General features: G+C 47.5%; 49 protein-coding genes and 2 pseudogenes (1 of these 51 running past the window's edge). 46 read left to right on the top strand and 5 right to left on the bottom strand.

Annotation, left to right across the window (positions count from 1 at the left end; all coding sequences use genetic code 11):
- The 3 genes and pseudogenes from abc-f to E1757_RS28105 all read left to right on the top strand — a co-directional run.
- Positions 1-432, top strand: the final stretch of a protein-coding gene (abc-f, locus tag E1757_RS28115; protein WP_133234494.1) for a ribosomal protection-like ABC-F family protein. Its footprint begins 1488 nt before the window's first position; only the last 432 of its 1920 coding nucleotides appear in the window; the start codon falls outside the window, past its left edge; its stop codon occupies positions 430-432.
- An 869-nt stretch (positions 433-1301) separates the two neighbouring features.
- A pseudogene (locus E1757_RS28110) lies at positions 1302-1522 on the top strand (PadR family transcriptional regulator); the annotation flags it as partial.
- Between the two features lie 334 nt (positions 1523-1856).
- Positions 1857-2807: a DUF4097 family beta strand repeat-containing protein gene (locus E1757_RS28105; RefSeq protein WP_165972326.1), complete on the top strand. Its 951-nt coding sequence runs from the start codon at positions 1857-1859 to the stop codon at positions 2805-2807.
- A 192-nt stretch (positions 2808-2999) separates the two neighbouring features.
- Here the strand turns inward: E1757_RS28105 and E1757_RS28100 are convergent, their stop codons facing one another.
- Complete coding sequence (locus E1757_RS28100) at positions 3000-3446, bottom strand: hypothetical protein (protein WP_246079600.1); 447 nt, start codon at positions 3444-3446, stop codon at positions 3000-3002.
- Positions 3447-3500: 54 nt separating this feature from the next.
- On the opposite strand from E1757_RS28100, the gene E1757_RS28095 reads away from it, so the two are divergent.
- The 10 genes from E1757_RS28095 to E1757_RS37315 all read left to right on the top strand — a co-directional run bounded on the left by E1757_RS28095 (position 3501) and on the right by E1757_RS37315 (position 21757).
- Positions 3501-3884 carry a hypothetical protein gene (locus E1757_RS28095; protein ID WP_133234490.1) on the top strand — a complete coding sequence of 128 codons (384 nt, stop codon included), beginning with the start codon at positions 3501-3503 and terminating at the stop codon, positions 3882-3884.
- 72 nt (positions 3885-3956) lie between these two features.
- Positions 3957-4424 (top strand): hypothetical protein, encoded by a 468-nt coding sequence (locus tag E1757_RS28090; RefSeq protein WP_133234488.1) that lies wholly within the window; start codon positions 3957-3959, stop codon positions 4422-4424.
- A gap of 1493 nt (positions 4425-5917) precedes the next feature.
- The gene (locus E1757_RS36255) at positions 5918-13447 is read left to right on the top strand and encodes a family 43 glycosylhydrolase (RefSeq protein WP_220446544.1); all 7530 of its coding nucleotides are present in this window, start codon (positions 5918-5920) and stop codon (positions 13445-13447) included.
- A gap of 321 nt (positions 13448-13768) precedes the next feature.
- Positions 13769-14725: an ABC transporter permease gene (locus E1757_RS28080; RefSeq protein WP_133234486.1), complete on the top strand. Its 957-nt coding sequence runs from the start codon at positions 13769-13771 to the stop codon at positions 14723-14725.
- A gap of 19 nt (positions 14726-14744) precedes the next feature.
- On the top strand, positions 14745-15617 hold the full coding sequence (locus E1757_RS28075; RefSeq protein ID WP_246079599.1) for a carbohydrate ABC transporter permease: 873 nt from the start codon (positions 14745-14747) through the stop codon (positions 15615-15617).
- A 41-nt stretch (positions 15618-15658) separates the two neighbouring features.
- Positions 15659-17299, top strand: a complete 1641-nt coding sequence (locus E1757_RS28070) for an extracellular solute-binding protein (protein ID WP_246079598.1) — start codon at positions 15659-15661, stop codon at positions 17297-17299.
- A 108-nt stretch (positions 17300-17407) separates the two neighbouring features.
- A complete protein-coding gene (locus tag E1757_RS28065) occupies positions 17408-18019 on the top strand; it encodes a glycoside hydrolase family 88 protein (protein WP_133234484.1) in 612 nt (203 codons plus the stop codon).
- Positions 18020-18118: 99 nt separating this feature from the next.
- The gene (locus tag E1757_RS28060) at positions 18119-19957 is read left to right on the top strand and encodes a cache domain-containing sensor histidine kinase (RefSeq protein ID WP_246079597.1); all 1839 of its coding nucleotides are present in this window, start codon (positions 18119-18121) and stop codon (positions 19955-19957) included.
- Positions 19954-21489, top strand: coding sequence for a response regulator transcription factor (locus tag E1757_RS28055; RefSeq protein WP_133234482.1), 1536 nt, complete (start codon positions 19954-19956; stop codon positions 21487-21489). The genes E1757_RS28060 and E1757_RS28055 overlap by 4 nt, the downstream gene beginning before the upstream one ends.
- Positions 21490-21523: 34 nt before the next feature.
- The gene (locus E1757_RS37315) at positions 21524-21757 is read left to right on the top strand and encodes an aromatic acid exporter family protein (RefSeq protein WP_425464865.1); all 234 of its coding nucleotides are present in this window, start codon (positions 21524-21526) and stop codon (positions 21755-21757) included.
- Positions 21758-22661: 904 nt separating this feature from the next.
- On the opposite strand, the gene E1757_RS28040 is transcribed toward E1757_RS37315, so the two are convergent.
- Positions 22662-23780, bottom strand: coding sequence for a glycosyltransferase family 4 protein (locus E1757_RS28040; RefSeq protein WP_133234480.1), 1119 nt, complete (start codon positions 23778-23780; stop codon positions 22662-22664).
- Between the two features lie 472 nt (positions 23781-24252).
- Here E1757_RS28040 and E1757_RS36665 point away from each other — a divergent pair, with 472 nt between their 5' ends.
- The 9 genes from E1757_RS36665 (at position 24253) to E1757_RS28005 (ending at position 30511) form a co-directional block, all read left to right on the top strand.
- On the top strand, positions 24253-24447 hold the full coding sequence (locus tag E1757_RS36665; protein WP_246079596.1) for a hypothetical protein: 195 nt from the start codon (positions 24253-24255) through the stop codon (positions 24445-24447).
- On the top strand, positions 24426-24713 hold the full coding sequence (locus E1757_RS36660) for an alpha/beta fold hydrolase (RefSeq protein ID WP_246079595.1): 288 nt from the start codon (positions 24426-24428) through the stop codon (positions 24711-24713). The genes E1757_RS36665 and E1757_RS36660 overlap by 22 nt, the downstream gene beginning before the upstream one ends.
- A gap of 244 nt (positions 24714-24957) precedes the next feature.
- Positions 24958-25191 carry a TetR/AcrR family transcriptional regulator gene (locus E1757_RS36655; RefSeq protein ID WP_246079594.1) on the top strand — a complete coding sequence of 78 codons (234 nt, stop codon included), beginning with the start codon at positions 24958-24960 and terminating at the stop codon, positions 25189-25191.
- A gap of 8 nt (positions 25192-25199) precedes the next feature.
- A complete protein-coding gene (locus tag E1757_RS36650) occupies positions 25200-25379 on the top strand; it encodes a hypothetical protein (protein WP_246079593.1) in 180 nt (59 codons plus the stop codon).
- A gap of 160 nt (positions 25380-25539) precedes the next feature.
- Entirely contained in the window at positions 25540-26046 is a 507-nt protein-coding gene (locus E1757_RS28025) for a DUF4188 domain-containing protein (protein WP_133234478.1), read from the top strand.
- A gap of 972 nt (positions 26047-27018) precedes the next feature.
- Positions 27019-28218 carry a bis-aminopropyl spermidine synthase family protein gene (locus E1757_RS28020; protein WP_133234476.1) on the top strand — a complete coding sequence of 400 codons (1200 nt, stop codon included), beginning with the start codon at positions 27019-27021 and terminating at the stop codon, positions 28216-28218.
- Positions 28190-28672, top strand: coding sequence for a GNAT family N-acetyltransferase (locus E1757_RS28015; protein WP_133234474.1), 483 nt, complete (start codon positions 28190-28192; stop codon positions 28670-28672). Before E1757_RS28020 ends, E1757_RS28015 begins: the two co-directional genes overlap by 29 nt.
- Positions 28665-29957, top strand: coding sequence for an HAD-IIIC family phosphatase (locus E1757_RS28010; RefSeq protein WP_133234472.1), 1293 nt, complete (start codon positions 28665-28667; stop codon positions 29955-29957). The genes E1757_RS28015 and E1757_RS28010 overlap by 8 nt, the downstream gene beginning before the upstream one ends.
- A 23-nt stretch (positions 29958-29980) precedes the next feature.
- Positions 29981-30511 (top strand): GNAT family N-acetyltransferase, encoded by a 531-nt coding sequence (locus E1757_RS28005; RefSeq protein ID WP_133234684.1) that lies wholly within the window; start codon positions 29981-29983, stop codon positions 30509-30511.
- Positions 30512-30899: 388 nt separating this feature from the next.
- Here E1757_RS28005 and E1757_RS28000 read toward each other — a convergent pair whose 3' ends face one another.
- The gene (locus E1757_RS28000; protein ID WP_133234470.1) at positions 30900-31730 is read right to left on the bottom strand and encodes a class I SAM-dependent methyltransferase; all 831 of its coding nucleotides are present in this window, start codon (positions 31728-31730) and stop codon (positions 30900-30902) included.
- Between the two features lie 173 nt (positions 31731-31903).
- Here E1757_RS28000 and E1757_RS27995 point away from each other — a divergent pair, with 173 nt between their 5' ends.
- The 6 genes from E1757_RS27995 (at position 31904) to E1757_RS27970 (ending at position 37303) form a co-directional block, all read left to right on the top strand.
- Entirely contained in the window at positions 31904-32509 is a 606-nt protein-coding gene (locus E1757_RS27995; protein WP_133234468.1) for a TetR/AcrR family transcriptional regulator, read from the top strand.
- Between the two features lie 449 nt (positions 32510-32958).
- A complete protein-coding gene (locus E1757_RS27990) occupies positions 32959-33495 on the top strand; it encodes a dihydrofolate reductase family protein (RefSeq protein ID WP_133234466.1) in 537 nt (178 codons plus the stop codon).
- Positions 33496-33648: 153 nt separating this feature from the next.
- Positions 33649-33963: a type 2 periplasmic-binding domain-containing protein gene (locus tag E1757_RS27985; RefSeq protein WP_133234464.1), complete on the top strand. Its 315-nt coding sequence runs from the start codon at positions 33649-33651 to the stop codon at positions 33961-33963.
- 691 nt (positions 33964-34654) lie between these two features.
- A complete protein-coding gene (locus E1757_RS27980) occupies positions 34655-35473 on the top strand; it encodes an oxidoreductase (protein ID WP_133234462.1) in 819 nt (272 codons plus the stop codon).
- A gap of 394 nt (positions 35474-35867) precedes the next feature.
- Positions 35868-36521: a TetR/AcrR family transcriptional regulator gene (locus E1757_RS27975; RefSeq protein ID WP_133234460.1), complete on the top strand. Its 654-nt coding sequence runs from the start codon at positions 35868-35870 to the stop codon at positions 36519-36521.
- A 74-nt stretch (positions 36522-36595) separates the two neighbouring features.
- Positions 36596-37303: an NAD-dependent epimerase/dehydratase family protein gene (locus tag E1757_RS27970; protein ID WP_246079591.1), complete on the top strand. Its 708-nt coding sequence runs from the start codon at positions 36596-36598 to the stop codon at positions 37301-37303.
- A gap of 420 nt (positions 37304-37723) precedes the next feature.
- On the opposite strand, the pseudogene E1757_RS27965 reads toward E1757_RS27970, so the two are convergent.
- Positions 37724-38029: pseudogene (locus E1757_RS27965) on the bottom strand (IS4 family transposase); the annotation flags it as partial.
- On the opposite strand from E1757_RS27965, the gene E1757_RS27960 reads away from it, so the two are divergent.
- The 18 genes from E1757_RS27960 to E1757_RS27885 all read left to right on the top strand — a co-directional run bounded on the left by E1757_RS27960 (position 38003) and on the right by E1757_RS27885 (position 55965).
- A complete protein-coding gene (locus E1757_RS27960) occupies positions 38003-38413 on the top strand; it encodes an ArsR/SmtB family transcription factor (RefSeq protein ID WP_246079589.1) in 411 nt (136 codons plus the stop codon). The pseudogene E1757_RS27965 and the gene E1757_RS27960 sit on opposite strands and share 27 nt — an antisense overlap.
- Positions 38414-38465: 52 nt before the next feature.
- Positions 38466-38948 (top strand): SRPBCC family protein, encoded by a 483-nt coding sequence (locus E1757_RS27955; protein WP_133234458.1) that lies wholly within the window; start codon positions 38466-38468, stop codon positions 38946-38948.
- 478 nt (positions 38949-39426) lie between these two features.
- Positions 39427-39963: a dihydrofolate reductase family protein gene (locus E1757_RS27950; RefSeq protein ID WP_133234456.1), complete on the top strand. Its 537-nt coding sequence runs from the start codon at positions 39427-39429 to the stop codon at positions 39961-39963.
- Positions 39964-41086: 1123 nt separating this feature from the next.
- On the top strand, positions 41087-41221 hold the full coding sequence (locus E1757_RS36975) for a hypothetical protein (RefSeq protein WP_281282545.1): 135 nt from the start codon (positions 41087-41089) through the stop codon (positions 41219-41221).
- Between the two features lie 112 nt (positions 41222-41333).
- A complete protein-coding gene (locus tag E1757_RS27945; protein ID WP_133234454.1) occupies positions 41334-43622 on the top strand; it encodes a helix-turn-helix domain-containing protein in 2289 nt (762 codons plus the stop codon).
- A 304-nt stretch (positions 43623-43926) separates the two neighbouring features.
- Positions 43927-44811: an ABC transporter permease gene (locus E1757_RS27940; RefSeq protein WP_220446547.1), complete on the top strand. Its 885-nt coding sequence runs from the start codon at positions 43927-43929 to the stop codon at positions 44809-44811.
- Positions 44812-44837: 26 nt separating this feature from the next.
- Positions 44838-45719: a carbohydrate ABC transporter permease gene (locus tag E1757_RS27935; protein ID WP_133234452.1), complete on the top strand. Its 882-nt coding sequence runs from the start codon at positions 44838-44840 to the stop codon at positions 45717-45719.
- A gap of 40 nt (positions 45720-45759) precedes the next feature.
- Positions 45760-47286: an extracellular solute-binding protein gene (locus E1757_RS27930; RefSeq protein WP_133234450.1), complete on the top strand. Its 1527-nt coding sequence runs from the start codon at positions 45760-45762 to the stop codon at positions 47284-47286.
- The gene (locus E1757_RS27925) at positions 47276-48136 is read left to right on the top strand and encodes a sugar phosphate isomerase/epimerase family protein (protein ID WP_133234448.1); all 861 of its coding nucleotides are present in this window, start codon (positions 47276-47278) and stop codon (positions 48134-48136) included. Before E1757_RS27930 ends, E1757_RS27925 begins: the two co-directional genes overlap by 11 nt.
- Positions 48137-48145: 9 nt before the next feature.
- Positions 48146-49099: a sugar phosphate isomerase/epimerase family protein gene (locus tag E1757_RS27920; protein ID WP_133234446.1), complete on the top strand. Its 954-nt coding sequence runs from the start codon at positions 48146-48148 to the stop codon at positions 49097-49099.
- A gap of 14 nt (positions 49100-49113) precedes the next feature.
- Positions 49114-49902: an SDR family NAD(P)-dependent oxidoreductase gene (locus E1757_RS27915; protein WP_133234444.1), complete on the top strand. Its 789-nt coding sequence runs from the start codon at positions 49114-49116 to the stop codon at positions 49900-49902.
- A 38-nt stretch (positions 49903-49940) separates the two neighbouring features.
- The gene (locus E1757_RS27910; RefSeq protein ID WP_133234442.1) at positions 49941-50864 is read left to right on the top strand and encodes a hypothetical protein; all 924 of its coding nucleotides are present in this window, start codon (positions 49941-49943) and stop codon (positions 50862-50864) included.
- A 401-nt stretch (positions 50865-51265) separates the two neighbouring features.
- Positions 51266-51868 (top strand): HAD family hydrolase, encoded by a 603-nt coding sequence (locus E1757_RS27905; RefSeq protein ID WP_133234440.1) that lies wholly within the window; start codon positions 51266-51268, stop codon positions 51866-51868.
- A 346-nt stretch (positions 51869-52214) separates the two neighbouring features.
- Positions 52215-52676 (top strand): GNAT family N-acetyltransferase, encoded by a 462-nt coding sequence (locus tag E1757_RS27900; RefSeq protein ID WP_133234438.1) that lies wholly within the window; start codon positions 52215-52217, stop codon positions 52674-52676.
- A 313-nt stretch (positions 52677-52989) separates the two neighbouring features.
- Positions 52990-53457 (top strand): YdeI/OmpD-associated family protein, encoded by a 468-nt coding sequence (locus E1757_RS27895; protein ID WP_133234436.1) that lies wholly within the window; start codon positions 52990-52992, stop codon positions 53455-53457.
- A gap of 228 nt (positions 53458-53685) precedes the next feature.
- Positions 53686-53817, top strand: coding sequence for a hypothetical protein (locus E1757_RS36970; RefSeq protein ID WP_281282544.1), 132 nt, complete (start codon positions 53686-53688; stop codon positions 53815-53817).
- Between the two features lie 143 nt (positions 53818-53960).
- Positions 53961-54893 carry an aldo/keto reductase gene (locus E1757_RS27890; protein ID WP_133234434.1) on the top strand — a complete coding sequence of 311 codons (933 nt, stop codon included), beginning with the start codon at positions 53961-53963 and terminating at the stop codon, positions 54891-54893.
- A 238-nt stretch (positions 54894-55131) separates the two neighbouring features.
- A complete protein-coding gene (locus tag E1757_RS27885; RefSeq protein ID WP_342774606.1) occupies positions 55132-55965 on the top strand; it encodes an aldo/keto reductase in 834 nt (277 codons plus the stop codon).
- Positions 55966-57345: 1380 nt separating this feature from the next.
- On the opposite strand, the gene E1757_RS27880 is transcribed toward E1757_RS27885, so the two are convergent.
- A partial coding sequence (locus tag E1757_RS27880; RefSeq protein WP_133234432.1) for a transposase occupies positions 57346-57671 on the bottom strand: 326 nt, incomplete at its 5' end.

Raw genomic sequence — 57671 nt, 5'->3', positions numbered from 1 at the left:
CCGGGGACGATTCTAATTGTGACCCACGATCGGTATCTCATGAACCGTCTGGCACAGAAAATATGGGAGTTGGATCGAGGTCGTCTCTCGGTTTATCTAGGCGGTTTTGATGAATATAAGGCGGAAAGCCGGCGAAGGAATGCTGTATCTGTTGCGGGCGAGGTGGAAGAGCGGCGCCGATTGCGGTTGGAACCGAATCGCACGTCGCCGGTCGCGATCCTAAGCGAGAAGGGGGATCAGGCCAGCAAGAAGCTCGAAGAGGAGATCGAAGAGACGGAACGACGACTTGCAGAGCTTGAGGTCGCGCCTGGTGAACTGGGGCAAGGCGCGGAAGCGGTATCCCGATTGGAGAGGGACTGGGCGGAAAGCGAGGTTCTTCGGGAGCGACTGGATCGGTTGATCGAGCGGTGGGTGAAGGAACAGAGGGAATAGCCGGCATTTAGAAAAAGGGGCTGTATCAAGGGAAGTACGGAGAGACAGCCCCTTATAACTTGCCGTTACCGACAGCGCGGTGAACCGTACAAACAAATAGTTATAGCTCGTGATTTCACTTTTGCTGTTTATGCTACTGGAGTACCAATCGCAAGAACTTCAATTATTTTAATACACCAGATGTAGCCAACAAATAAAGTCCTGATATTCGTAATAAACTCGTGCCAAAAATGTAGGGAGATTTGTGTCATTAGACAATAAGTGTCCGACGACACAAACATATGTGCATAACCGTTTTGCGACATGTAAAAGGACAAGAACATGCATCCATTCGAATCCGCGATTTAAGCGGATTTTTTATTTTATGGATATAACTTCTTGTCTTTTCTAATATACAGTTTTCCAATATTGGACATAAAGAGGGTACTATTCCCATATTTGCTAAACGATACAGCTTGAGGGTCTATTTAACAGTGTTCAATGTATCTTTGTGTCCTAAAATCGGACTTCTTCACATGTTCATGTTGAGATAAAAATATGCGAAAACTACACACAAACACATAGGTTGTCGGTCAAAAACGGATTACTTTGTTAAACTCTAACGGGACACGATAATGCAAAAACAAGGGAGACAGTTCGCCGCGGCCGGCAACAGTCCCTTGTTTTATTGAAGCAACTGGCAACGCTGTGGAAAGTTAAGCGAGCAGTTCGCCGCGGCTGGCAGCAGCTCCCTTTTCATTAAACTAAAGGGCAGAATAATTCTATAAATTAGCTAATTATTTAAAAATATGGGATAAATGACAATATAGGTTTAGTTAATTCGATTAGTGTTAAGGGCGGTCTTTAGGGGGGATAAAATTCAATGGAGGATAAGTTTTGTCGCCAGCCCCAAAGGGAGGAAGCGGAGTAGGGGCAGACCCACAACAACTTCTCGATCTTTGATGAGCGGTGATAAATATGGGTATGAAAATCAAAATTGATCCATTTAAACTCCGGCGGTGAGCATGAGCTTAAGGAGGCCACCATGTATTCGAGCCTGAAGAGGCTGGAGAGTGACGGAGGTATTACTTCATATTGGGGAGATTCGTCGGGACTAACTTTAAATTTCGGGCTTTAACTGCTCCTTGATTTTTACTACTTGAAAATAACTAGGATAGGTTCTTTTCTAACAGAATGCCCACTTGTTTTTTGCATGACCTGTGGAGGATAAAGCATTCCATTGAAGTACAACTGTTTCATAAACAACCAGGATGAGGCTGCCGGTAGAAACAACTGAACCGGCGGATGCTTAAGCAGAACTGGACTTTAGATGGGGAAAAAACACTGCGCAGGTCTAAGGTAGGATTGCTCACACCAGTGCTACACTGTATTTAGCTAAGCGGTAGGTGTGCCGTCATTATGAATGAATGGGGAGAAGAATACTGATGAGATGGTTTGGTTTATTTTTAATTGCAGCAGGGGTTATATGGATCGCATTCAGCTTTAATTCTGCGAATCTAGCATGGGGAAATATGATTCCATTCAATACAAAGGAAATCAATATTGAAAGGGAGGTCCCTATGAGCGGTGTCCAGAACCTTCTCGTCGATAGCGTAAGTACGAATGTGAATGTGATTCAAGGGAGCTCAAACCAAATTAAAGTTCGGCTTAGTGGCAGAATAAGCCCGAAGTATGTAGACACTATTGACTTGAAGGTTGCGCCTCAGGGCGATGCGTTGAAACTCGGAGTTAACTTGCCGGATGGAATGAACTGGGGCTTATTGAATCTGGATATGAATGTGGAGCTGCCGGAAAAATTATGGAAGTCCGTTAAAGTCGAAACGAAGAGCGGAGATGTAAAGCTAGCGCAGACTAAGGGGGATTCCATTGATGTCAAGTCAAGCAGCGGCGATATCCAGTTATCGCAGGTTCAAGCGAAGTCGGCAACAATCCATGCGGCCAGCGGAAACGTGAAGATGAAGAATGTGGAATCGAATCAGATTACGCTGCAGGCCAGTTCGGGTAATCTGGTAGTGGACGATTTTAAATCGGATGAATTGGCATTTACTGCAGGAAGTGGCAACGTGAAGCTTTCGGGAGGGCAGTCGAAGATTAAGGGTGAGGCGAGCACTGGTGATATTCAACTTGAACTGAATTCACTGCTGCAGGATACGGATTTGAAAGCCGGCAGCGGTAATGTTACGGTCCATATGGAAAAGGAGCCACAATCTTTGGCTGTCGATTATCGCGGGGGCTCGGGAAAGGGGCATATCCAATGGAACGGCATGAAGTACGAAGAGAACGCTGAGAATGTAATAAGGGGTTCTTATGGCAGCGGTGAAGTAAAGCTGAAAGTCCGTATCAGCTCAGGAGATTTTACTTTGGGCAAAGGTTGAGCGAAAACGGTCCAAATGGTGGTTTTTTTCGTGATCGTATGAAAGCTGAATGGGTAGCATCACTTTATTTTAAACATTGACTAGAACTAGAACAATAACTAACCAATATGAAGAAACACTGTCCAGTAGAAGGCTACCGCCCCACCGGTAGCCTTAATTGTGACTGGTAAGTTACAGCGCGGTGCTTCCGCTTTATCGAACGCCATATTTGGCGAGATAATGCGGATACGAGTGAAGATGAACGGCTCTGGCCTTGCGCTGGGCCTCCTCCCGATGCTCCGGCACCTGCTCCGCCTCGACATAGTCGGCCAACACGTCAATGACGTCGTCGAGCAGCTTTGCCCGAAAATACAGTTCCAACCGCTCGACAGCCGCAGCCCCTGCTCTTGCCAACGCTTTCTCCCTCCATATCGGCCATGACGGTTCATGCGTTAGTGGCCAAAGCAGCACCGTGTAATCCATCGCCGCATCGCCCTGGCCGGACAGATCGTCCCAGTTGATGATCCGGAAGGCGTCCCTGCCACTCGTCAGTACGTTGTTGCCGTTCAAGTCGTTATGAACAACATCTCTCGCAGGGAGTAGGAAAGCAAGTGCTGCTGGACTGTTTCCCTCAGCCTCCCGATCTCTTCCCCGAACCACGAAATCGTCTCGTCCATTTGTCAGTTCTTGCAGATAGTAGAGGTGGCACCAGAGATGGTGTTTCTGCTGGAGCAATTTGTGAATGTAATTAGCGAGTTAGAATCCCCCCGGCCCGCTTCAGGCATGCCGAAGCAGATCATCAATCGAAGGAAAGCCCGGCAAGGCGAACCCTTTTTTATCACCAGCGGGAATGCCCGCATCGGGATATATACTGTCGCTGTTATGCTCCCCGGCAGCAGCCAGCCTGAAACCATAGCTACAGGGCTAGGAGGTATTCAAGAGTCACGCAGATGGATTGAGCGATACATAGAGGGGGATAACGATCCTGACAAATTTGTGATGCCTGATCGCGTTGTAATCGATCGATGTGATAATCCAGACAGGTTAAAGCCAGAATGGAACCGTTGGATCTTAGGGACACAATGGGGAAGTATATAGTAGCGTGAGAGAGATGGTATAATTGGCTCTGTAAGGTTTCATTTATCAAACCCTACATAGGAGAATGTTCATATGAATAAAAATCATCTCTTTATTGCCCTTGGAGCAGTTGTATTTGCAATTTTTTTGCAATTTGTAAGTGTTGGGTTGTTAGGGAATAGTGTAGTTAGTAATATTCCAATATTAGGGGAACTATTGACTGTCATTGACTTTCTATTTTTATTCAACTATCTCAATGATGGACTGGATTTATATAATATAGAGCAAGTTGTACTCCGGGTAATCAGTTTAGCAGCAACTGCATATACCCTAATCATATTAAATGAATGGGGATTCGATAAACTTAATGAATTATTCAATGATTCTCCCGATTACGCTAGGATTATAAAAGTAATAACAATAGTAGTTGCCATCATTATACATTATTTCGTTTACTTTATTCTTCACGCTATCTATATTGATATATTCTATCAAATCATCCATAAAGTACAAATAGAATTTGACAAAGTTAAAAAACAAATTCAGTATCTTAAATACTAGCGAGTGGTGGTGATTGAAGAAGGAAGTAGTAGTAGTTGTCGGGTAACAAGAACATTGTCCCATTATAAGTCGCGTAAATTGCGGCTTTTGCTTTTTATGGGATAAAGTTCTTGTCAAATTCCTGTGACCAAGAACTTCATCCCATTCCCGACAATACAACGGGCCCAAGCATTTAGATGTCACAAGAGGAGGGGCCATGTGTCGGGTGACAAGAAATTGATTACATTACGTGGAAGAAACATATGAAAAGAGCAGGTGGCTCCAGTGGAATCCCGATTTACGATGAAATCAGGAGCTGGTAACATGAAATTTTGCTTGTATGAAGTCACAAATGCGAGAATCGTACATGTAGAAGATGATTTCAATGCCGCCGTATAAGTTAAAAATGCGCGAGAGCTTTTAAGTGATTTAACGATTATGCCTCTAATGACAAGAAGGAATACGGAACCTTTCCTGCATTGTTTCGTGGAGAGGTTAACGGACGGTTTTATTTATTGTACGAGATTCCCGGTTTTGTTGCGAATGTGTATGATCAGGTCGTTATCGTAGAACGATAATGATGATGTATGAAAGGAGCCTAATGCTGGGTGCTTTTTTATTTTGGGAAGAAAACATGGATCTAAAACAACACTAGCAGCAGACCTGGATCGAATTGACTAACTGGATAAGAAGTTGAATGTGGAAAAGGACGGGTTATTGCTGTTGGACAGCTTGAAGAAATATGCGCAAAAAGGGACAAATTCCCCGTACGGTTAAGCCGCATAAATGCTAAATATGCCGCTTAGAACGGGGATTTTCATTTTACTTTGAATACACACAATGCAACCAATGACAATGAATGCAACTAATGACAATTCGCGGTCTTTTGGGACAAGAACGGCATTCCGCTGTTAATTTGAACAATCAGGGACTATCGACGGCAATCTAATCCCCTCGGTATGATGGTACTGCAGTTTCGCCGTCATAACTGATGCAATGTAGAAATGAAAGGAAGGAAGCATCATGCAGACAAATTTGAAAGCACAAGTCCATTTGGCAGATTAGTTCCAAGAATATATAAAGCGGATCCCCTAGATATTTTGGGGTCCGCTTTTTTGGATCTGGTGCAAAAATTTTTATAGCCACAAAATATAGTGTACTAAGATTTCATTTGATCTTAATTTTACACTGCATATGGTATTTCAAAATATTGTTGCACCAGAACCGGTTTTTGTGAAACTTGGGTCGGCTGCTTCTACGTGGCGCGGACATGAAGTCTCCTACTCGATCACCCAACAGTCGGACAGTCCGTTTGAAAGCGGATTTAGGTAAATAACAAAAATCGTACAGAAAGACCTAAAGATTCTTAAGGCTTGGAATGGAGGGATCACAGTACAGTGTAAGCATCCATGGAGCGAAGCTCTTAGTAAAAATGAAAGCGGTTTATTGTGAGCGTTCATTTCCTGTCTGCCAAAAAGCTCCACATAAAATTCCCTAAGGAGGAAATTGTTGTAATGAGGAGAATCGGTTTGTTCGCTGTGTCCCTGGCGGTACTGCTCGTAATGATGCTGGCCAATATCGCCTATGCGGATGTATCATCCCATTATCTTAACCCGCTGATGAAAGGAGCCGACCCTACCATTGAACGGCAAGACGATGGATACTATTATTCGGCGGCAGGCGATGGCAATGTTGTATTGAAACGGCATGAAACCATTCTTGGCGTTTCCACCGCGAAGAGTAAAGAAGTATGGAAGTTACCTGAAAACCTGGAATTTATATGGGGGCCCGATGCGCACAGGATCGATGGCAAATGGTACATCTATTTCGCTTCCGGCCCGAAGATTAGTGATAAAGCGGGGCGCTTTGCATATGGCCATCCCAGCTCCTATGTTCTGGAGAACAGCTCGCCCGATCCATTTGAAGGGACCTGGGAACTGAAGGGAACATATGATAATGGAGACGGACTTACACCCCAACAGGGATTGCTGAATACGCAAAGCTATGGACTGCCTACCGGCTTTGTCACCATCAATGGGCAGAGATACCTTACCTACACCAAATATTTTTATTTTATAGATCCAAAAACGGGAAAGGAGAGATTTGATGAATGTCCGACGATTGTCAAAATGAAAAACCCGTGGACATTGGAAGGTGAAGAGTTTACGTTAGCAAGGCCGACCTACGACTGGGAGAAATATGTTGATAATGTTAATGAAGGCGCAGCCGTGGTGGAGCGAAACGGTAAGGTTTATTTTGCCTATTCCGCCAGCAGCTACACGCATGATAACTATGCTGTCGGCCTGTCCTGGGCCGATCTGGCCCAAAGTGTGGAGAATGAAGCGGCATGGAATAAGCATCCCGAGCCGATCATGAAACGTTCGGATGAAAACGGTTCTTATTCGACGGGCTCGCCGTTATTCCTGAAATCCGAAGACGGTACAGAGGACTGGATTACATATCATGGCATACCGACTCATAGTCAAGGGGGTAAGAACAGAGAGGTTCGCGCCCAGCGGATCAATTGGGACGACAATGACTTCATCAATCTGGGCATCCCGTCCAACCCCGGCACTGTGCTTAGCCGCCCCTCCGGGGAGGAGAAGAGCGAAGTCTATGAAGCGGAAGACGCGCAATTATCAGGGGCTGCAAGAGCAACCATGAACAGCATCTATGCCTCGTCCGGCCGATATGCCCGGTACAGCAATGGCAATGACAGCGACTATGTAGAGTTTACAGTCAACACGAATACGGGGGGGATTTACTCGCTGGACTTCCGCTACAACAACAATACGGCAGAGCCGGTCACCATGACGCTGGGCGTGAACCAGGAGGCTCCGGCCGCGCTTGTATTCCCGTCTAATGCTGGACCGGAGAACAAACTGAACTTCGACTTAAAAACCGTTCACAACATCCGGCTGAATGAAGGCAGCAACATCGTGCGTCTTTCCGGCAAAAGCGCTTTGGGGCTGGACGCGATCATTGCCAAGAAAAGCGTCTTGTACGAAGCGGAGGGCGCGGAGCTGTCAGGCGGCGCGGGCATCGCTCAAAATCATGCGGGATATAGCGGTTCAGGTTTTGTCAGCGGGTTCACGGGGCCGAACGCTGCGATCAGCTTTACCGTAAACGCTCCTCATGCGGGCAGCTATTCGGTCAAGCTGGCTTATGGCGCGGGAGGCGAGGACGATCGAACCTTGACCATGTATGTGAATGGCGCAAAGATCAAACAAGCGAATTTCTTCGGTCTGAAGGAATGGGATAAGTGGGCCGACCGATATGACAACGTATTCCTGAAAGAAGGAAGCAATGTCATCACCTATAAGTATGACAGCGGCGATACGGCGAATGTGAATCTCGATTATATCACCGTTACCGAAGCGGCGACCTGGACGTATGAGGCGGAATCCGCCAAAACGACAGGCGGGGCGGATGCCGGAATCGTCCAGGCTCAGGATGGCAATACGGGAATCGGTTATGTGAGCGGTCTGTCCCAGGTGAACTCGTCCGTGGAATTTTCTGTGGATGCCGAGTATGCGGCCAGCTATGATCTCAAGCTGCGGTACGCCACCGAGCAGGGCGGCAAAACATTGTCGCTGGAGGTGAACGGCGCGCCTGTGCAGGACATCGTCCTTCCCTACTCCGGAGGCGCCAGGATGTGGAAGGAACACACTGTAACCGTTCCCCTGAACAAAGGGAAAAACAGCATCGCCTATAGGAGCGCAGCCGGAGATTCAGGCGTCATCCAGATCGATCATATTCACCTGAATAAGCGCACACCCTGGAAATATCAGGCGGAAGCGGCAACCCTCTCAGGCACGCCGGGGATCGGCAGAGATCGTCTGTGGTTTGAAGGCAACGGTTATGTCGGCTTATTCCAGAAAAAAGGGGATGCTGTCCGATTTGAAGTGAATGTCCCTTATACGGCGGCCTATACGTCAACCTTGCGCTATTCGGGTGTACAGTCGTCGAATCGAACCATGACCCTGTATGTGAACGGCAACCGGGTCAAGCAAGTTTCCATGCCGCCGACAGCGAATTGGGATACCTGGATGGACGCGACCGAGACGGTCAATCTGCAGGCCGGGAAGAACAGCATTGAATTTCGCCGTGAGGAAGGGGATACCGGCCAGCTGAATATAGACAGCCTGATCCTGGATAAATTCAGCGGTGGATTCATGAGCACGACGGCGAGGGAGCTTACCCCCGAGAAGATGGTGAAAATCCAGCCGAAGCACAGCGGCAAGGCGCTGAGCGTGGCAGGGGAGAAGTACAATCAGGGAGCAGCCCTCATCCAATTTTCCAATGGCGAAACCAACAGTCAATTGATGCGATTCGTGGATCTGGGAACAGGCTATTACCGGATTCTGATTATGCGTGGCGCACGCTTTCTCGATATCAAGCCTGATTCGGGTATCCAGGAGCTGATTCTAAATCAGACCATTGAGGAGGCCCCCATTCCCTCCGATACCGAACAGTGGCGTCTGGAGAAGGAGGGCAATTATTACAAAATAATTAACAAAAGCAATGGAAAGGTAATTACGGTCAATGAAGCGTCCAAAGGAAACAACGCTGTTATACGGTTGGCCGATGACGAGGGGAAAGACCACCAGCGGTTTAAGATTGAGCTGCGCAACCTGTATGATAATACCTTCCACACGGTGTCGGACATTACTGCTGTTCCGGAGGCGGCGCAGGCAGGCCAGGAGCTGACTCTCTTCGGAACAGTCTCGCCGGATTGGGCCACGCGCAAAAGCATTGCCTGGAGCATCAAGGATGCCGGGCAAACAAGAGCTGCCCTGGACGGGAATGTGCTGTCCGCATCCCGGGCAGGAACCGTCATTGTCACCGCTACGATTGAAGAAGGCAGCGAGATCGGCGTGAGCTACTCCAAGGACTTCACCATCACCGTCTCCAAGAAGGACGCGGATGTTAGTCCTGAAAAGGCCACCTATGATCTCTATGTTCCCGGAGATGTAAGCGCCAGTATTATATGGAATGAAGCCAAGTCTGTGACCGGCGTGGTATACGCGGCAACAGTAACAGGTGCCGTATACAATGGCACATTGGGAACGGATGGTTATACGGTCAGCGGGGATATGTTGACCATCAAGCGCGAGACTATGGCCGCACTGGGGTTGAAGAGCGGCGATAAGGCGGACTTCTCTATCCTGTTTAATCAGGGGAATCCGGCTGTGTTCAGTGTCAATGTGGTGGACAGCCAGGAGGGGGAGAATGTGTCGGATTTTTACAATGTAATCATGCAGACAGGAGCCGATCCCTGGGTTTACAAGCACACGGACGGCTACTATTACAACGTATTTGCCAACTCCAGCGGCATCATGATCCGCAGAGCTAAGACCATCACCGGTATTGAGGCAGGCGAGAGGAGCCTGGCCTGGACGCCAGTTAAGGACACCATGTACAGCTCCAATGTATGGGCACCGGAAATGCACTATCTGAAGGATACCGACGGTAAATTCAAATGGTATATTTACTTTGCGGCTGACAACGGAACCAACGCAAACCACCGCATGTACGTGCTGGAAAACGCCAGTGAGAATCCGTTGACCGGCACCTGGCAGTTCAAAGGGAAAATTACCGATTCTTCCGACCGTTGGGCGATCGACGGCACTGTGCTAACCGTAAATGAGAAACATTATTTCATCTGGTCCGGTTGGGAAGAAACGGATGGAAGTTTTCAGAATTTGTATATTGCGCAAATGAGTGATCCAAAGACGATCAGCTCGGAACGGGTATTGCTCTCAACGTCTGAATATGATTGGGAATCGTCCCCGGCCAGAATCAATGAAGGCCCCGAAGTCACAATAAAGGGCGACACGATCAATCTGATCTATTCCGCAAACGGAAGCTGGACAGACAGTTATAACCTCGGGCTGATCACGGCCAAGATCGGCGACGATTTGATGAATCCCAGCTCCTGGGTGAAAAAAGATAAGCCGATCTTCTCCAGCGCCAATGGCGTATACGGCCCGGGCCACCACAGCATCGTCACGTCTCCTGACGGCACAGAGGACTGGATCGTCTACCATGCCGCCCGCTGGCCGGGAGCGGGATGGACCCGCAAAGTCCACACCCAGAAGTTCACCTGGAACGCAGACAATACGCCGAACCTGGGAGAGCCCGTCGATCCGAACACACCGATTGCCAAGCCTTCGGGCGAGCCGGTGCGGAAGCGCTATGAAGCGGAAAACGCGCTGCTGGTGAAGGATCCGAACGGTGATACCTCTCCTGCTGTCCGGCGGGAAAGCACCGCTTCCGGCGGAATGAAGATCGCCAACATCAAGAACGCCAAAGATTATGCCCAGTTTACCGTAAACGTGCCGGAGGCGGGATTTTATATGCTGTCCGTGCGCAATGCCAACGGCTCACCTAATGCTGCCGATGCCTCCCATATCTTGTCGGTCAACGGGGGCTCCGGCACCAATTTGAACATCGTCTACTCCGGACCGAATCGTTGGGGACTCTCCTCGGCGAAAGTCTATCTTAAAGAAGGCAGCAATACCATCCGCTTCTCGAAGGGGAACAACTTTGCCGAAATCGACAGCATGGATATATTTAAGCTGGATGCCTCAGAAATGTTATTCGATACCCCGGGGTACACGTTGGGGTTGGGTGAAACCCGCAGCCTGCCCCTGTATACCGTAACAGGCGCTACCTATACCGCTGTAGACACAGGAGCCATCTTCAGTTCATCCGATACGAAGGTCGCCGTTATTGACGGAGGGGTTAGGGTTAAGGCTGTAAGTGCGGGCAGTGCCACAATCACCGCCACATATAACGGGAAAACGGCCACAGCCTCGGTTACCGTTGCTGCGGAGCCTAAAGCTGTGCAGTCCGTTACCATCGGCGGATTGCAACGCCTCCTGACCATCGGGCAGACAAGCGGGCCATTGCAGTTAACGGCCAGCTATAACAACTATGAGGTTCAGAATGTGACAGCAGCTGCCCAGTATACCAGCAGCGATCCTGGGGCGGCCGAGATTGATTCAGTGACCCAATCGGTATATGCGGTGAAACCGGGCACAGCTCTTATTACAGCTGAATACAACGGCAAGAAAGCGGCGCTCAACTTGACCGTTATTGCGGCTTCTGATGCAGTCAAGGTTACGTCCGTAATGAAGATTCCTTCGGGAGTGGTCCCTAAGCCACTTAGCGTTGTTGATGTTGTCTACAACAGCCAGCCGAAGAAGGCAGAGGTTGTCAGCTGGGAGCCGGAGGGACTTGACTTCTACTCCCTTGGCACTGTTCAGGTGCCTGTCACCCTGAAGCTGGATGGCCGTGATTTTCCTTCCACCGTTGCCGTAAACGTTATTCCGGGATGGGGCCTTGATGAGATTGTGAATCAACTCCGCAACAAGCTGGCCAACATCTCCTATCCTTTGGGCGATGGGCTCGGCAACTATAGCCAATCCAAGTATGATGCCTTCGTGGCCGAAGTGAACAAGGCGGAAGAGATGGCCGTAAACGCCGATCTGAGCAAAGAACAGTTTGACGAGGAACTGGATAAGCTTGCTCAAGCGGAAGCAGCTTTGTTAGGTTCACTGAACAGCATTCGGGACGGCGTAATCTATAACGCTTACCGGGATTTCTCCGGCGATACAGTTGGCAAGTACCCTTACGGCTTTATCACCGAAGATCTGACCAATGGCGCTACCGCCACTGTGCAGGAAGAGGCCGGGAATAAATTCCTCCGGCTGACCACAACCGCTACTTCGGGCAAGGCAAACCTGTTCCTGCCGTATGCTGGCGAGGTAAAGGCTGAGGCAGGTCAGCGTATCGTCATCGAATACCGCGCCAGACTAAACACTAGCTTCCAATACGCCAATGGCGCCATGGTGCGAAATGACAGCGGCACAGGCAATTATTCCATGGTCACGGCTTTTGATACGGGTAAAATTATAGTCCAGAATGGGCCTTCCACTAAGGTCAAAGTCAAAGACTCTCAGTTAAATAAATGGTACAAAATCAAAATGGTGGCAAACTGGGACGCCAAGACTTATACCGTCTATATAGACGATGTAGAGGTGGCCACGGACTACAAATTCCGACACACAGGCGGCGACAAGCTGACAGCCCAGCGGTTCGGCATCGATGGCTATGCCAACGCCTCCATCGACTTTGACGATTTCAAAGCGATGGTTATCGGAGGACCGAAGGCTGCGCCCGAGGGGCTCGAGACCACCAATGAAACAGCTGTTGGGGCTAAGGACGGACGCATCACCGGGGTCAACTCTCTCATGGAATGGTCCTCCGACAATGGGGGCACCTGGTTGAAGGTCGAAGGGGATACCATCGCCAATCTTTCTCCCGGGACTTATTGGGTTCGTTACTCTAAGACGGATACCCATAAAGCTAGTCCCCCTGTGGGTTTGACCATTGCAGTCTATACTCAGCATGTCATCGGGGTGAGCCTGAATCAGACCACCGCCCAATTGTATACCAATCATGGGGCTTCGACTGTACTGCTCACCGCCAATGTGGAACCCGTTGACGCAGCCAACAAGACGGTGACCTGGAGCAGTTCCAATCCGGCAGTAGCTACCGTGGATGGAAATGGGCTTGTGACGGTGCATGCCGCAGGTACAGCTGTTATTACGGTAACCACGGAAGACGGCGGTTACAGCGATACATGTACAGTAACCGTAAGCTTGTACACTGATTCGGAAAATCCGGGGACTCGGCCAGTCCATGTGACGGGTGTGAGCCTTAAGCAGACCACCGCCCAACGATATACCAACCATGGGGCTTCGACTGTCCAGCTTAACGCCAATGTGGCACCCGCTAACGCAGCCAACAAGACGGTGACCTGGAGCAGTTCCAATCCGACTGTAGCTACCGTGGATGGACATGGGCATGTAACAGTTCATGCCGCAGGTACAGCAGTTATTACTGTAACCACTAATGACGGCGGCTACACAGCTTCTTGTGTTGTTAGTGTGGGTGTATATCAAAAGGACAGCGGTAAAAGCGGCGTAGATACCCAAATTGGCGGCAGCAATCTCACTATCCCAACTACACCCTGAAGCTTCCATTACCCGGGAACAACTGATTACTGTTCTGCACCGTTACGCCGGACAGACTGCTGCAAGCAGCAGTGGCAGGAGCTTTGCGGACGCAGGCAAAAAACAAGGAGCCAAGCGGGAACATCCGCTCGGCTCCTTGTTTTTTGCCTTACGCTTCCGGCTTTAATGGTTCGGTGAATCCGGGAAACTCCTGCTGGTTTGAAGGAGAAACAAAAATCGTACAGAAAGACCTAAAGATTCTTAAGGCCGGAATGGACAAACCGCGGTACATTATAAGCATCACATCCAACAAAAACTTTCAGCAGGAAAGAAGGGGGAGCCATGAAAACAACGCCTGCTGCCGTAGGAACGGATAGAGCACCGGCAGCCAAAGAGGCTTTTTACCAGACAAAGCGGTTTCGGCAGAATATTCCGCTATTTGTCATGCTTATACCGGGAGTGCTTTATTATCTGATCTTCCGCTACTTGCCTATGGGCGGTCTTGTGATTGCTTTCAAGAACTACAATTTTCACGATGGCATATGGTCAAGTCCGTGGGTAGGGTGGAAATATTTCGAGATTTTGTTCCAGTCCCACGTCACGCTGCAAATTATCTGGAATACCCTTACCCTGAGCGTTCTGAACCTGATCTTCGGGTTCCCTGCGCCGATTATTATCGCGATTGCCTTGAATGAGGTCAGGAAGAGCTGGTTGAAGCGCTGGATTCAAACCATTATTTATCTGCCTCATTTTTTGTCCTGGGTTATCGTTGCAGGCATTATCCTGACCCTGTTCTCCATCGACGGCGGCACCATCAACAAGCTGCTGGGCCAATGGGGAATGGAGCCGGTGCCTTTCCTTTACCGCGCAAACTCATGGATTGCCATCTTTATCGGCTCCGGCATGTGGAAGGAGATGGGCTTCGGCGCTATTATCTATCTCGCCGCTCTCTCCGGCATTGACCCCAGCCTGTACGAATCCGCGGGGATGGACGGCGCAGGCAAGCTTAGGCAGATTTGGCATATCACCCTGCCGGGCCTCCGTCCTACGATTATCCTGCTGCTGATTCTTGGAATGGGCCGTCTGATGGAAGTAGGGTTTGACCAGGTTTACAATTTGCAGAATCCCACTGTCCTGCAGAAAGCTGAAGTCATCAGCACCTACGTGTACAAAGTGGGGCTGCAGCAGGCCCAGTTTGGCCTGACCACAGCCATGGGCTTGTTTGAATCCTTTGTCGGCCTGGTGCTTGTGCTGTCGGCCAATGCATTGGCCCGTAAATTCGATCAGGGATTATTCTGAAGAAAGGAGGAGAACCCTCTTGAGGGAATCCACGGGCGGAAAAATTTTTGCAATCTTTATTCACGTGGTATTGATCATCATTTCTCTCACCTGCATCCTGCCTTTCCTGCATCTGATTGCGCTGTCCGTAAGCTCGGGGCATGCGGTTGACCTGGGTCAGGTCTGGTTCTGGCCGGTGGGGCTTGATTTCACCGTTTACAGATACTTTTTTGAGAATACGCCGGCCTTGCGCGCCTTTACCAACAGCGTGATCATTACCTTATGCGGAACGGCCTTGAGCATGCTGGCCACGGTGCTGACGGCCTATCCCTTATCCCGCCGTTACCTCTACGCCCGCAAGCCGATCACAACGGCCGCATTGTTTACCATGCTCTTCAGCGGAGGCATGATCCCTACATACCTGGTCATGAATAGCCTGCATTTGACCAATACTTACTGGTCCCTCTGGTTTGGCGGGCTGATCAGCACCTATAATATGCTGATTATGAAAAGCTATTTTGAGAGCATCCCGGGAGAAGTGGTGGATTCCGCCCAGATTGACGGCTGCGGCGAGGTCCAACTGCTCATGCGCATCATACTGCCCTTGTCTCTTCCCATGCTGGCTACGCTGACTTTATTCTACGGGGTGGGCTACTGGAACATGTTCATGAGTGTTATTCTTTACATCAGTAAGACGAATTTGCAGAATCTTACTGTTATCGTTCAGGGGATGCTGCAAATTCAGGGGAACTTCAATGTGTCGGCCATGGATATGATGCAGCAGCAGGAAATGGTATCCGAAAAGCTGAAAGCGGTTGGGGTTATGGTTATGGTTGTGCCCATGCTGGTGGTATACCCGATCCTGCAGAAGTATTTTGTCAAAGGCATTATGCTTGGCTCTATCAAGGGTTAGCGGCAACAACGAAATCAATCATAGATTGAGGGGGATTCCACATGTTTGGACAAACATCCGCACCAAGAATGAAGATCACGTTGGCACTGGGACTGTCGGCGGTTATGGCAGCAGGGGCAGCTGGTTGCAGTCAAAAGGAAGAGGGGACAAATGGGAAAGCCGAAGGAAAAGCCACAATTACCGTTTCCAACTATGACAGGGGCAATATTCCCGCAGCGGAAGGAACGGTTGAGGACAACCGTTGGACCAAGTGGATCAATGAGCATTCTCCCGTTACGGCCATGTATGTGCCGGTGGCCCGGGCAGAGGCAGTCAAGAAGCTGAATGTGTTGTTCGCATCGGGCAGTGCGCCGGATATTGTCAATGATTATGACACGGGGTTCCGGAATTCCCTGTACCAGCAGAAGCAATTGATGCCTCTGGACGATTACTTGAAATATGCGCCTGAATACCAGAAGCTGCTGGAAAAGTACCCCCAGCTTCGCAAAATAGGCACCAAGCCGGACGGCAAGCTTTACGAAATCGGTAAAATTAATGAGCCCCATCTGCAGAGTGTAGCCTTTATCCGGATGGATTGGCTGAAAAAGCTGAAGCTGGAGGTTCCGAAGACCACCGACGAATTGCTTGTCGTTCTGAAAGCATTCGTTGAGCAGGACCCTGACGGCAACGGGAAGAAGGATACTTATGGAACCAATATGAGCTACACCTCGGACGGCATGGTGGATTCCATGTTCGGCTCGTACGGCTGGAAAATCTCCAATGATGACAAAATTATCAGGAGTTGGGATAATGCTCTGGAGTCTCTTAAATTCAAGAAAAGGTTATTTGAGGAAGGGCTTATCGATAAGGATTACCTGGCGGACAAGAATGGTGCCAAAGCCAAGCAGGATTATCTGAACGGAAAAATAGGCGTTTATCTTCCGCCTGTTGTCAACAACTGGTTTGAGAGTACGGTAACGGACCTCAAAACGCTCCGCAAGGTTGTTCCGGAGGCGGAGATTGCGCCGATGGCGCAGCCCAAGTCTCCCATGGGGCAATTCGTTCATCATGTGGTCAATCCGGTTCAAATGACCACGGTGATCAATGCCGCGGCCAAAAATCCCAAGGCCGCTATGGAATATATTAACTTCATCATCAAGCCGGAGACCGGTCTGATTCTGAAAAAAGGAATTGAGGGAGAGCATTGGAAAAAAGGTGCGGACGGTTTTCCCAAGGTCGTTGATCCTGCGAAGAATGCCAAGGAACTGGATTGGGCCATGGACTACTCCATGTTCTACTCGATCCCCGAGAATCCGCTTCTGATTTCCACCACTGCGTTCGACGTGAGTGATCCTGACCAGAAGGCCGGTCTGGACATGCTGAAGAAAACCGACGAGTTTCTGCTTAATCCCGAGGCCAAGTATCCCGCGCTGAGTCACTATGAGCATATGCCTACCTTGCCGAGCGAGTTGGTAGTGATCAATACCAATGTCGACAAGGAAATGAAGGACATCTATGCCAAAGGCATTATCGGCGGGGCCAAATATACCCCTGAGCAGGCCGTTGCAGATGCCAAAGCTGCCTGGGAGAGAGGCGGCGGCAAACAGATTGAGGAATTCATGAATACCTGGTATAAAGAAAATAAGGACAGAGCCTTCCTGGGTAAGGATATCCTGGAGTTGGTCCGCTCCCAACACAAGTAAGGGCTGAAGGGCCTGGAATAGGATGAATGCGGACTTGGTTCGGCAAAGGCCGGGCCAAGTTTGCTTTCTGAACATTTTATATGAGAAGGAGTATATGAATCATGACAAATGAAATGCTGCTTTAAAAAATCGGACTGGCTCGTTCATGAGCTGCCCAAAACCAAAGAAGGCGGCTTCCAGCATATAGTCACTGCCATTGGCTACCGGGATGGAATCCACTTGCACAATGGGCAGTTATGGATTGATACGCTCTTTATGGCGGTTCTGTTTCTGAACCAGGCCGGGCGCAAGTTCAACCGGCCGGAGTGGGAGCAAGAAGCAGTACACCAGATTCTGCTCCATATCAAGTACTTGTTCGACAAACATACCGGATTGTTCTTCCACGGCTGGAGTTTCGAGCGCAACGATAATTTCGGCAGCATCTTCTGGTGCCGCGGCAATTCCTGGTTCACCTACGGCCTCGTCGATTACCTGGAAACTTGCCAGGATACGATTAACCCGGGCGTCCGTCAATTTCTGGTTGATACGTATAAGGCTCAGGTCAATGCTCTGGTTCCGCTCCAGGCCGCTTCCGGTCTCTGGCACACAGCCCTGCAAGATCCAACCAGCTATAAAGAGGTATCCGGATCGGCCGCAATTGCCGCGGGTATCCTAAAAGGCATAGAAGCCGGTATTCTGGATTCCTCCTTTCAGGCTGTTGCAGACAAAGCCATCCAATAATACGGGTAAACCGGACCGGAACGTGACGCGCTTCCTTCCTACGCAGACAGGTAAAATGAAAACCTTGTTTGCTTGGAAGGAAGCGTTTTATAATAAAATATGAAATTCGAGGGGGGGAGCCGACTGCATCCGATAAGCTGGCCGGGGTATATAGCCGGAAAAATAAAGGGCAGCTTCAAGATCAAACTGATCGTGCTGTTCTCGTGTATGGTAACACTTGCCTTTGCCTTGGCAGGCTGGATGGTTTACCGGTCAAATATCCAGTTAATGGAGGATGAAATCAGCAAGCAGTTCTCCATCGCCAACGAACAGGCTTTGGCCAGACTGGAGATGTCCTTCCAGGAAATCAACCGGGTATCCCAATCCATTATCCTGAATCCGTACATCGAACTGTTCCTCAGGGAGAACATCGTTCCCGTAAGCGATTCCTACACCCAATTCAAGAACCGCAAGTATGTGGAAGAGCAGTTGAACATGCTGCTGGTGGATGCGCCGTCCATCCGTTCCGTTTTCCTGTACAATGAGAACGGGGAAATGACGGTTCTCTCCAAAACCGGTGCGTCGGGAGAGCCGGGAACGGATGACTTGACCAGGATGATGGAAAAGCTTAAGCCCCATCGGGGGAATATGGTCTGGGGCCGGGCCGAGGCGGCCAGCGCCATTGATCCGGACGGCCGCAGAACGGTTCTGGTTGCTGCCAGACGGATGCTCAATGAGAAACTGATCCCGTATGGCACCATGGTGATGGTGATGGAGGAAAGTCTGGTATCCCATGTGCTGCGGGATCTTACGGAGAACGGCAGCGGCAAGGTGCTGCTGCTGGAGCCTATGGGCGGTATGCTCTACTCCAATACCGACCAGAGCGAGATGGAGCAACTCTTGCAACTGACAGTGGCAAATTATCCCCGTTATGTCAAAATGAATGACATCACCTATCTGTTTGTCCGCCACGAGCTGATTCCGGCAGGCTTTACCCTATATGGAGGGGCTTCCTTGCAGGAGATACAGAGGAAAAATAAAGACATCATCCAGGTATTGGCATTTGCCGGAATCGGCGTGATCCTGCTCAGTGCACTGCTTATTACGATTTCTACCCGGACGCTCCTGACTCCTCTGGCCCATCTGATGCAGGGACTGCGTATGCTGCGTTCCGGCGATTTCACGGTCCGTGTCAGAGTGGATTCCGGCGATGAGCTGGGCTACATCGGAGACAGCTTCAACAGCATGGCGGAGCAAGTGAGCGAGCTGATCAATAAGGTATATTTGGCCCAGATCAGCCAGAGGGAATCGGAGCTGAAAGCCATCCAGGCACAGCTGAACCCCCATTATCTGCACAACCTGTTCAATGAGCTGTATTGGAAGCTGTACAGCAACGACCAGGAGGAGGCGGCGCTTCTGATCAACGCCATCTCGGAGATGTTGAAGTATTCCCTTAAATCTGTCCAGACTGATACGACTCTTGGCGAAGAGCTGCATCAGATCCGCAATTACATCAAGATCCAGACAGAGCTGTTCACCGGCGAGATTGAAACCATTATTCAAGCTGAGGAGTCCCTGCTGAATCTGCGGATGATGCGATCCCTCTTGCTGCCGGTGGTGGAAAATGTTTTTGTGCACGCTTTCCGTGATATGGAGAAAGACCGGGTGCTGCGGATTAAAGCGTTCCTGTTAAATGAGGCGCTGCATATCGAGGTGGCTGACAACGGATGCGGCATGGATAAAGAAACCCTGAAAACCTTGACAGAGGCGGAGGCTGATCTGCCGGACGGCAATAAGACGGGAATCGGCTACAAAAGTGTGCTGCGGCGCATTCAACTGGTATACGGACCCGCATATGGAGTGGAAATTACCAGCAGTAAAGGGAAAGGAACGGTTGTTCACATGATGCTTCCTATTATATCCGGGACTCTGGGGAGTCATGAGGAGGGGAACGGATGAAGGGCAAGCTGTTTATTGCAGAGGATCAGCCCAACTTCCGCAAGGGGCTGCTGAAGCTGGCGGGGAAGAGGTCCGCCGAGTGGGTGGTGACGGGGGAAGCGGCCAATGGCCGGGACGCCTTGTTAATGATGGAGAAATGTGTCCCGGATCTCTTGCTGACCGATATCCGGATGCCCCATATAGATGGTCTGCAGCTGGCAGAAGAAATCAGAAGCCGCGGCTGGCTGACGAAGATTGTGATTGTAACCGGATTCAAGGATTTTTCGTATGCCCAGTCCGCCGTCAAGTTCGGGGTGTTGGACTTTATCACGAAGCCTTGTGTGGAAACGGATATATTAAGCGTACTCGACCGGATTTATGTGCAGCTGATTGAAGAAAGCCAGTCCCAACTCTTGGTGGAGGGCTGGAAGCGCCAGCATGAAGACAGCGAGCTGCGCTCGGCTATTATGGGCATGCCCTGCAGCGGCGAAGAGGTGGAGGCTCTGCTGAAGCGGATGAAGCAATGCGAGCTGCATTTTCTTCGTATTCCTACCTATTTCCCCCCGGAGAAGCATTATTCCGCCCAGGATGTGCCGCTTTTGCAGTTTGCTTTCGCCAATATTGCCGGAGAGCAATTGAATAAATGGTTTCCCGGCGGCTTTCGCCTGTTTCCCTTGAACGCATCGGAGTGGGCTTTATTGGTGGACCGGAGTGCTTCCCGGCCGAATACATCCCCCTCATGGCTGCAGATACTCACCGATTCGGTCCATCATTATCTGAGGCTGGCTCTTGAATGCAGCGGACAAGGGCTATGCGCCAGCACGGAGGAATTGCGCCAGGGCTACAGACGGTATCGCCGGGAAGGGGACAGGGACCACGGTTCTGCCAATGAATCACTGCTCAACCAGACGGCGCTTTACGAGAAGGAGAAGGAAATTGTAACCTGGCTTATGTCGGAGGATAACAGCCGGCTGAGCCGGGAGCTGCAGGAGCAAGCCGTCCGGATCAGCCATTTGCCCCCGCAAACCGCCAAGATCGAAGCGCTGCTGCTGGCTGCAGCCATTCTCCGGCTGGTGCAGGTCCAGTTTCCCGAATGGCAAATGGCCGTGCGCCCCATAGATTGGGATTCTGTCTACAAATGTGCGACGCCGGAGGATATTGCGGCATGGCTGCAGGGATACATCCATAAATTCCTGCAGTCCCACAATAACTGGCTTGCCAGCAAGAATGATAATCCGGTCAAGCAGGCCATCCGGTTTATTGAAGAATCATACATGGGGGTATGCGGCTTGGCTGAGGTGGCGGCCCATGTCCATCTCAACCCCAGCTACTTCAGCAATCTGTTTAAAAAGGAAACCGGTGAAAGTATAACCGTCTATATCCAGAACCTGCGCGTACAGAAAGCGAAGCTTCTGCTGAAAAGCACAGATATGAAAATATTCGAAATTTCCGAGGCCACCGGCTTCAACGACTCCAATTATTTCACGCATATGTTCAACAAAATAGCGGGAGTGTCCCCCAAAGAATACCGCAAGCAGTTGGCCGGCCAGTGACTCTTCCAGGAAAAATGTTCATTTACACGGAATTGTGGGAATCCGTTTTGTCAAAACGGCGGCTGCTGTGTATCTATCCATCCTGGCCGCCAAGCTGCTTCATCTTAATTATGCCCTGAGTGCCAGGCTTATTGCCGTGCTGGGGATTGATGGGACCCTGAAGCGCAGTCTGAATACCATTCTGGTGCGGATCGCCGCAACGCGCGGCGGCAACCGACACGCAAGGCCGTTGAATCGGAGCTGGAACGTGCCATTACCGAAGCATTGATGATTGACCCGCGCACGGAAATGGTTCGGGGCTTCGCATTCACTTGGTCAGGTGACACTCTATGGGTTTCGGTGTTACGTCGTGGATTCGCCTCTACGACGGTTGGACCTTATTTGGATTTACGCTGTGAAGAACACGGCGTCACCCGGCGACCTGCGATCCCTTGGAATCACAATGTATATGAACCACAAGAGGTTTACAATTTTAAGATCTATTTGAATAGTTGAAACATTATTAAACCTCATCACAGAGATGGGGTTTTTCTGTTGGGAATGAGATGAAGTTCTTGTCATTTATGGGATAACAACATATGACATCAACCGACAGATGATCTGTCGGGAGACAAGAACTTGATCTGACATATTTCAATGGCGTAAATGAATATTTTGACACATTCTTTAGGATGCCGTTTGGGGTATGTCAGTATTTTGACATGTCCAATTGGGGCAGGAGCAGGACTGACTTGGTTTCTAATGCTTGCCCTGAACATTGTCAGAAGCCTTCAGAATTGACTCTGTATGGTCTGATGGGGGAGGGGGTTATGGGATAAAGTTCTTGTCAAATCCCAATAACAAGAACTTTATCCCCTTCCCGACACATTGTAGGGCTGAAATTTGTTACAAAACATCAACGGGTACCGGCCGTTGGGCAACTTCTGGCGTTATAGTGCAATATTTGACGATAATCGTTGAGAAAATCAATAATTAAATACGATTTATCTTGCTCATAAAATTCAAAATAGCATTTTGCAACTATAACAGGCGGAATGAAAACGAAATCCTTGGTCCTGCACCGAAATCCCCTCCCGTCAATCACGACAAGGTTCATTACTACGCTGATGAGGATTTTTGCTTTAACCCAAAAACGGTTCAACAAGCGTTCTGGATGACAAATATAAGGTCTTCTAAATTTTTTTCATTCCCACGATTTTTTTCAAGGCCGCCCCAGCGCGGTACCACGATAATTTTTTCATGTCCAAGCGCCCCTGCTTGCCTTTCACTTTACATATCCTGGGATGGTGAAACGCAAATCTCATCTTGCTTCTTAAACTAATTAAATCCGGCTCTGCCCATCGCTGATCCTTCCCTGAAAATAAAGAACGAAATTTTCGCGCGATTGCATGTTTACTATTCATGCTGATCTGCGGTTTTTGTAGCTTATATTTTATGAAAAAGGAGTTTCCATGATTTAAGAAGTCCATATGACCGCCCCAGCCTGTGGTAATAACAGGCACACCGCTGGACAACGCCTCCATAAATGGTAAACCCACACCCTCTCCTCTTGTAGGTAGAACAAAGACGTCACCAAGTGTATAGATGCCTTTCAACTTTGCAGGACTCATATGTTCGGTAATGACGACAATCGGCGCTGTTTTTTTACTAAATCCGAGCCTTTTCTTATAACTTTCGATCCGGTTTCGAATCCATTGTCCGGTTTCGTGCCGCGTATATCCATTCGTTTTAATGACAAGCAGTACTTTATCATTCGCAGAGAATTCCTTCCAGTAGGCCCTCAGTAACGTCTCTGGGTTTTTCCGGTGCTGGAAGCCAAAAACAGATACGAATACAAAACGTCCTTTCGCAATTGGCAGATGGTACTTTTTATTTCCTGGTTTAAATTTTTCGCTGTGTACTCCATGAGGGACAATAAATATAGGTACTTTGACGCCGCTTTGCCGCAAGGCGATTTTATTTTGTGTGGTTGGCACACATACCGTATCAAATTGGTTGATTTTGGGGAACCAGCTTCGGGGAATACGGGTCGTTTCCCAGACCGTATTTAAAATAATACGGTCAAACTGTTTACGCTCCCGTTTCATGTTCAATTTTTGAGGGAGTAGATGATAAATTAGAACATTTCTTTTTTTTGAACCGTCTTTTTTCGTGTACCTAGACGATTCGCCAGTATTCACCTTGACGTTCACGCCTTGTTTCCTTAAAGCAGATACGTACTCTCTGCTCGCGATCCCGAGACCTGTCGCACGTTTTACTGGACCTCTCCAAACAACATGTATTTTTGCCATCACACAGCACCTTCTTATTTGTAACATCTATATACCATGCTATGATATTTGCTTCCGTATAAATCGGTGTGGGCTAATGATCAGGCATCTCCCGCCGTCGCATTGCAGTGATCGAACCCACATAGAATGGCAATCTTCAAGTTTTTTTTCGCCAAGCTGATATCCCAGAAGACAATGTTGCTTCGCTTAAGCAAAAGTTGTGACAAGATTTTGCTCTGTTTGCCCCTTACCACCGAGTGCCGCTGCTTATTATTATAAACGAAAGGCGCCGCATCTTGTTCAAAATAAGTAGCATCTTGTGGAGAATGCGTACAGTGGAAAACTGCCCTGGGGAAATGGTCAAAACGTTTCTTCTATTCCCGTATACCCTAAACAGTGATATATGTTATAGGTGCTGAAACAAAGTATCCACTTAATGGAATATTGGCCATTCCTAATGGGTGGTTCCCCACGCAAATTAGAAGAGATTCTTATGGACCAAAACAATGCTGTTTTTAACTTGTTGAATAAGTTTTTGAAAATCATTGCTAAGAAGCAAATTGCATCATTATCATCGAAGTTTAGCAACATCTATAACGTGAGTGACGAAGAAGCAAAATCAACCGTGGTTTTAGGAAATACTTCAGAGCATACTACTTCAAAGAAATGGGCGAACACCCATCTATAAATTATCTCGAAGTATTGGATAAACCAGTATTAATTTTGCAAGGAGATAAAGATTTCCATGTATCAGTCGAAAAAGATTTTGGTGGCTACAAAAATTTACTGGATGGTATGCCAAATGTAACATTTAAACTTTATCCGAACTTAAATCATTTGTTTATGCCTTCTGTTTATGGACAGATATTAAAAGCAAAAAAAGAGTATAGGGTTACACAACATGTAGATATAAAAGTTATAAATGATATTTCCGACTGGATTTTTTCAGTTTAGGAAATCAATAACGGGGAACGAAGGGGAGCTTGCCACACGGCAAGCTCCCCTTCGTTCATTAAAGTAAACCATTCCTGTTAAGGCGAATTATCGTGGGATCGTACTGATGAAAATAAAAGTGTCGAACGAAAAATTTGACTTCAGGAGATAATAATGCTGCTCTATTGGGAAAAAATGTTGACAGATTGCGATGACTCATTTATTTATTAATTAAGTAATAAATTAATATGGAGGATATCAAGAAGTGGACAACGAAGACCGTAAACAGCAAATTGTCGAAACAGCCGTAACCGTCTTCGCCAAGCAGGGATATTACAAGACGACGACCGCACATATCGCTCACGCAGTGGGGATTACGCAACCGTATGTGTTTCATTTTTTCAAAACGAAGGAAGATCTGTTTATCGCAGTGCTGCAGCAATCCGTCCAACGTATTGCAGGCATATTCAGGGAGTTGAGGCGCCGGCGGAGCAACTGAAGGATCAGATGGGCACAGCGTTCTGTGACCTGTTGGAAACACACCGGGACGAAACGCTTCTGTCGATGCAGGCGTTCACGACGGCTGAGCCGATCATTCGTCAAAAGGTTCAGGAAGGCTTTGCCCAGATTCATCAGGTGGTAAAGGAAAAATTCGAGCGAGCTCGGATTCCCCAGCCCGGCTTTTAGGCGTCTAGCTTCATTAGACCGGGATGGCTGCGGTAATGTCAGAGGTATTGGAACTGCCCGAGCTTTCACCTTACTGCGAGAAGGAATAACAAACCTTTTCCTATTTTGATTACATTTATTTTACTAATTAATAACGAAATGTTGAGGGAGATGAATCTCAATGGCGAAAGTAATACCGGGAAGATACACAGCTCGTATGGAGGGGGATTTCGTCGTCTTCTTAATCGGTATGCGCGTCAATCGGCTCTGGGCCATACACAAATGGCTACCGGTATTTCTGGCAATGGGACCCATGCTGCGGGAACTTTACACCAATCGCAAGCTCGGCTTCCGTGGCACGGAGTTCATGCTGGGCTGGCGCAGCGTCCATCTGCTCCAATATTGGGATTCGTATGAGCAACTGGAGGCGTATGCCCGTGGAGGGCAGCATCTTACCGCATGGCGAAATTTCAACCGCAAGGTCGGAACGGAAGGAACAGTCGGAATCTACCATGAAACCTTTAAGATCCGATCCGACGAGTATGAGTGCGTATACGGCAATATGCCGGTGTTTGGGCTTGCAAAGGTGTCGGAGCATATTCCGGCTGTTGGCAAAATGGAGACGTCGCGCCGCCGTATGGGAGGGGAGAATGAGCCCGCCGTACCGACTCCGGTAAATCCTCAATAATCGTCATAGATCATTGCACTAACGGGACACGTTAGTTCAATCACAATAAGACCGTCGGCACAAATCTCTAGGCAGAGTAATTGTAAATTACGCTAAGAACCAGCACAAATTAGTATATGCGGGGGGAGCCTCATGATAAGTGCTTTCTAGGTATCGCTCCCCTCGTCTCAAGTACCCTGTCCGAGAAATAGGACAGAAAAAAGAGGTACAATCTCACGTAAAGGTGAGATTGTGCTTTTTTCTTTTAAAGCTTTTTGTTAACTAACTGGAGGTAATGTGTAGTAAAAGTTCTTGTCCGAAACTCCGTACGCAGCAGCGGGGAGTCGACGACGATTGTCGGATGACAAGAACGTTGGTACATTAGAAGTCACATATGATGCGGCTTTTTCGTTTTATGTCCTCAAGTTCTTGTCAAAATAAAATGACAAGAACTTGAGGACATTCCCGATTTTGACAAGAACATTATGACATTCCCGACGAATCGTTGCAATTGGATAAGGATGTCTATCGTAATCTCGAGCACGTCAATTACTGATTAAGCTAACAAGCAGGATAATGGATTTTATGTAGAGGGGAGGAGATGAGGAAGCTTGACTCTAGTAGTCGTGTATAGTAATATTAAGTAATATTTACTAAGGGAGAGATGTTGATGTCGGCGGTAGTTCTTAACTAACCAAATTCCATACTTGAAGTTTTCAACAGTCCTAGGGACCAATTGCTGATATAGCATGGTTTATTTGTGACGGGCATTTTGAATTCTTCGGAATTAGTTAAGAACAGCGGATAATAATCAAAGCCTTAGTGCTGCCTATTGTTATGCACCCACAATCCGTGCTGTCTTCAGCGCGGTTTTTTTGTTTTTTTTGCGGTGCTCTTTAGGCAGTGTCCAAAAAGGGCAGGGATGACGTATGTTCATTCCTGCCCTTTTTGTATTTTCATAATGGTGAAATTACAGTTTTTAGGAGGAATTGTGTGAATACGTATATTGAACAAGCTCAGCATATCCGCCTGCAAGAAGGGCCTCAGGTGATCGAGCAGCTACTACTCGAATGCTACTTGAACCCGGGGATTTCAACAAAAGAGTTAGCACGCAAAACGCTACTCCCTACCCCTGTGGCTGCGGCAATCAAACGGGAATTAATTAAAGCTGGGGCTCTCGTGCAGGAACGTGGCGTCCGCTGTACAACGGACGGACTCGCATCGATTGAACGGGAATGGGGATACCGCGGCTTGAATCATTCCCTTTATCATGATCTGCATGATGAGTCAAAATGGATCGAGAGTCTTAAAGATACGCTGGCTATATTGGAGGAACTTTTATCGCTGCGGCCTTCCGTGGACGTTCAGATTGATCAGTCCAAATGCACGCCGGAAACGAGTCTGCGCCGGGCTATCCTTTGTTTGAAACAGCATGCATTGATCGGAAAGAAGATTTTATGTGTCGGCGATGATGACCTGGTGAGTGTGTCTATAGGTCTGCTGCTGCAGCGTTTGTTTCCAGATGGCGGGCACACCGTTACGCATATAGATGTTCTGGATATTGACGAAAGATTCTTAACGTACATTGAAACGATTGCAAAGGAGCGGGGACTGCCGATTCGATGCCACCGGCTGGATTTGAGGGAGCCGCTGCCGGAAAACCTGCACGGGCAGTATGATTGTTTCTTTACAGATCCACCCTATACGCTTCAGGGAATGGGGTTGTTCGTATCGCGCGGCATGCAGGCATTAAAGAGGGAGAGGGGGCTGCCTATTTTTCTATCATTTGCACATAAATCGCCGGAGTTTATGCTTGCCATGCAACGGGAATTTGTCCGCATGGGGCTGACGGTCAGCGCTAATTTCCCGCAATTCAACGCCTACGAAGGCGCGGAAATGATCGCCAATCGGAGCCAGATGTTCATTCTGCGGACAACAGATCAGTCAAAACCGGAATATCCGGATTCATTTAAGGACGCCTTGTATACAGGCGAGGTGAAACAAACGCTGCGTACTTACCGTTGCAAGCAGTGTTCAAGAGATGTGTATGTCGGAATTAACGGGGAGTTTGCGACGATAGAGCAGCTTAAGAATGAAGGATGTACGGGCTGCGGTCATGATACGTTTGATATGGTAGCCAAAAAACGGGTATCTCCAGAAAGGAATGAAAAGCGTGATCATACGGCAGATTGAAGCTCGTGATTTGATCGAGATAGCGAAATGGGAACGGGAGATTTCCAAGATTTCTTTTGGCGAGGACGCCATTACGGACTTGGCTTTTCACTTGCAAAAGCTGGAGAAAGCCATGATTCGCGAACAGTCCGGAATGCTGGTACTGGACGTCGACGGCTGCGCCGTGGGATGGATGTGGATGGGTTTCAGGGCGAATTCCGTTACACAGGAGACTTACATGCAGTTCAGGAGTTTTTACATTAGCGGGCCTTTTCGCGGTACTGCAGGCGTTGACAAGCTATTTGAAGCGGGAATTTCATTTGCTAAGCAAAAGGGAGCCCAAAGAATCGTGGGACATGTCCATGTTCATAATTTGCCGATGCGCACCCTGTATAAAAAATATGGCTTCATGCCAACACATCTGACGATGGAATATAGCGAATGCGGTGCGGCAGGGGAGAAAGAACATGATTAAATGTTTGATCTGGGATCTTGACGATACGTTATGGCAGGGAACATTGTCTGAAGACGGGGATGTTGCGCTGCGTCCGGGCGTCAGGGAGGTTTTGCTTACGCTTGATCATCGTGGGATTTTGCAGAGTATTGCCAGTCGAAACGATCCTGAACGGGCTTCTCAAAAGCTGGCGGAGCTTGGGATCGATCACTTTTTCCTATATCCGCAATTCGGATGGGGGTCAAAAACGGCCAGCATTCGAAAAATCGCCCAAGAGATGATGAACATCGGCACCGATTCACTTGCATTTATCGACGACAATCCGTATGAACGGTATGAAGTGAGTATGTACCTGCCTGACGTTTATGTGTACGAAGCCGGTGCCGCAGCGGCACTGCCCAAGCTTCCCGAATTTCAGATCGCCACATCGGAGGAAACTGCTAAACGCCGTCAACAAATGATGGCGCGATGGGTACGTAACACAGCCGAACAGCGGTTTAGCGGTACGAGAGAGGAATTTTTGCATTCATGCGATATGAGATTATCCATACAAGGTGTACAAAACGGGGATTTATTGCGTATGGTTGAGTTGGCGTCACGTACGACGCAATTCAATAATCTTGTTCAGGCTCCATCGACGTCTTTCATCCAGTCTTATATGGATTCGGAAGGGAAGTATATTTATGTCGGACAGATGAAGGACCGTTTTGGCGATCATGGGATTGTGGCGATGGCAATGGTGCATGTTCATGATTCGGGTGCAGAAATCGAGCTGTTTTGTATTTCGTGCCGTATGGAGGGACGGGGGATCGGTACTGCTTTTTTGGGAGCTGTCCTATCCCGAATCCAGCAAGAACGCCCGCTGCTGACGGAAGCTGTGTGCCGTTATCGGCTGCAGGAACGGAATCGCCCCGCTTTATTGTTGCTGCAGCTGTTAGGCTTTAGATGTAGTTTGCAGGGGCAGCAGGAATCGATCTATACGCTGCCGTTTCCCTATACTTATTCAGGGCCGGAATGGATCCGTTTGGAAATGGAAAAGGAGTGTCATTTAATGATTGAATTAGGGGATCGCCGGGAATTGGAGCACAAGGTTGCTCAAATCGTGCAAACTCTATTAGGAAGCAAAGATGTGTCCACGGAAACAATCCTGCTTGGGCAGCAAGGCATACTTGATTCGGTCACTGCTGTTGCGCTTATCGTTCAGTTGGAGCAGACGTTTGAAATCAGTTTTGGCGATGAAGATCTAACGCTGGATAATTTGTCGAGTGTAGAGAATATTGTTTCTTTTCTGGAGAAAGAAAAATAATGAAAATTTAGGAGGCAAAAATGTTGACTACAGAGTTACACACAGAACGATTACATTTGAGAAAAATGAAGATATCGGATTCGCCTAGTTTGTTTAAAATTTGGTCAGATCCAGAGGTTACCAAGTTCATGAATATTAATTGTTTTACTGATGAAAATCAGGCCAATGATATGATTAAACTCCTTGATGAACTTTCCAAAGATAACAAAGCTATTCGTTTCTCTATAATTGAAATTGAATCAAATGAAATCATTGGTACTTGTGGGTACGATTCCTTAGATTTTGAAAATGTAAAAGCAGAAATCGGTTTTGACATTGCTAGAGCATTTTGGGGAAAAGGATACGCTTCAGAAGCTATCAGTTCTTTGATAGATTACGCATTCTCATCTTTAAAGCTAAATCGAATCGAAGCACAAGTGGAACCCGAAAACGTGAATTCAGTAAAAGTCCTACAGAAGTTAAACTTTATATTTGAAGGAACGCTAAGACAGTATGAAAGAGTTAACGGAAAGTTTAAAGATCTCAGTATTTATTCAAAACTAATAACAGATTGACTTGATTTTTTTCATTTTGACTGATTATGTTCACTAACGGATACATTAGCTCAATAATACATGAAACGGTAGCCGGACAGAACAATCGGCTGCCGTTTCTCAACTACGGGCAGCATTCCTATTATGAAGAAATACGAGGTTTGAGAAATAAAAAGACTCCTTGGTATGATGTTGATGGGTCCACGATGCTGGCCAGCGACCGGATCCAAAAACAAACCAAGGAGACTACAAGATGCCTTCTACTTGAGGCGCTCCATTTTGGCAAAGCCCATTTCTTAGGCTCGATCACAAGCCTAGACGCACACCGCAGTAAAGTTCAGTGTCTTCCGCTTTTTATATGGAAACAGAATATTGTGAGAGTTTGGGGAGAATATACACATTTGATGTTCTAATGTGAAAAACGATAACGCAGCATCCACCCGCCTTCTTTTTTCAAGGAAGGGGTACTATTCATCACACCGCATAAGAAACGATAAGTCCAGGGTGTCTCGGCGATATATGGTGATCCAACGATGGATTGGGACTCAATAAGTTTGAGGTGTGGGCTCCACTTTTCGGGCTCTCTGGGATCATCAAAACCCGGGTTGGAGGGCGCAATTCCTCCGATTGCTTTTATGGAAGGATGGTACTTGAGCATTCGTGATGCAAATCGGGTATATCCATTGAACGCGATTTGGCCGCTTTGAAAATGACGGGTAAGCCGTACAAAGAGATGTTTGACATCGTTTTCGGTAAGGAAGGGAAGCACCCCGTCGGCAATAATGATCACCGGGCGATTTGAAGGAATTTCGTTCAGCCAAAAAGGATCGGTCAAGGAAGAGCCTATCATGCAGTAACCTTCGCGATCCGAAAAGAAATGTCGGCGTAATTCGATGACATCGGGGAAGTCCAAATCGAACCAACGCACACTCTTTGGCGGGCACACCCGTTCCATACGGCTGTCCAGACCGCAGCCAAGCTCTAAAACGGTCGCATCTGAATACTCCACAAGAAATTCTTTAGTCCATACATCAAGATATTTGGCTCGAATTGCGCCACCGAAGCTCTCTTTAGTCGGGATTTTCAATTTTTTGAAATTGGAATCAAGCTGCTGGGCTATCTCCATGGCTTTCTTATCGCCTAGAATCGGATTATTCGAGCAACTATCAAGGGCTCTTGTATATAGAGTTAGAAGTAATGTTTCTCTCTCCATAGCTAGGTTTACTTTAATGGTTCCCATATAAACGACTCCTTTTCTGAATGCGTAAAGATCAGGTATAGCAGTTATTTATTTTTATTGAAATATATTTTGCTTTTCATTTCAAAATTATATTGCGGCTTTCCTGCTTTGTAAATGGTTTTTGAAATTTTTTTTGTCCGATATTTCAAAATGTGATAGAATGTGAATGAGGGGTGGTCAAACTGGACGGATTTACCAGACGAACAAAAGAGAAGATGAAAAACATTGAAGAGGCAACGATCTCGCTCTTAATAAAAGCGCCCGATGATATAAAAATCTCTGATATTGCAAATAAAGCCAATGTATCCCAGGTGACAATATATAATTATTATGGAAGTAAGGAAAAGCTCATTGAAGCCGCAGTATTGCGACTAACCCGAGAGCAAATACAATGGTTTGAACAGTTGATTGAAGCAGATATGCCATTTAAGGAAAAATTGAAGCAGTTCCTCTCCTTCAAAAAACAAACAGCAGGTCAATATGGCATATATAAACTAGCATTTCAGAGCAGTAAAGCAGACGAATTTCTAACGGATGTATACACACAGACCCTGCATTTATTTATGAAGTTTATTCAAAGCGGCAGGCAAAGCGGCTATATTCGTGAATCCGTAAAGGATGAGACATTGCTATTTTATCTGCGTATGATTGAGCGATCCATATCCCATCTTGAGCAAGACCTAGCCGCGATCAGTGATTATGAGCTTATTAGTGAGGGAATCATAGATTTGCTGTTTTACGGAATTTTTATTCAAAAGGAAAATACGAGTGGAATATAATGTAGGAAGAATTGTGTCGTTAATGTAGGAACATTGTGTCGTTAAATAGCAGCGATATCGGGTGACAAGAATATTATCTCATTAACTGCCGCGTAAATCGCGGCTTTCTTGTTTTATGGGATAAAGTTCTTGTCAAATTTCAATGACAAGAACTTGATCCCATTCCCGAAATTGACAAGAACATTATCCCATTCCCGATGATGGTTACATAATGTGGTAAATCATCAAAAATTGGATTGGTATTAAGCTAATTTGGCAGAATTGTTTGATTTACCATCCTTCGTTAAATTAAATTTGTATTCGGTCAGGCCAGGACTATGCACATTAGCAATCCATGAGAAACCGGACATGCTGTTGGATGATAAAATGTAGACATAAAGGAGGCTGCATATGGAACGTGTAATCTTGATGATGAATGTGCGAGAAAACCAGGGAGGAGAGTCAGTCGCATGGCAAAGATCGTTTTCGCATTGAACCAATCTCTGGACGGATTCGTCGACCACGACCACCCGGCATTTCAGCCCGACCCCGTGCTATTCCGTCATTTCATCGACGACGTGCGCGGCCTGGCGGGCAGCCTGTATGGGCGCCGCATGTACGAGACCATGCGGTATTGGGACGAAGACCATTTTGAATGGGATGCGCCGGAACGGGAATACGCAGCGGCGTGGCAAAGCAAACCGAAGTGGGTGGTGTCGAGGACGTTAAAGTCCGTCGGTCCGAACGCTTCTCTGATCGAGGGCGACCTCGCAGCGGCCATACGTGGGCTGAAGGCTCAGCATGAAGGGGAGATTGAAGTTGCCGGGCCGGAGTTGGCCCACAGTCTAACGGAGCTCGGTCTTGTTGATGAGTATCGACTCTATCTCCATCCAGTCGTGCTGGGTCACGGCAAGCCGTTCTTCGCCGGTCCGCGGCCGCCGCTGCGCCTTGTGGCAAGCGATCGAATTGGCGAGAAGGTGATCAGGTTGACCTACGTTCCAGCTTAGTTGTGCGGTTGACCCAGCGGCCTAAAGGGCACGGCGTCATCAAGATCGCCGCGTACGAGAAGGGCAACGTGATCGTCATTTCGGTCAAGGATAACGGCGGATTGGCATGTCCAAATCAGAGGTAGCCCCGATCAACGCCGAGCTGGACCAGGTATGACGACCTACGGGTACGGTGTGTTCAAAAACGAGGATCCGGTGAAACAGATGTGGGCAATCGAATTCGCCAAATTTCTCGAAAGCAAGGAGAACGCGGCCGCCGTGAAAGCCAGCGAATCCCTTTCCACAAGTAAATCAATGGTGGATATGTACAAAAACCGTACGGACGAAAACGTAAAATTCGCGGAAAGATTAACCGAATTTGCTGTGGACGGCGGATTGGCGGCTCCGGGCTTCAACAAGCAAAGGGCGATCTTTGCGAAGAAGATTCAAGCCGCTTTTACAAACGCCCTTACGCCGGAACAAGCGTAGCAAGAATTCGAGGCAGAAGCCAGTCGTGTTCTTAATTAAGCAATCATTTACCCTTTGACCAAATCGATTTTCCGTTTGCGTGGTATTTGATTTAGGGCTTTACGTTTGCAGTTTGGTGTGGATCAAATGATGCATGGGAAGTCCATACTGCGCCTAACGCTCGCGTTCTTGAGAAAAGCGCCCTCTGGGGCGCTTTTTCAATTGGCTGCTTAACAAGCACGCATCAGGGTACGGGCGAACAAAGGGTAGCGGGTATCGACAGTGAGACGCTAGTGTTTGACATCGAAGAAATAGTGATCGAGCGTATTTCTTTTACATCAAGGGCAAGGCCAGTTGTACCCAATACACCTAAAATATGATTTGCGACATGAGGCCACCTTTTGAAGCGGATAGGTGGTTTTTCAAAATTTCACTCAATTTTTGACGGCGATAGCATTTGCTGCCAAAGTTTTATTAAACTGTTTGTTCACTTAATTATCTTTTAGTATATCCAACAAACTCGGAAAAATCCTGCCGCGGGGCCGCGCCGGAGAGACGACTCTCTTTGCTTGGAAATGGTTTGAGAAGATCGAGTTTCGTCATCAACTGCCCGAATCCGCTGAAAAATGAAAAGGATAGTAGCGGGTTGACAATTGATTTCGAGTCACTTATAATTGACTCAGAATCAAATAAACAGGTGGAGGTTTTATTCATGAGTCAAAAAGTCGCATTGATTACAGGGGCATCTTCGGGGATCGGTAAAGAGGCGGCCATTGAGCTGAAAAACAAAGATTTTACGGTGTATGCGGCTGCTCGGCGTATCGACAAAATGCAGGATCTTGCGACAAAAGGCATTCGTCCCATTTCCTTGGATGTCACTAATGATGAATCCATGATTCAGGCTGTCAATGAAATTCTTAAAAAAGAAGGCAGAATTGACATCCTTGTTAACAACGCCGGATATGGTTCTTATGGAGCGGTAGAGGATATTCCAATGGAAGAGGCCCGGCGCCAGATGGAAGTGAATGTATTCGGACTGGCTAGAATGATCCAGCTTGTGACGCCGATCATGCGAAAAAACAAATTTGGTAAAATTGTGAATGTCTCTTCAATGGGCGGCAAGATTTGGACGAATTTCGGCGGATGGTATCATGCAACCAAATTTGCCGTTGAGGGCCTTTCGGACTGCTTGCGACTTGAACTGGAGCCTTTTGGCATTGATGTTATTGTTGTGGAGCCGGGCGGAATTAAAACGGACTGGGGAATCATTGCCGCCGAAAGTCTGAAAAAGGTATCGGCAAAAGGGGCATATGCTCAGGCTGCCAACAAAGCGGCCGAGGGAATGATTAAAAATTATACGGGCAATCAATTATCGAAGCCCGAGTTGATTGCACGCACCATCGGCAAAGCTGTGACCGTAAAAAGACCGAAAACGCGCTACCTGGTTGGTTTTATGGCGAAGCCTATGGTGTTTATGAAAACTGTCTTTGGAGACCGTGCCTACGACAGAATTATCAAAAGGTTCGGCTAATCCTACAAATACAATTATTACGAAAAGGCCAAAGCCATCGGGGAATTGCTCAAGAAAGCTCACCGTGACAAAGAAACGAATGCCATTGTCATTGACAATCGTGAGGCAAAAGGGGCTTGGACACAGGAGGTTAATAAAGTCTGATAGAGGCATCGATGGAAGTCAGCAATGAAATTCCGAAAAAGGTCGCTACATTAACAAGCGATGCTGTCGCTACCATGCAAATCAACCGACTTTCCAGGAACAACGGAGCCGAAAAAATGTCCAAAGCATTTTGCAGCGATTTCGATGAATCGGTTAGGGCCTTCTTGATGGGATAATAAGAGGAAGCCAGAACTACTTTGACTCCAGATCGATGAACCCTTAAAATAAATCGAATGGAGTGATGAATATTATGGCAAAACGTGCAATGACTCCCGAGGCAAAGGCCTTAAAAGCAAAGGCCATTATGGATAAAGCGGCTGAAATGTTTCTTTCATCGGAGTACGAAAAAATAAAGATGTCCGATATTGCCAAGCAGATGGGTATGTCGAATGGAATTCTGTTTGTGTACTTTAAAACAAAAGAAGCCTTGTTTTTTAGCCTGCTTTGCCGGGAGTATGAGAAGCGACTCGCTCGCCTGACGGAGATGGCGAAGGAGACACCTATGCGGAGGTTCGATGACTTTAAAAATCTCGTCATGAATGAGCTGATGGAGCTGGTCGACCATAATCCCCTTTACATCAGGCTGGAATCCATGCGTACAGCGGTTTTCGAAAAGAATGTGGACCCTGAAACCATGCTGAATCAGAAAATCAATCTGTACCAATTAATGTTAGAGCTAGTAGCCATTATTTGCGCTTCGGACGCCATAACCCCCGAAGATGTGATGGAGATTCTTCAGGCAGAGGCCTCCATCATAACTGGCTGCAAACTATCTGCGACCTTGCCCGCGGAGGTTGTTGACATCATCAAGAAGAACGGACTGAATGGACTCAAACGCAATTTTAAAGAAGACGTTAGAAAAACGATGATTTGTTATTTGGATGGCTATAATAAGCATTTATAGCCACTCGTTGATCGAAGCCATAAAGGCTGAAGAAGAAGAAGCTGAGGCGGGAGTTCTCCCGCAAACGGAGGGGTATGATGACGAACAGGAAGCAGATTAACACAGTGGTTGTAGCTGGCGCTACCGGAATGATGGGGAGACAGCTTGTTAAGCTCCTTCTTGAGGATGCTACCTATCAACGAATCATTGTACTTGTTCGTCGGAGTATGGGCATATCCCATCCGAAATTGGTGGAGAAGAAAGTTGTTTTTGACAACCTGGAGAATGAGATAGATGCTTCTGTGCTGAAAGACGCCGACGTCTACTGCACTTTAGGTACGACAATAAAACAAGCGGGTACAAAAGAAGCCTTTCGTAAAGTTGATCATGCGTACCCGCTGACTCTTGCTAAAGCAGCTCTTCGACATGGTGCTGCCAGCTATATCATTGTTACCGCTATGTGGGCATCTGAAAAATCCAGAATGTTTTACACGCGTGTGAAGGGGCAGTTGGAGCAGGAGTTATTGTCTCTCGGTTTGCCACGTCTTGTCATCCTGCGTCCTTCACTTTTGTTAGGGGAGCGGGAAGACGAAAGCTTTGGGGATCGGGCAACGGACACCATTTTTCGCTTGATTGATCCCTTACTGCTTGGGCCGCTAGCCAGAATGAAGGCTATCCCGTCCAAGGATGTGGCTCAAGCTATGGTCATGATGGCGCATGAAGGGGAAGCGGCAGTTGAAGTGCTGGAATCTGAAATGATTTCATTGAAGATAAGCAAAAGAAACGCTCTTTCCAGAGTTTAGGATCACTCATAATAATGATTTAGAGCATATTGACGTTGTGGTTAATTTTGACCCATCAGAAATGCCGGAATCCCTTGTCCCATAAGGCTTTTCACCGTTCTACTACTTCGCTTTTCTCGCTTTGTCATCACATAACTTTAATTTTCTCAGCCAAGATATACGAACCAGACGCTAATGGGTTATACGCAGAAAAAGATATACGCACCTGATTTTTACGTGATATACGAAGCTGATAATATGAGCATAGTGGTGAAGCAAGAAACAGTCAAGTCTAAAAAGATCAATCACCAAATCGGCCGAATCCATAAATCTCTTAACGGATTCGTCAAAGGGAACAAATTACAAATCAGTATCTTTGAATGGTGCTATGAGCCGATGGATAATGCAAAATTACGAGATAAAAATTTAATACTTCACAACTCAACTTTCGCAGCTTAATTTCGGCAGATAAGCCTTGATGTAACTGGGTAAACCGGCAATCCATTGTTGAAGTTGTGTTTGAATGAGTGTTGTGATTTTCTTGCTCGCTTTCTTAGCCACATCTTCAAGTATTTCAATGATCTGCTTCAGAGCAACCGCCCAATCCAGTTGACTGACTTCATCGCAGAGCAGATGAAATAAGCCGCCCAATGTACGGTTGTCGGTGCTTTGTCGATGTTGCCATGCCAGCAATAAGTAACGAGAAAAGACAATCGTAGTGTGACTGATCAGCAAATCATAAGAACGCCAATGGGGTTGACTTATTATTATTCATCTTTTATATTTAACCATATGGTTGAACAAAATAATAATCTAGATAGTGTTTTCCACGCCTTGGCTGATCCAACCCGAAGAGAAATTGTTCGTCTTACTGCCTCTCAGGATCGTACAGTATCAGAATTGGCGGTACCTTTTGATATGTCTTTAGCAGCTATTTCTAAGCATATTAAAGTCTTAGAAAGGGCAGGTATTCTTGAAAGGAGTGTAAAAGGAAGAACACATATTTGTCGCCTCAATGCCGAATCCTTATCTACGGCTACAGATTGGCTGCGCTTTTACGAACGTTTTTGGAACAGACAGTTTAACGCTCTTGAACGGGAGCTTAATAACGCTAAAAATGAAGAACATTAAGGTATTTGCAGCAAACTTATTACGATTAAATTATTATGAAAGGATGATTGAAATGATCACTTCAACAACTACACTAACAATGACACGTCGTTTTGATTTCTCTGTGGAAAGAGTGTTTGATGCGTGGGTAAACCCAGAAATGATGAGTAAATGGCTATTTAATCCAGAAGAAAAAGCTAATATTGTAGAGAATGACTTTTGCGTCGGCGGGGCCTATAGAATCAGAGACCCCAAAGGGGGAGAAGCTATTGGTGAATATCTTGAAATCGATAGACCCTTCCATTTGGTATTTACATTTCAAATCCCCAAATATAGCGAAACGATAGATCGAATAACCGTATTATTAGAACCCATAGATGATGGCTGCAAAATGACTTTCACACAAGAAATAGTGGTTCCTCATGAAGAAGGATGGAACACTGAAGATATTGAAAGGGCGCACCGTGAATTTAGAGATGGTTCTGAACAGGGATGGAACAACATGTTTGATGTTTTAGTTAAACATTTATTCAACAGAAATAACCCCCAAAAATAACTAATCGAAACACAAGCATGAACTTTATTGAATGGCTTTTTTTGATTTAATAGTAGTCTCACTGTTTCACGATTGGAAAACAATATGACATTTGGCGAAGTTTCTTAAACAAACGTGTCGGGTGACAAGAACATTATCTCATTAATTGCCGCATAAATGGCGGCTTTTTTGATTTATGGGATAAAGTTCTTGTCAACTTTCAATGACAAGAACTTTATCCCATTCCCGATGATGGTTACATAATGTGGTAAATCACCAAAAATGGATTGGTATTAAGCTATTTGGCAGAATTGTTTGATTTACCATCCTTCGTTAAATTAAATTTGTATTCGGTCAGGCCAGGACTGTGCACATTAGCAATCCATGAGAAACCGGACATGCTGTTGGATGATAAAATGTAGACATAAAGGAGGCTGCATATGGAACGTGTAATCTTGATGATGAATGTGCGAGAAAACCAGGGAGGAGAGTCAGTCGCATGGCAAAGATCGTTTTCGCATTGAACCAGTCTCTGGACGGATTCGTCGACCACGACCACCCGGCATTTCAGCCCGACCCCGTGCTATTCCGTCATTTCATCGACGACGTGCGCGGCCTGGCGGGCAGCCTGTACGGGCGCCACATGTACGAGACCATGCGGTATTGGGACGGAGACCATTTTGAATGGGATGCGCCGGAACGGGAATACGCAGCGGCGTGGCAAAGCAAACCGAAGTGGGTGGTGTCGAGGACGTTAAAGTCCGTCGGTCCGAACGCTTCTCTGATCGAAGGCGACCTCGCAGCGGCCATACGTGGGCTGAAGGCTCAGCATGAAGGGGAGATTGAAGTTGCCGGGCCGGAGTTGGCCCACAGTCTAACGGAGCTCGGTCTCGTTGATGAGTGTCGACTCTATCTCCATCCAGTCGTGCTGGGTCACGGCAAGCCGTTCTTCGCCGGTCCGCGGCCGCCGCTGCGCCTCGTGGCAAGCGATCGAATTGGCGAGAAGGTGATCAGGTTGACCTACGTTCCAGCTTAGTTGTGCGGTTGACCCAGCGGCCTAAAGGGCACGTTACTTTAATAGGGATTCTCCGGCTGTAGCGGCAGTCAGAGGATCCCTTATTCTTTAAATTTGTTCAGTTATGCGAAATGACATAGTTATTTATGGAATTGACGATTGACCTAACGAGTACGATAGCGCAATAACCAGGGAGCAACTCGCCACGCGGCAGCTGCTCCTTGGTTTCGTCATTCGTCGTTGAACTCTAACAAGGAACTATACTTCAATAAACCACGTCAAGAAGCTGCCGCAATTACGATCGGCAGCTTTGTTCCGATACTGGGCAGGATAATGACAATCACATATAGAAACATATGGTAAAAATCAAATGGCAATACGGAATGGGATAAGAAGTAAATAGTTTTAAATGAGGGGAGGACTGAGATGGGAAACTACATTTGTTGTCGATCTATGAATATAGATTTTAAAGTGAGCAACGGCGCTTTTAATGAGACTATGTTCTTGTAACCCGACAATTGGATGGCCGATTGCCAAGCGAAATTTGCCTGTACCGCTCGAAATACGGCCAGTCCTCGACTTTGATTCGCGGCTGCAACACCAGTTCGGCGTTCCGCAAACATGGTATGATCAACACTGCGGCTTTTTAATTTTATGAAATCAAGTCCATGTCATTAGTTAGTGACAAGAACTTGATCTCATTCCCGGTTTTGACAAGAACATAATTTCCGACAAGATATATTTTAAGCCTATTTTGAAACCGAAAAATATGCTATATTAGGGTTGATTTGTTATTAAACTTGGAGGGCTTTATTGAGTATGAAATTAAGGAGTGTAATAGAGGCTCAATATTAGCCTCAAGTTTATTTTATACAGCATAGCGCAAACAAAGAACATGGACTTAGCTCCTCTGTCATCTGCTGCCGTGACATGGGGAGTCAGCCAAGGGTTATTGGCGGGTCCATACTATAACTCAGGCTGGGTTCATGAAGATGTCGATCGGGCGTATAAACGAAAATTGCCTACGATAGACTAAGAAAGGCAGCGTAGGACGAAGCCACACAAAGAGTAAGCAGTCATAATGAACAGGACTTGCAAAATGAACGGTACCAGACAGTTAGCTATGGCAGGGGTGTCCCATATTATGGTGAGTGCTATTGGATTTGATTTCCAGGAAGGCGAAGCCATTCAAGCCTTGCTAGATCAGGGGCTATCGAAAGGAGAAGACGAGAAGCTTCGTCGAATGAACAAAAAGAAGAAGGCCATCACTCTTGGATAGAGACATTACAGGTCTGTCTATTTAAAGGGATTCCAGCGAAGTTTGAAAAAATCAAAATTAACGTAAGCGATTTCATTGATTGCGCGCATCCCGGTTACTTGGAGGAAACAGTATGAAGTGGTCCATACCTAAATACAGAATGCGTCTGATTACTTTTTGTCTAATGATCGGCATCTGTCCAGTTATTTTTGTTGGGTTAGCCTCTTACCTTCATTCTTCCAGTGAAATTCAGGATAAGGTCAATCAGGGGAACAAACAACTGTTGTTGCAAACCCAACAGCGCATCGAACGGGTTCTTTATACCATCGATAATACGCTTTCTCAGTTTATAGGCGCTTATGTTGTTAACCAAGCTCTACATGAACCGCTGAATTCAGAACAATTTGAGATGTTGAACGAGCTGTTTCGGGGATTATACTGGATTCAATCCTATGAATTGGGAGTTAAGGATATCCATTTGGTCAGTCTCGAAAACCGTTGGATTATTGACAGCCGCGGCTTGCAGAAGTTCGGAGATTTTTCCAGCATTATGGAAGAGTATCGGAATTTCGCAGCTACCACCTTTTGGGTCAAGCAAAATGCTAATATAGGTTTGTACCAAACAAGGGAGGGGACGGATGGATATTTGCTTGAAGGTCAATCTATCCATCTCGTCAAGAAGCTACCAGTGAACGCTCTGAATCCATCCGGCTTCATCCTTGTGGAAATTCCCGTAAAAGAGATCGCGCGTATGCTTAATGTCGATTCAGCACTGGGCAGTTTATTTATTCTGGACAGTCAATTCAACCCGCTCGTCATTGGCGCAGACAAGGAGGATCCCGGCGTCCTCAAGCAATTTTTAAGCGTTTATGGGGCGGATAACGCCAACCATCAAACGAATTTCGACTATAACGGACGGCGCTACAGCATCACGTATGAGAAATCTAATTACAACAACTGGATCTATGGATCAGTTGTCTCGATCGAGCAGTTGACCCGTGATTCCTCGCAAATCGGGTGGATCACTTTAGTCACCTGCTTGGGCATTATTGTGATTACTGTCGCAGTATCCTTGCAATTATCAGGTAGGCTGTACAAGCCCATCCTTCACCTGTACCATGCCTGCATGGGGCAAGAGAGGCTGCGCGGCAAAACGGATGAGTTCGATGCGATATCCGTCCGGCTTAAAAGAATGAATACACAATTGGAAAACAATTTGCCGTTGCTGCAAAGCTATTTTATCCGCAAACTGTTCATGGGCGAAGTGAGACCTGAGGAAACTCCGCAACAACTGATGGACTACCAGTTATCCGGTCCTTGGGACATGATGTGTGTATACGCCCTGCAAATCGACAATCTGGACGATACACGTTTTTCGGAGAAAGATAAAGATTTGCTGATGTTCGCCATCAACAACATTGTCCAGGAATTGCATCCACCGACATTCAGGCTGGGGTGCATCCCGATGCAGCAGACTCAAATTTTCCTGATTGGGCGTAACAATCTATCGGAAGAATCGTTCAAAACGACAATGTTCGAAATTGCCGAGACCCTCCAATCACATGTGGAACAGTTCATGAAGCTTAAGCTCGCTATTGGCATCAGCAGGCCTACGACTTCCCTGGTGGAGGCGGTGGAAGCGTGTCAGGAAGCAGTGGAAGCGTTAAAGTACCGCATTCGCCTAGAGAGGGAGACCCTGCTCTATATTGAAGATTGTTTGCCCGGCCAGTGCGCCCGTCCGACATACCCTTCACGGTCGGCGAATCAATTGCTGGATGCGATCAAAGCTGGCGACGCCGCAATCATCGACGAGCTAGTACACTCTTTTGTCGTCGAGGTGCTGCGGGTCGATTTGAGCCATCGGGAGTACCAAGTCATGCTTGTCCGTTTCTTGACCGATGTAATCACTCTGGAGCGAGAGTATGGCGAACCGACGGGGCTGGAGTTCGATGAACGGGGACGATCGGTGTTCGATCAGTGCTTCGAACTTCAAACCGCACAGGAAATTGAACATTGGCTAGGGCAATCAATTATTCACCCGCTTGTGCAGCATATGGAAAAACGCCGCTTGTCCCAATACCAGATTACTGCTGAAGCAATGCGCCAGATTATTCATGACGAATATGACACCGAGTTGACGCTGGAGATATGTGCGCAACGGCTCAACTACCATCCTAACCATCTCAAACGAGTGTTTCGTATCGTTCACGGGATGAATTTTAGTGATTATGTGTCTGCTCATCGCATGAATATGGCCAAGCTATGGCTAACCGAAACAGAGATGAGTATAGCTGAAATCGCTCGCAAGCTACAGTATAATAATTCGCAAAACTTCATCCGTTTCTTTCGCAAAACGGAAAGTGTCACACCCGGGGAATATCGCAAACGCGCCTTCGAACTGAAAGAAGGGAGCAGCCTGTAACCTTAGTATATTCGGACCTTCGTGCCAGTGGTGCGGAGGTCTTTTGTCTTTCATTCTCGCATGTATAATCAGTTCGTTTTGCAGGCCTGTCCGTGATGCTCCTTGATGATTGTTTAAGGTAGAGTTCCGCCCAAAGTGCATTATGTTCCTCAAAGATTGTAGACGGTTGCGCGAACTTCCGCCTAAGATGAGCATGACGGTTGGCCAACCAAATCAACGAAAAAGGAGGGAAAGCGTGCATCAGACGCAAACGACACGCCTCACCGGAATCGGCAAGACGGGATTGCTGGTGAATCTTCGGTGGATGGTTAAAAATTATCGATTATATGTTATGCTGCTCCCCGGTGTCGTCTACTTTTTGGTCTTTAAATATTTGCCGATGTGGGGAGTTCTCATTGCATTTCAAGATTTTCAGCCGCACTTGGGATTAACAGGGAGCCCTTGGGCGGGCTTCAAACATTTTAACCGATTTTTCAGCGACCCCCTGTTTTGGATGCTATTTCGAAATACACTCGTTCTGGCAGTATATAATCTGGTCTTCTTTTTTCCGATGCCGATTGTGATCGCGCTGCTGCTGAATGAGTTGCGTCACGAGCTGTACAAGAAGATGATCCAGACGATGATCTATATCCCCCATTTTGTTTCCTGGGTGGTGGTTGTCGGTATTGTGTACGTCTTTTTTACGACCGAAGGCGGCCTCGTCAATGAACTTATCGCTTGGTTCGGATTCAATAAAATCCCTTTCCTGCTGAGCGAAGAATGGTTCCGTACGCTGATTATCAGCGAGGTCATTTGGAAGGAGACCGGCTGGGGGACGATTCTGTTTCTCGCCGCATTGGCAGGGGTCGACCCATCCTTGTACGAGGCGTCCAAGATCGACGGTGCCAATCGATGGCACCAGCTGTGGCACATTACTGTGCCAGCAATCAAGAGTACGATCATCATCCTGCTGCTATTGCGTCTTGGACATTTTCTCGATCTCGGATTTGAACAGATTTATTTGATGCTGAATGCGATGAACCGCGAAATCGGCGAAGTGTTCGATACATTCGTTTATACGAACGGGGTTCAGCAAGGTCAGTTCAGCTACAGCACGGCCGTAGGATTGTTCAAGTCGGCGGTAAGCCTGGTTCTGGTCGTCGGCGCCAATTATATTACGCGTAAAGCGGGAGAAGAAGGCATTTTTTAGGCTGAAAACAGAAAGGAGACTTCCCGATGGTTAAGCACAAAACCTGGGGCAGCCGAATATTCGACGGATTCAATTATGCATTTCTTTTGATTTGTTCTCTGATATCGATTATTCCGTTTGTTTATATTGTTGCTGGTTCGTTTACAGCTGCGGAAGAGTTCGTGAAGCATCAATTTCTGCTGTTCCCGACAAAGTTTTCGTTAAACGCTTACGAATACATCTTTTCCTCGAACGTATTAATTCACAGTCTCGGGGTATCCGTATTCATCACGGTGGTAGGCACGATCGTCAATTTAGCGTTCACCTCCATCATGGCCTACCCGTTAGCCCGCAGCGATCTGGTTGGGCGTCGTGTCGTGATGATGATGGTGGTTTTTACGATTTTGTTCAGCGGAGGCATTATCCCTACGTTCCTGGTGGTGAAAGCGGCCGGTCTGCTCGACAGCATCTGGGCATTGATTATCCCCGGAGCCATCAGCGGCTTCAATCTGATTCTGCTTAAAAATTTCTTTCAGCAACTGCCGGAAGGCTTGGAGGAAGCCGCCAAGATTGACGGTTGCTCCGAGTACGGCATCCTGTTTCGGATCGTGTTACCGTTGTCGCTACCGGCGCTCGCAACGTTCGGACTTTTTTATGGGGTAGGACACTGGAATACGTATTTCAACGCCATTCTGTATATCAATAGTCCGGAGAAATGGCCCATTCAGGTTTGGCTTCGGCAAATCGTTATCTTATCGCAGGGAGGCATCGGCGATTCAGCGCAACTGGATAGCGAATTTGTCATCCCCCCTCCCCGAGTGATCAATATGGCAGTCATCGTGGTAGCCACGCTACCTATTCTGGCTGTGTACCCGTTCCTGCAAAAACATTTTGCAAAAGGGGCCCTGCTCGGTTCCGTCAAGGGATAACAATACGAAATCGACATTTTTAGAGGAGGTCTTGAAAATCATGAGAAAAACCATGAAGTGGACTGTAATGGTCAGTTTGTCGAGCATCATGACCATTACAGCGGGATGTAGTGGAACGCCGCCGCAGGGAACAAGCGCGGGAAGCGGAAAGCCGGCGGAGCAGGCCGTACAAGCCCCTCCCAAGATCACGATGATGAATATTTTTTTCGATCCCGAGCCGCCTGCTGCCAATTCGGATGCGATGAAAATCATTCGTCAGCATACGCAAACGGATCTCGAAGTGAACTGGGTGCCTTCCAATACGTATAACGACAAGCTGAACGTAACGATCGCTTCAGGGCAGTTGCCCATGATGATCGCCGTCCAGAACCAGGGTAAGGACCCCAGTATTATCAATGCGGTCCGCTCAGGCCTATTCTGGGAAGTAGGTCCATACCTGAAGGATTACAAAAATTTAAACAATATGAACCCTCTGGTGAAAACGAATTTGTCGGTGGACGGGAAAATATACGGCATTCCCCAGCATCAATATTTGACGCGTGAAGGGGTAACCTTCCGAAGAGACTGGTTGGATGCGCTCGGGTTGAAAGAGCCGAAGTCGATTGATGATCTCTACCAGGTCATTAAGGCATTCGCTTTGAATGATCCGGACAAAAACGGGAAGAACGATACGATCGGACTTGCTGAATATGGTTCGCTCGGCAGCTTTAATTCGATGCTCGTCTATCATGGCGGCGTACCAGGCTGGGATGTGAAGGACGGAAAGCTCGTTCCCGACTTGATGACACCTGAATATTTGAACACTTTGAAATTTTATAAAAAGTTATTCGATGAGAAATTGATCAATGCCGATTTCCCTACCCTCAAGAACAATCAGGCGAATGAGTTGTTTGAAAAAGGTAGAGCTGGCATGATGATCGGTGGCAAGCAGTACGCGTACGACCGCGAACCGAACTTGAACAAGAACGTGCCCGGTTCCAAAATCGACCTCGTTACCCAGATATCCGGCCCTAAAGGAATTCGGGCTTTGGCCACTCCCGGATTCACCAGCGCGTATATGTTTCCCAAATCGAGCGTAAAGACCGAAGCCGACTTGAAGAAGGTGCTCGCTTTCTGGGACCGGATGGCCGACAAGGAGATTCAGGACTTGATGGTATGGGGCATCGAGGGCCAGCACTACACCATCAAGGACGGGATGTTCGTCCGGACTTCGGACGGCAACGACAGATTCCAAAAGGAGATCAATCCACTGCGACAGCTTCGTTCGCATGACGTATCCCTGGTCTCCAAAGGGACGCTCGGCGCGATGCGGACGAAAGTGGATGAGTCCTATAAAATCGACGACCCTGTAGCCGTAAACAACCCTGCATTTAGCCTGGTATCGAATACATGGACGGAAAGAGGCAACGAATTAAATAAATGGGTCGAAGATAACCGGGTCAAATTCGTGCTTGGCGCCCTTGACGATAGTGGTTGGAACAATGTGATCGAGCAATGGCTGCAAAAAGGCGGCGACAAAGTCATTGCAGAATACAACGAGCAGTACAAAAAAGTAAATGCCAAATAAATGGCACGGTCAAACGATACGGGTAGGCCTTGGCAGCTACGCATTCCGATATGCCGTCGGATTTTCGGGGTTCCAACCGCCTCAGCCGATGAAGCTAAATGATTTTTTGGCAGCAGCCGCCGAGCTCGGGTACGAAGGCGTTCAGCTCTGCGAGAACCTGCGCTATTCTGGGCATCCCCGGGATTCATTGCTAGCGGCCGCCGAACAAGCGCGTGAACTGGGGTTGTTCGTGGAACTCGGCATGCGGGATTTGGGTGGCGAGACTCTGCGTCGTCATCTGGAGATCGCCGAAGTGTTCGGCTCCCGGCTGATTCGTTTGGTGTTGGGCGCCGAATCAGCTTTCCCGGAGAAACAGCCGCAGCGAATGAAGGAATCAGCCGTGAAAATCTTGACGAACGCCTTGGGCGAATTACGGGACCTGGATGTAATTGTCGGTTTGGAAAATCACTTCGATTTGGCTTCCGATGATTTGCTCTCCATCGTCGAGGAGGTGGGGGACAGCCGGGTAGGGTTGATTCTGGATACGACCAATGGCCTTGGATTTCTGGAGAAGCCGGAAGTCACGCTCGCAAAGTTTATCCCCCATCTTGTTTCCATTCACCTAAAGGACTACCAAATCCGCAAAGTGGAGGCGGGATATTTCGTGACCGGAACTGCTTTGGGGGAAGGGCTTCTGGATGTGAAAGGCATTCTTCGGAACGTCCTTGGAACGAGGAGACCTCTATCGATCATCGTGGAGCTGACGACACGACGAACGGACGACTTGACCGATATCCTGGCTTGGGAAGCGGATATGAACTATCGCAGCATGAACAGCTTGCGACAGATGATAAGAGAAATGGAGGCTTAAAGGAAGTCGATGGGTAAATATGCGGTAATTTCGGGATTTTTGGGCGGCGTCAAAAACCGGTTCATGACTTATCAGAATGATAGGTCGCTAGAACAAAAAATAGAGCTTGCCTCGCACATTAAAGGAATAGCCGGTCTTGAGCTCTGCTATCCAGATGACTTCGATGATTTCGAGCGTACTGTGCAGTGGCTGGATCAGTACGGACTGCAGGTGTCGGCGATCAATTTCCGCTCCCGCCGTAGCGGACGTTGGATGAGAGGCTCCTTTACTTCGGAATCAGCCGAGGAACGACAAGAGGTGCTTGAGAGCTTGAAGGAAGCTATGGACGTTGCGGAGAAGCTCGGCTGCAACCGGGTAACGACGTGCCCGCTGAACGAGGGCCATGACTACATCTTCGAGATGGAATATGGCAGGGCGTATGATTATTTCGAGCAGATAATCAGGGAAGCAGCTTTATATAATCCCCGGGTTCGCCTTTGTATCGAGTATAAGAACAATGACCCGCGTGCACGTTGTTTTTTGGGAAATGCCGGGGAAACGCTCGCCTTTTGCCAGCAGGTCGGTCTGCCTAATGTGGGTGTCACCCTCGATTTTGGTCACTCGATCCAGGCAGGGGAGCGACCAGCGCAAGCGGCCGTCATGCTGGCGCGAAGTCAGCGTCTGTTCTATGTTCATTTGAACGACAACGATAAGGTGTGGGATTGGGATATGCTTCCGGGTGCCTACAATTTATGGGATACGCTTGAATTTATTTATTACCTTAAGAAAATCGGCTATGACGATTGGTATTCGTACGACATCATTCCTAAGGAAACGAGTACGGTGGAAAGCTTCGAGACGGCGTTCGCCATTACCGACAAATGCTTTACCTTGGCTGAGCGAATTTCTCCGGAAGTAATGGAAACGCTGCTCAAGGAACGCAATCCGAACCGAAGCTTCTCTTATTTGTTTTCCATCTTGTAAATCGGAGGGGCTATATGAAAGGATTGGCTGGAAGAACCGTGCTTATTGCGGGCGGGGGCCGGGGGATCGGCCGATCGGCCGCCGGCAAATTCGCCGAATATGGGGCTCGTGTTGCGGTAGGAAGCCGAACGGAAGCAGAATACGTGGAGACTGAAGCGTTGCTAAGAGAAGCTGGAGCCGATGCCATAGGACGTCATCTTGACGTCACTCGGCGCGACAGCATTCAGGCCTTTATTCGTCAAGCGGTTGAGCATTTCGGCAAAATCGACGTGCTTGTGTATTGTTCCGGCGTGAATGTGCGGCTACCGGCTATTGATTATCCGGAGGACGTATGGGAGAAGGTTCTCGAGGTCAACCTGACTGGAGCGTACCGGATGTGCCAGGAGGTCGGCAAAGTGATGATCCAGCAAGGGAGTGGCGGGTCCATCGTTAACGTCACGTCGATGATGTCTCACGTAGTGAGTCCCAACCAAAGTGCCTATACAGCTTCCAAAGGGGCGTTGCTCCAATATACAAAGCTACTCGCCGTCGAATGGGCAGACTATGGCATTCGGGTAAATGCATTGAGTCCGGGATATATCATTACCGAAATGACAGAAGATGCCCGGCAGCAAGCCCCCTATGTGAACGGTGTGCTCAGCCAAACGGCAATGAACCGTTTCGGGCGGGCCGAGGAGGTGGCTGAGGGCATCTGTTTTCTCGCCTCACCGGAAGCCTCGTTCGTTACCGGAGCCTGCTTGCCGGTCGACGGGGGATTTCTCGCAGGACATCCGGCGATCGTGGCCCGCTCACATGTAAAGTAGGAAGGTACTAGGTTATTATCAATGGAGGGGTTAAAACAATGGGTAAATACGTACTATCGACTCAAAATACACAATTCCTGATGAACGGGAAGCCGTTCCTGCCTATCGGGTTGCGCTGCTCCAATTCACTGCTGACCGAAGAGACAACGGATGATTTGATCGGTCATCTGGATGAATACACAGGCTTCGGCGTGAACACAATCAGCGTCTTCCTGATGGGAAGCCGGTTTGGAAACATCAAGGGGTATTTGGAAAACACCGAGCTCAATCCGGTCTATTCCACCCGCTTGGCGCGGATTATTGAAGCGGCGGACGATCGGGGGATGGCGGTCATTGTCGGTTGCCTGTATTGGGAACATTCCGATGCGAAATGGTCGTCTTGGACTCAGGAAGAGGCTAATTCGGCCGTGCACAATACGGTCAGGTGGTTGAGCGAAAACCAATACCGAAATGTCATCGTGGATGTGGACAACGAAGGAATGGCTCGTCGGAATGCCGGATTCGATAACCGGCAAATGGTGATAGCCGGTAAATCAGCAGATTCTGATATCCTGCTGGCCACTAATTATATCGGACAGCCGCCGGTAGAAGCGGACGTTGCTCTGCACTTCAGCGACAAAGCGGAGAACAAGCCTTATATCGAAAGTGAAGGGACTCCGTTGAAAGCACCAGGAAACTACTGGCATTATTACAGCAAAAACACCGACCCGAATAACTATTACCGACTCGTGGATGGAACCAATTACATCAATACCGGTGTCTATTCGGATGACATGAAGGAGAATCAGATTGAGTTGACTCGGTGGCATTTAGAACGCGGATACGGCTACATGCTAGCCTCCACCTGGCTGCAGGATGTCCCGCCGCAAGGGCCTAACCACCAACCGGGCGGCTACGGTTCGCAGGACAATCCTGGCATCCGCTGGTGGCTGAAGTTTATCCGTGATACTTACGGTGCTTAAGCCAATTCCTCCTGTCGGGTGACAAGAACATTATCTCATTAATTGCCGCGTAAATCGCGGCTTTTTTGATTTATGGGATAAAGTTCTTGTCAAATTTCAATGACAAGAACTTTATCCCATTCCCGACTGTGGTACATAACATCATAATGACGAAGATTTGAGCTGAAAAGCTTATTCCGACTAACTCTCTTTAATCAATCCACTTGGAACGGAGTAAATCGGTCTGAACGAGTGGGGGGGGGGGGTTACACAAATTTGAAAGGTGTCCTTTGTGAATATGCCCATAGCTGTTCCGCAGACAGACCATAAGTAACAATTGAAACCGATACAAATGCAATACCATTATATGGTATAATATTGATAATAAGTTCTTTCGCCGCTGATAACAGGACGGTAAAAGAATGATTTTATCTAAGTTGAGGTGTGTAAACTTGTCTACCTGTTACAAACTTATACTTTTTGATTTAGACGACACAATTCTTCACTTCGATGATTATTGGGAAGATAGTACCAAGGAAACGTTCCGACAGTATCCAATTACAATGGATATTAATACTGACCAACTCTTTGAGGTATATCGCCAAAAAGAAAAAATTTATGTGGATTTATATCATCAACAGAAAATAACTATTTATGAATATCGTACTTTCAGATTTATACAAACATTAGCGGAGTTTAATAAAGTGGCTGACGAATCAACAGCAACTAGCTTTGAACGAATATATGCTTCGATAAGTAAAAGCTTTATGAAAGCTAATCCTGAACTTTTGAATGTACTTGGTCAATTAACAAAGGTTTACCAACTAGGGATTGTGACGAATGGAACTGCTGACATTCAGTATGACAAAATTAATGCGATAGGAATTAAGCCTTTTTTTCCAAATGGAACAATTTTCATCTCAGAAGAAATTGGTTATGAAAAACCTTCCCCGCAAATTTACCAAAAAGCATTAAATTATTTTGGTGTTTCGCCAGAAGAAAATGAACTAATGGAACACCTGTAACATTTTAAATGATACGGATCACCGCTTTTTATCCTATGAAAAAGATGTTGACTGCTTTTCTGATTTCCTAATGGACTATTTGTGTAATGATGAACAGATGTCGGTTGACAAGAACATGTCCCATTAATTGCCGCGTGAATCGCGGCTTTTGTTTTTATGGGATCAAGTTCTTGTCAAATCCAAATGACAAGAACTTGATCCCATTCCCGAAATTGACAAGAACATTATCTCATTCCCGACGGATCACAGTGAATTGAAGAAGGGATTTAAGTAACAACCGGCATCGACGTTAAGCTAACGGGCAGAAGAATTCAATTGCAACATCATCAAAAATGGAGGGATGATTATGAGAATTACTCGAACCACGGATTATGAATTGCTTACATGCTTGAATAAACACATACACGAAATACATGTAACGTTATACCCAGAGTATTTTGTGGAATATAACTTCGAAACTATTCGAGAATCATTTAAGCAGTTGGTGACGAATGAGAATTTGATCTATTTAGTTTTGGAGGATATGGGAGAACCGCTTGGTTACGCATGCGTCGAAATCAACGAGTATCCCGAAGATGCCCAAACGAAAAAGAGAAAGTCAGTATTTGTGCATGACTTCAGTATCGTAGAAGGACAGAAAAGGCGAGGATATGGGTCGTATCTAATGAGTCATATATATGACATTGCAAGGAGTAAGGGAATAGACCTGGTTGAACTGAGTTACTGGGCTAAAAATGAACATGCGGAAAGTTTTTATAACAAGCATGGGTTTGTAAATTACAGGAAATTAGTATACAAAAAGCTGTAAGTTCTTTTTGACGGAGGAACAAGCATGACTGCATTTGAATGAATAGCCAGTTTGATTACTTGTTACGCTAACGGGAACTTGAGCACAACAACAACGATAGGCTGCCGGAATTATCGGCAGCTTGACAAGGCCACCGGCAGATCAATCGGTGGCCTCGTTCACCTAAAGGGCAGTATTGTTCAACAGATTTACTCGCACCGCGGTGGCTTGTTTCTGGAATTGAGCTATTAGCAATAGCTCAAACAAGGCTAGACTATCACTGACTGTATCTGTCAACTATATTGAAGTGCACTACAAGTAGGAGGCGATTCAAGTGATCAATAAGTCCAATGAATTACCGGTTATGTTTTTTGGCGAACAGCAATCTCTCGAGAATTGGCTTGAGAACAATCATGACACTTCACCGGGAATCCGGTTGCAAATCGCGAAAAAAAATTCCGGTGTGGTTACCGTATCCTACGATGAAGCACTTGAAAGTGCATTGTGTTACGGATGGGTTGACAGCCAGAAGGAAAAGTTTGATSAAAAAATGTGGGTTCAACGATTTACTCCGCGTAGGGCTAGGAGCATCTGGTCGAAAGTGAATAAAGACAAAGCAGAGCTTCTCATTACAAATGGAAGAATGAAGCCCTCTGGGTTCAAAGCGATTGAAGTTGCCAAAAAGAATGGACAATGGGATAAGGCCTACGAATCGCAAAGTATCGCTTCTATGCCTGAGGATTTCGCAATTGAACTTGAGCGTAATGTCAAAGCTAATCAGCCTCTATCGATTTTGAACTAACGGGAACGATAGCGCGGCGATGGAACCGATCCATCGTGTCGGGTGACAAGAACATTATCTCATTAATTGCCGCATAAATGGCGGCTTTTATGATTTATGGGATAAAGTTCTTGTCAAATTTCAATGACAAGAACTTTATCCCATTCCCGACGATGGTTACATAACATCATATTGACCGAGTTTGTGCCGAAAAGCTTATTCCGAACAACTTCCTTTAAGGGAGACGATATGGCGACGCCGAAGGTGACGAACGCCGCTTTCCACAATCCGCTGAGTTCGCTGGATCGGATCGTGTTCTGGTCGAATCCGGACACGGTCGGTACCGCCTACTTCGATAACATCACGATAACGACTCCGTAACGGCGGAGCGGCAAGACACGAGCCCCCTGAAGCAGAAGGATCCGGGTGACAAGCCAGGACCGCTTACTTTAGGGGGTTTTTATTTCCAATCCCAATAAGCGTATAATGAAGTTATCCCATAATGGATTGGAGAGTGCAGTCATATGCAATATCGTAAATTAGGAAAGAATGGCCCGGAAATATCGGCCATCGGGTTCGGCTCCTGGGCAGCCGGGGGAGATTGGGGAGGCCAGGACGATCAGCTTACTGCAGAAAGCATTCGTGCCGCGTTAGATGCCGGGGTTACCTTTTTTGATACGGCACCGGTATATGGAAAAGGGCATTCCGAAGAAGTGATAGGCCAAGCCTTAAAGGGCGACCGCAGCAGGGTAGTTCTCGCGACCAAGTGTGGCATGGTGTGGGATGAGAACCTGAAGGTTTCCAAGAACGGCTCCTACGCCTCCATCATTCGGGAAGCGGAAGATTCCTTGCGTCGCCTAGGTACCGACTATATTGATCTTTATCAGATGCACTGGCCGGATACGGATACGAAGGCCTCTGCGGAAGAAACGATGCGCGCCATGGACAAGCTGGTCCAGGACGGGAAGGTCCGCTATGTAGGTGTGAGCAATTACAGCATTCCGCTGCTGGAGGAATCCCTTGCGGTCCGCCACGTCGATTCCCTGCAGCCTCCCTATTCGATTCTTAGACCGGCCATCGAGAAAGAAATTTTGCCCTACTGTCAAGAGAAGGGGATCGGGGTAGTTTCCTACAGCGCGCTAACCTCGGGGCTTCTGTCCGGCAATTATACCTATGAGACTAAGTTCCCCGAAACGGATTGGCGGTCACGGAACAAAGCTCACACGGTGGACCTGCGCAGCAACGTGGATCGTGCGGAGAAGCTGAAGGTGATCGCGAATGGGCTCGGCCTTACCCTTCCGCAACTTGCCGTCGCGTACGTCCTCGCGCATCCGGCGATCACGAGCGCCATCGTAGGTGTCCGCAAGCCGAGCCATATTCTCGGTGTGCTGCCGGCAACGGAAGTGAAGCTGGAAGAAGCGACGTTAGCGGAAATTCGCGCGATCGCCGCAAGCTGAATGGGGTGTCCTTACTCCATCAGTGTACTAGCCGTTGCTGTCACTCTTAGCGAGCGGGACGGGGCGGCGCACCGCGTGGCAAGTATACTGGAAGTGAGTAGGTTTCAAAATGTTCAGTCATTTCCATTCCGGGCAACCTCACTTATACTTAAGGGTAGAACGGAAGTGAGGAGTGACGGGTCATGGAATATGGTAGATTGGGTAAGACCGGGCTGAATATTTCGCGGATTGGCTTAGGCTGCTGGAATTTTGGGAGCAGCAATCCGCGGCGGTTAACATCATTCATCAAGCTATCGATAAGGGAATTAATTTTTTTGACACGGCTAACCGTTATACCGGCGGGGAGTCCGAGGAGATTCTCGGCCGAGCGATCCGGGGGCATCACGATAAGCTCGTCATCGCAACGAAGGTGCATGGCCAATTGGGCCCGGGGCCTAATGAAAGCGGCCAATCCCGGTATCACATCATGCGCGAGGTCGAGAGCAGCTTAAAGCGGCTGAACATCGATTGCATCGACTTGTATCAAGCCCATGGGGTGGACTTGAATACGCCGATGGAGGAATCGCTTCGTGCGTATGACGATCTGATACGCCAAGGGAAAGTGAAATATATCGGTTGCTCCAATTTCCCGGCCTGGGTTCTTATGAAGGCGCTGTGGGTGAGCGATGTCAATAAACTGACCAGCTTCGTCTCGGTCCAGCCGAACTACAGCTTGACGAACCGAGCCATCGAGAGAGAGCTGCAGCCGATGTGCGTGGATCAGGGCATCGGGATGGTGCTCTACAGCCCGATGGGCGGCGGGATCCTCACCGGGAAATACGAGGAGCCAGTGGTGGCCGAGCGGGCAAGGCAGTTCCAGAACGGAGTCAAGGTGCTGGGGGGCATCGCCGAGAAGCTGGGCAAGACACCGGCTCAGGTCAGCTTGAACTGGATTATTCATCGTCCGGTCGTTTCCTCTGCAATCATGGGGGTTAGCCGCACCGGGCATCTGGACGATAACCTCGGAGCCGTCGGCTGGAGGCTGTCCAAGGAGCACGAAAAGCAGCTCGATGAAGCCTTCCCGGCAGGCTGAGTCCGAAGAGCTTCACGCAAACCGAACCCACTGGTTTCCCTGTGAGATCAGTGGGTTTGCTTTTTACTGTCGCGCCGCGGTCAGTTCCTCCATTCGCAGGATTTTACAAAGAAAGCACGGAGAACCGAGTTCCTGCCCGAATAGGGCTTTGACCCGTCGCTAAACGCAATCGGTCTCCACATCTTGGATAAGTATGACGATGGAATGTTAGGGCTTAGACCCGTAGAGCCATGGGATGGTCAACTTCCAGGTATTTGTGGAATATGCATGCAGAAATGTAAATTTTAGGGGAATGGATTCGATAGCTCCTCTATTCCCGCACGCTTTAAATGAAAGGGTTTTACCCATAGGACTTTGTTTTCTAAGCGGTCGTTATTTTCAAGGTGATGAAATCCTGCGAATGAGTGAGTATACGTTAGATAAACCATTAAAACCGAGGGACGGGCAGAATGCTATAATGACGTTTTAAATAAAAATTATCATTATTCTCGATTTTAGAACTGTTTGAATTAAAATAAATATTTAAGGTCATCATTCAAATGGGATATACTGGGCGATCACTGGAATCAGCAAGTAGACGCTGATCCGTGAAGTCAGGAGACGGAAAGCGATATAGTATCACAGGCTCGGCAGCTCATCGCTGTCGAGTCTTTTTTCGTTGGCAGACCCGACCCCGGCACACCCCCGACCCACCCCTTATCGCCCAGTGGCAAGCGGCTCACCAATTTACATAGCATTTTTGAGTTTAGAGGAACAAATCGGGACAATAAAACTCCGGCGCTTGGTACGCTCGGAGCTTATAAGTGTTTACTGTTTTATATCCCATTGGCTTCCGTCATAAAAATGGACGACACGCCCCCGTGGTTTGACTCTGTCAACACCCTCAGTCGTGTAATAGTATGAAATTATAAAAATGAAACTGAGGTGAGATATCCATGGGAATAAGAAGCGATATTGTTACTCTATTCTTCAATAATGTAGCAGCAGAGATAACCAATTTCCGAATCATAGGTAGCGCAGAACCTTGCACGCCGTTAATTAAAGTAGGATTAAGGGTTTCTAACGCCAGAATTTGTCTGTTGAGAAATGGCTTTATAATAGAGGAGAGAACGCCGAACATGCTTCGTTTCGTACGTATTACGTAATTATCCGGCCCATCGTCAAGGAAACTCGCGGAAATATTATAATGATATAGAGCTGGATAATTTATAAGTCCAGCGGTATGATGTCAAGTCCCTGATTCAATCGAATTGGAAATTTTCTTGGCCGTAAAGTAGATCAGTCAGGAAAAATGGACGCATCAAATCAGACCCAGCCTAAAATCCGATTTTTTACCAGAATTTWACTGGGAATCCATGAAGGACTTTGACAAAGGAGGCGTTATCCCTTCGCGTTGTTCACCTTCCKCCGTGGCGTATAAAGTTGGTCGTTGCGTAGCAGCACATCGACCAGACGCACAAGTTTTCTTGCCGTTAAGACGAGGGCGCGTTTGTGTTGGTGCTTGGGAACTTCCTTATACTTCTTCCGGTAATACTCGCCGAATTCTTCATCGCAGTTTTTCACCGAGTTGGCAGCTTCAACCAGGTAATAGCGAAGGAATCGGTTGCCGGATTTAATGCGTTTTGTATCCTCAGCCTCAAAGGGGCCAGACTGGTGTCTACGCCATGTGAGGCCTGCATACTTGGCCACAGCGGCTTGGTCATCGA

It is taken from the genome of Paenibacillus piri (genome assembly GCF_004354045.1).
In the GTDB taxonomy this organism is placed as follows: Bacteria; Bacillota; Bacilli; order Paenibacillales; family NBRC-103111; genus Paenibacillus_S; species Paenibacillus_S piri.
The sequence above is the reverse complement of the archived record's forward strand: the minus strand, read 5'-3'. Positions and strand labels throughout refer to the sequence as shown.

Bases quoted from the DNA above. Each gene is read 5' to 3' on its own strand.
- E1757_RS28105 (WP_165972326.1), top strand. From the start codon at position 1,857: ATGAGATGGTTTGGTTTATTTTTAATTGCAGCAGGGGTTATATGGATC.
- E1757_RS28095 (WP_133234490.1), top strand. From the start codon at position 3,501: ATGGTGTTTCTGCTGGAGCAATTTGTGAATGTAATTAGCGAGTTAGAA.
- E1757_RS28090 (WP_133234488.1), top strand. From the start codon at position 3,957: ATGAATAAAAATCATCTCTTTATTGCCCTTGGAGCAGTTGTATTTGCA.
- E1757_RS36255 (WP_220446544.1), top strand. From the start codon at position 5,918: ATGAGGAGAATCGGTTTGTTCGCTGTGTCCCTGGCGGTACTGCTCGTA.
- E1757_RS28080 (WP_133234486.1), top strand. From the start codon at position 13,769: ATGAAAACAACGCCTGCTGCCGTAGGAACGGATAGAGCACCGGCAGCC.
- E1757_RS28070 (WP_246079598.1), top strand. From the start codon at position 15,659: ATGTTTGGACAAACATCCGCACCAAGAATGAAGATCACGTTGGCACTG.
- E1757_RS28065 (WP_133234484.1), top strand. From the start codon at position 17,408: ATGAAATGCTGCTTTAAAAAATCGGACTGGCTCGTTCATGAGCTGCCC.
- E1757_RS28060 (WP_246079597.1), top strand. From the start codon at position 18,119: ATGAAATTCGAGGGGGGGAGCCGACTGCATCCGATAAGCTGGCCGGGG.
- E1757_RS28055 (WP_133234482.1), top strand. From the start codon at position 19,954: ATGAAGGGCAAGCTGTTTATTGCAGAGGATCAGCCCAACTTCCGCAAG.
- E1757_RS28040 (WP_133234480.1), bottom strand. From the start codon at position 23,780: ATGGCAAAAATACATGTTGTTTGGAGAGGTCCAGTAAAACGTGCGACA.
- E1757_RS36665 (WP_246079596.1), top strand. From the start codon at position 24,253: ATGGACCAAAACAATGCTGTTTTTAACTTGTTGAATAAGTTTTTGAAA.
- E1757_RS36660 (WP_246079595.1), top strand. From the start codon at position 24,426: ATGGGCGAACACCCATCTATAAATTATCTCGAAGTATTGGATAAACCA.
- E1757_RS36650 (WP_246079593.1), top strand. From the start codon at position 25,200: ATGGGCACAGCGTTCTGTGACCTGTTGGAAACACACCGGGACGAAACG.
- E1757_RS28025 (WP_133234478.1), top strand. From the start codon at position 25,540: ATGGCGAAAGTAATACCGGGAAGATACACAGCTCGTATGGAGGGGGAT.
- E1757_RS28015 (WP_133234474.1), top strand. From the start codon at position 28,190: ATGAAAAGCGTGATCATACGGCAGATTGAAGCTCGTGATTTGATCGAG.
- E1757_RS28010 (WP_133234472.1), top strand. From the start codon at position 28,665: ATGATTAAATGTTTGATCTGGGATCTTGACGATACGTTATGGCAGGGA.
- E1757_RS28000 (WP_133234470.1), bottom strand. From the start codon at position 31,730: ATGGGAACCATTAAAGTAAACCTAGCTATGGAGAGAGAAACATTACTT.
- E1757_RS27990 (WP_133234466.1), top strand. From the start codon at position 32,959: ATGGCAAAGATCGTTTTCGCATTGAACCAATCTCTGGACGGATTCGTC.
- E1757_RS27985 (WP_133234464.1), top strand. From the start codon at position 33,649: ATGACGACCTACGGGTACGGTGTGTTCAAAAACGAGGATCCGGTGAAA.
- E1757_RS27980 (WP_133234462.1), top strand. From the start codon at position 34,655: ATGAGTCAAAAAGTCGCATTGATTACAGGGGCATCTTCGGGGATCGGT.
- E1757_RS27975 (WP_133234460.1), top strand. From the start codon at position 35,868: ATGGCAAAACGTGCAATGACTCCCGAGGCAAAGGCCTTAAAAGCAAAG.
- E1757_RS27970 (WP_246079591.1), top strand. From the start codon at position 36,596: ATGATGACGAACAGGAAGCAGATTAACACAGTGGTTGTAGCTGGCGCT.
- E1757_RS27955 (WP_133234458.1), top strand. From the start codon at position 38,466: ATGATCACTTCAACAACTACACTAACAATGACACGTCGTTTTGATTTC.
- E1757_RS27950 (WP_133234456.1), top strand. From the start codon at position 39,427: ATGGCAAAGATCGTTTTCGCATTGAACCAGTCTCTGGACGGATTCGTC.
- E1757_RS36975 (WP_281282545.1), top strand. From the start codon at position 41,087: ATGGTGAGTGCTATTGGATTTGATTTCCAGGAAGGCGAAGCCATTCAA.
- E1757_RS27945 (WP_133234454.1), top strand. From the start codon at position 41,334: ATGAAGTGGTCCATACCTAAATACAGAATGCGTCTGATTACTTTTTGT.
- E1757_RS27940 (WP_220446547.1), top strand. From the start codon at position 43,927: ATGGTTAAAAATTATCGATTATATGTTATGCTGCTCCCCGGTGTCGTC.
- E1757_RS27935 (WP_133234452.1), top strand. From the start codon at position 44,838: ATGGTTAAGCACAAAACCTGGGGCAGCCGAATATTCGACGGATTCAAT.
- E1757_RS27930 (WP_133234450.1), top strand. From the start codon at position 45,760: ATGAGAAAAACCATGAAGTGGACTGTAATGGTCAGTTTGTCGAGCATC.
- E1757_RS27925 (WP_133234448.1), top strand. From the start codon at position 47,276: ATGCCAAATAAATGGCACGGTCAAACGATACGGGTAGGCCTTGGCAGC.
- E1757_RS27920 (WP_133234446.1), top strand. From the start codon at position 48,146: ATGGGTAAATATGCGGTAATTTCGGGATTTTTGGGCGGCGTCAAAAAC.
- E1757_RS27915 (WP_133234444.1), top strand. From the start codon at position 49,114: ATGAAAGGATTGGCTGGAAGAACCGTGCTTATTGCGGGCGGGGGCCGG.
- E1757_RS27910 (WP_133234442.1), top strand. From the start codon at position 49,941: ATGGGTAAATACGTACTATCGACTCAAAATACACAATTCCTGATGAAC.
- E1757_RS27905 (WP_133234440.1), top strand. From the start codon at position 51,266: ATGATTTTATCTAAGTTGAGGTGTGTAAACTTGTCTACCTGTTACAAA.
- E1757_RS27900 (WP_133234438.1), top strand. From the start codon at position 52,215: ATGAGAATTACTCGAACCACGGATTATGAATTGCTTACATGCTTGAAT.
- E1757_RS36970 (WP_281282544.1), top strand. From the start codon at position 53,686: ATGGCGACGCCGAAGGTGACGAACGCCGCTTTCCACAATCCGCTGAGT.
- E1757_RS27890 (WP_133234434.1), top strand. From the start codon at position 53,961: ATGCAATATCGTAAATTAGGAAAGAATGGCCCGGAAATATCGGCCATC.